Origin of the sequence: Edwardsiella hoshinae NBRC 105699 = ATCC 33379 (assembly GCF_000474215.1) — a bacterium.
Taxonomy (GTDB): domain Bacteria; phylum Pseudomonadota; class Gammaproteobacteria; order Enterobacterales; family Enterobacteriaceae; genus Edwardsiella; species Edwardsiella hoshinae.
This window is the reverse complement of sequence record NZ_BAUC01000012.1, coordinates 1-55,590: the sequence shown is the minus strand read 5'-3', so window position 1 is coordinate 55,590 and position 55,590 is coordinate 1. Positions and strand designations below refer to the sequence as shown.

The window sequence follows — 55,590 nt, the reverse complement described above, 5'->3', positions numbered from 1 at the left end:
CCGTTGGGCGTCGGCGGCTTCCAGCGCCCGGATGTAGTCGTAGATCGCCAGTTGCGAACGCACCTTACGGCGATTGCCGCGCGGCACCCGGCGATTGCTCAGCTCACGATCGAGGTAGCGCGCCTTGACCGTATCGCTGAATTGCAGCTCCAGTAGCTCCAACACCCGTTGGCGGAGCTGCGGGTCGAGCAGGCGTACTGCGACCTCGATGCGGTAATCGATGTTACGCGTCATCCAATCGGCCGAGGAGAGAAATACCTGCGGATCGCCGTGGTTGTCGAAGACATACACCCGCGCGTGTTCCAAGAAGCGATCCACGATACTGATGGCGCTGATGTTGTCGCTCACTCCGGGGATCCCCGGGACCAACGAGCACATACCGCGTACCAGTAGGCGGATCTTGACGCCGGCGCTGGAGGCGGCGTACAGACGATCGACCAGCCCCTTGTCCACCAGGTTGTTGACCTTCAAGGTGATGCCGGCGCCCAGCCCGGCCTGGGCATGGGTGATCTCCTGGTCGATCAGTTGGTACAGCATGCGGCGCGAGTTTTGCGGCGACACCATCAGATATTCGAAGTTGACCGGGCGATAAGGATTCTCGATGAAGTTGAATACCCGGCGTACCTCGTTGGTGATACGCGCGTCGGCGCTGAGCAGCGAGTAGTCGGTGTAGAGGCGAGCGGTCTTCTCGTTGAAGTTGCCGGTACCGATATGGGCATAGCGCACGATGTCGTCGCCCTCGCGGCGCGAGATCAGGAACAGCTTGGCGTGGATCTTCAGTCCCGGTGCCGAGAAGATGACATGCACCCCGGCTTCCGTCAGCCGCTTGGCCCAATGGATGTTGGCCTCCTCATCGAAGCGTGCCTGCAACTCGACTACCACGGTGACCTTCTTGCCGTTGTGGGCGGCATGGATCATCGACTCGATGATGCGCGAATTCTTGGCCACGCGGTAGATGTTGATCTTGATCGCCAACACGCTAGGGTCGAAGGAGGCCTGGCGCAATAGCTCCAGTACATGCTCGAAGGTGTGGTAGGGGTAATACAGCAGCACGTCGTGATCGCGAATGGCGTCGAAGCCGTTGCGAAAGCGATCGAACCAGACGTGGCGTAGGCGCGGCAGGGGACGGTTAAGCAGATTGGCCTTGCCGACATTGGGAAACTTGATGAAGTCTTTAAAGTTATGGTAGCGTCCGCCGGCGATCACCGAGTCGTAGGAGGAGATGCCCAGCTTGCGCGTCAGCAGCGTGACTAACTCATCGGGCATATCGCGCTGGTAGACGAAGCGCACCGGCTCGGCGGTCAGGCGCTGTTTAAGGCTGGAGGACATCAGTTCCATCAGGCTGGACTCCATCTCCGTCACCAGATCGTACTCGGCATCGCGCGTCATCTTCATCGAGTAGGCGTTGAGGGTGTGGTAGTCGAAGAAGCCCTTGAAGATATCGTCTAGGCAGTAGCGTAGGATGTTGTCCACCAGGATCATCGGTTTGCGGCGACGCGGCGTCTCTGGCGGCAGGGTGATAAAGCGTTCGACCTTGTCCGAGGGGATCTCCAGCAACGCGTAGCGGGTCTGTTGGCCGTTGATGATCTCGACCGCCAGGTAGGTGTAGTCATCCTTGAGGAAGGAAACCAGATCGGTCTCCTCGTCGAGCATGATCGGCGTGATGTGCTGGCGTAAATGGTTACGGTAGTACTGGCGTAGCCACACCTGTTGGTTTTCCGACAGTTGACGCTCGTTGATCAGGAAGATTTGGTTGCGCGCCATCTCTAACAGCAGCTCGTTGTACAGGGAGTCGAACTCCTGGTCGGCTTTCAGTACCTTGGCTTGGATCTGTTGGAGCAGATGACGCGAGCTGCCATTGTCCGTTCCTTGCTCCTCGCTGATCAGAATACGGCGTTTTAGCTCCGCGAAGCGCACCTTGTAAAACTCATCCAGGTTGCTGGAGTAAATGCCGAGGAATCGCATGCGCTCGATCAGCGGATTACTCTTGTCGGCGGCCTCCTGCAATACGCGCTCATTGAAGGATAGCCAGCTGAGTTCTTTGTCGATGTAGCGCTTTTCCTGCCCCATGGTGACTCCAGTAGCAAAGCAAAAACAATCCGCCCCGGCGCTTTCCCGTGCGGGGCGGCCCGTCGGCGACGGGCCATGATGCTGACTATTATGGCGAGTCCCAGGGGCGAAAGTCCAACCGACGCGTTATACGTTAGGTACCTCGCCGCCACCGGCACGGTACATGGCCATGTAACGGTGTTGGAACATACACATGCGAATCGCGTTGCGGTATTCGCCGTTGATGAAAAATTCGTGGATCAGCTCGCCTTCGATCTCGAACCCCAGCTTACTGTAGATATGGATCGCCTTGTGGTTCTCTTTATCGACCAGCAGATAGAGCTTATACAGGTTCAATACCGCGAAGGCGTGCTCCATGGCCAGCAAGGCCGCTTTACTGGCATAGCCGCGGCCCTGATGGGCCGGGTCGATGATGATCTGAAATTCGGCGCGGCGATGGATGTGGTCGATCTCTACCAGTTCGACCAGCCCGATCTTGTTGCCCTCCTGCTCGACCACGAAACGGCGTTCGCTCTGGTCGTGGATGTGCTTATCATACAGTTCGGCCAGTTCAACGAAGGCAATATACGGTTCTTCGAACCAGTAACGCATCACGCTGGCGTTATTATCGAGCTGATGGACAAACGGCAGGTCCTCCCGTTCCAGGGGATGAAGCCTGACGTGGCTGGTGCTGGACATGATCGTTCCTCTCGTCACGGGTGATGGGCGGCCGGGTGGGCCGCCGGTTAGGAACGATAGTATAACTGTTGTTTATCGATTACAGCAGGGGCGAATCGTCGATGTAGCCCTGGGGCGGTAAGGGCTGGCCGTCTAGCCAGGCTTGCTGCGCGTGATAGCGTAGGCGCCCTTGGCAAAACCAGGCCACCGCTAATGGATAGATGGCATGCTCTTGCCGCTGCACCCGGGCGGCGATCTCCTCGACGCTGTCGTCGGAGAAGATCGGCACCCGCGCCTGGAGCACCAATGGACCGCCGTCGAGCGTCTCATTGACGAAGTGCACCGAGGTGCCGTGTTCACGCTCGCCCGCCGCCAACGCACGGCGGTGGGTGTCCAGGCCGGGATAGCGTGGCAGCAGCGAGGGGTGGATGTTGAGTATTCGCCCGCAAAAGCGCTGGACCACCACCGGCGACAGGATGCGCATATAGCCGGCCAGCACCACCAGATCCGGCTGGTAGGTGGCGATGCGATCCGCCAGCGCCGCGTCGAAGGCTTGGCGCTCCGCATAGTCGGCGGCGGCCAGTGCGTGGGCGGCGATGCCAGCCTGACGCGCGCGCGTCAGGCCATAGGCGTCGGCCCGGTTGCTGAAGACGGCGACGATCCGTCCCGGGATACCTCCCGTCTGACAGGCGTCGATCAGCGCCTGGAGATTGCTGCCCTGTCCGGAGATGAGGACGACGATGCGTTTCATCGCGCCTCCTTAGCGCACGATCTCAACCCGCGGCTCGTCGCCCTGTGCCTCGGCGATGTGGCCTAACAGCCAGGCTTGCTCGCCTTGTTGCGTCAAGCGCATCAGGGCGTGCTCCACGTCGCTCTGCGGCAGGACGATCACCATGCCGACGCCGCAGTTAAAGGTACGGTACATTTCATGACGACTGACGTTGCCGGCCTGCTGCAACCAGTCGAAGATCGCCGGCCACTGCCAGCTGTTCTCGTCGATCACCGCCTTGCTACCGGCGGGCAATACCCGGGGAATATTTTCCCAGAAGCCGCCGCCCGTCAGATGGGCCAGAGCGTGTACCGGATGGTGGGCGATCAGATCCAGACAGGCGGTGACGTAGATTTTGGTCGGCGCCAACAGATGATCGGCCAGCGAACGCCCGGCCAGCTCGGTGCTGCGTGCATCGCAGCCGCTGACGTCCAAGATCTTGCGGATCAAGGAGTAGCCATTGGAATGAGGGCCGCTGGCGCCGAGAGCGATCAGGGCATCGCCAGGGCGAACCTGGCTGCCGTCGATAATCTGCGACTTCTCGACCACGCCGACGCAGAAGCCGGCTACGTCGTAGTCTTCGCCGTGGTACATGCCGGGCATTTCGGCGGTTTCCCCGCCGACCAGCGCGCAGCCGGCCTGTTTACAGCCCGCGGCGATGCCGCCGATGACGCTGGCGGCGGTGTCGACGTCCAGCTTGCCGGTGGCATAGTAGTCGAGGAAGAACAACGGCTCGGCGCCTTGGACCACCAGATCGTTGACACACATCGCTACCAGATCGATGCCGATGGTGTCGTGGCGTTGCAGATCCATCGCCAGACGCAGCTTAGTACCGACGCCGTCGGTGCCGGAAACCAGTACCGGCTCTCGGTATTTCTGCGGCAGCGCACACAGGGCGCCGAAGCCACCCAGCCCCCCCATCACCTCGGGACGGCGGGTCTCCTTGACAACCCCCTTAATCCGGTCGACCAAGGCGTTGCCAGCATCGATATCTACTCCGGCGTCTTTGTAACTGAGAGCGGTTTTGTCGGTCACTGCGTAAATCCCCATGGCGGTTAGGCGTGGTTCTCCAGGCGTACATCGACGCTGGCGAACCCTGCGGAAAATGTCAGGCGGCGCAATTCTAACAGCCAAGGCAATCGTTTGCTATCCCCTTATCGCCGACGTGAACGTTTTCGTCGTGTCTTATAGAGAGTGTTTCTTCATTGACCAAGATCATGATTTTTCCGCTGGCATCCCGGCGAAAAGGCGGTATAATCTCGCGATTTTTTTGGGCGCAGAACAGCTACATGGGAGAAAAAAAATGAAGATCGTTGAAGTGAAACACCCGCTTGTGAAACACAAACTGGGTTTGATGCGTGAAAATGACATCAGCACCAAACGATTCCGTGAACTGGCCTCGGAAGTGGGCAGTTTGCTGACCTATGAAGCGACCGCAGACCTCGAAACAGAAAAAGTAACTATTGATGGTTGGTGCGGCCCGGTCGAAATTGAGCAGATTAAAGGGAAAAAGATTACCGTAGTACCGATCCTGCGCGCAGGATTGGGCATGATGGAAGGGGTTCTGGAGCACGTACCGAGCGCCCGCATCAGCGTGGTCGGTATCTACCGTAACGAAGAGACGCTGGAGCCGGTGCCGTACTTCCAGAAACTGGTGTCGAACATCGATGAGCGTATGGCGTTGGTCGTCGACCCGATGTTGGCGACGGGCGGTTCAATGATCGCCACCATCGATCTGCTGAAGAACGCCGGCTGCCGCGCTATCAAGGTATTGGTGCTGGTCGCCGCACCGGAAGGCATCGCGGCGCTGGAGCAGGCGCATCCGGATGTCGAACTGTATACCGCCTCCATCGATCAGGGACTGAACGAGAACGGCTACATTATCCCGGGGTTGGGCGACGCCGGCGATAAGATATTTGGTACTAAATAACCCGTGAGCCGACTCGTTAGTCGGCTTTTTTTTGGCGTGCTGGCGACTCGCCGTCACGCCTAGTCAAAGCACAACACCCTTCAACGTTATTAGAGGAAACTGACATGACCCGTCGCGTCATCGGTGTCAGCGAGCGTCCGCCGCTACTGCAAACGATTCCGCTGAGCTTCCAGCATCTGTTCGCCATGTTTGGCGCCACCGTGCTGGTTCCTATCCTGTTTAAGATCAATCCGGCGACGGTATTACTGTTTAACGGTATCGGCACGCTGCTGTACCTGTTCATCTGTAAGGGCAAGATCCCCGCCTACCTCGGTTCTAGCTTCGCCTTTATTTCACCGGTGATGTTGCTGTTGCCGTTGGGCTATGAGTTGGCGTTGGGCGGCTTTATCATCTGCGGAGCCCTGTTCTGTCTGGTGGCGTTGATCGTCAAGAAGGCGGGAACCGGTTGGCTGAATGTGATTTTCCCGCCCGCGGCGATGGGGGCTATCGTGGCGGTGATCGGCCTCGAGCTGGCTGGCGTCGCAGCGAATATGGCGGGTCTGCTGCCGCCCGACGGCGCACATGCTGATGGTACCACCATCACCATCTCGATGGTGACCCTGGCGGTAACGGTGCTCGGCTCGGTACTGTTTCGCGGCTTCTTAGCTATTATTCCGATCCTGATTGGGGTATTGGTCGGTTATGCGCTCTCTTTCTATCTAGGGGTCGTCGATATCACGCCGATCAAAGAGGCGCACTGGTTTGCCTTGCCGACCTTCTATACGCCGCGCTTCGAATGGTTCGCCATCCTGACTATCTTGCCGGCCGCACTGGTGGTGATTGCCGAGCATGTCGGTCACCTGGTGGTGACGGCGAATATCGTGAAGAAAGATCTGCTGCGCGATCCGGGGTTGCATCGCTCCATGTTCGCTAACGGCTTGTCCACCATGATCTCCGGCTTCTTCGGTTCGACGCCGAATACCACCTACGGCGAGAACATCGGCGTGCTGGCGATCACCAAGGTCTATAGTACTTGGGTGATCGGCGGTGCGGCGGTGCTGGCGATCCTGCTCTCCTGCGTCGGCAAGCTGGCGGCGGCGATCCAGGTGATCCCGGTACCGGTGATGGGCGGGGTTTCGCTGTTGCTGTACGGGGTCATCGGGGCGTCCGGCATCCGGGTACTGATCGACGCCAAGGTCGACTACAACAAGGCGCAAAATCTGATCCTGACCTCGGTTATCCTGATCATCGGCGTCAGCGGTGCCAAGGTGCACATCGGTGCCGCGGAGCTGAAGGGCATGGCGCTGGCGACCATCGTCGGTATCGGGATGAGTCTGCTGTTCAAGCTATTCAGCCTGATGCGCAAAGACGAAGAGATTATTGAGCTGCCGGAGGATATCTAACGCCTCCGACGGGAGCCTGGCGGTGTCCGGCTCCCTTCTTTCCGCCCGTGCGCGTCGGGATGAGGCGGGACGGAGCTGCCGCACGCAATGTCCTCTCTTCTCTACGCCCTGTGGTTATGTTAAGCGCGTTAGGGCGCGCTGTCGTCGCTGGCTATTCTCTTGATCCTGCTCCTTTTTATTTATCTTCCTCCCCGGTGAAGGGGGCGTTGGCGTCGCGCCAGTGGGCCTCCCGGCCTGTAAGGATATTTAACTATGAAAAAGGACTTATCTCATGAATGTATTCCTACTGCGCCTGAACCAACTGCTGCACAATGAGGATCTCGGTAAATTGCTGCTGCGTATCACCCTGGGCGGCCTGATGCTGTTCCATGGTGTCAATAAAGCGGCCTTCGGTCTGACAGGCATTAATGCGTTGTTGGCGGCGAAGGGGCTGCCGGCGTTTCTCAGCTACGGTACCTACGTTGGGGAGCTGTTGGCGCCGGCGCTGATCGTGCTGGGGGTGTTAGTTCGTCCTTCGGCCCTGATCATGGCGTTTACGATGCTGTTCGCCTGGTATTTAGTCCATGTCGGCGATACCTTCAGCTTGACGAAGAACGGTGCATCGGCGATTGAGAGCCTGCTCTATTACGGTGTGGGTGGCCTGGCGTTGGCCTGCCTGGGGACGGGGAACTATTCCATATTGAAGACGACGCGCTGGCGTTAGCGCCGTCGCCGTGACCGCGTAGGATGGCTGCCGCAGGCGCACGCCGCGGCGTGGGTTTTTAGCGCCGCGGCGTGATTAGCGCATGCCTGTGCGCATTTCTGTGTTAAACTGAAAGCGTTTTTTGCAAGTTCATGCCTGAGGTGATTCTGAACACGCCCACCCAGCTTTCATTGCCGCTCTATCTGCCCGACGATGAAACCTTTGCCAGTTTCTATGCGGGAGAGAATGCCGCGCTGCTCGCCGCGTTGCAGAATGCATTACGCCAGGAGCACGCCTCCTATATCTATTTTTGGTCACGCGAGGGCGGCGGCCGTAGCCATCTGTTGCATGCGGCCTGCGCCGAGATGTCGCAACATGGCGAGGCGGTGGGCTTTGTACCGTTGGATAAGCGCGCCTACTTTGTGCCCGAGGTGTTGGATGGCATGGAGCAACTGGCCCTGGTGTGTATCGATAATATCGAGTGTATCGCCGGCGATGAGGCCTGGGAGATGGCCATCTTCAACCTGTATAACCGCATTCAAGAGAGTGGGCGTTCGCGCCTGTTGATCACCGGCGATCGCCCACCGCGCCAACTGAACCTGCATCTACCCGATCTGGCCTCGCGCCTGGACTGGGGGCAGATCTACAAGTTACAGCCGTTGGGGGACGAAGAGAAGTTGCAGGCGCTGCAACTGCGTGCCCGCTTACGCGGTTTCGAATTACCGGAAGATGTCGGCCGCTTCCTGTTGAAGCGGTTGGATCGCGAGATGCGCACCCTATTCATGACGCTGGATCAACTCGATCGTGCCTCGATCACCGCGCAGCGCAAGCTGACCATTCCCTTCGTCAAAGAGACGCTGTTACTCTAGCCATCGGCTTGGCAAGATCCGGGGGCATCGGCGTACGCATCATGATAATGGGCGGCTATGGCCGCCCATTATCATTGCCAGCGCTACGCTTGGGCGTCACATTATAGCAGATCTAACACCTGTTCCGGCGGTCGGCCGAGACGTGCGCGTCCATCCTTGACCACGATCGGCCGCTCGATCAGTTGCGGATACTGCACCAGGGCGGCAATCAGCGCCGCCTCGTCCACACTTGCCTCATCGAGGCCCAGGCTTTGGTACAGCGCCTCGCCCTGACGCATCACCTGGCGCGCCGAGTTGAAGCCCAGCGCCTGGATCAGCGTGCGAAGGGTGGCGGCGTCCGGCGGCGTTTCCAGATAGTGCACCACCTTGGGCTGAATGCCGCGATCCGTTAACAGTTGCAGGGTGGCGCGGCTCTTGGAGCAGCGCGGATTATGGTAGATGACGACAGCAGACATAGTGGCTCCGGTTAGCTTGGGCGATGGTAGCGCGCTCGACGCTCGCGCGTCGGGCGAGGCCTCGGATTAACGGCGTTGATACTGTTTGAAGCGTTCTTGCAGTTGGCGCAGTTGATCGATGCGCGCATCATAGCGCGCTTGTTTCAGACTGCCGAGCGGCACCAAGGCGCTGGCGTTGCCCAGCAAGCCGATGGCTTGCTGTAATTCGCCGCTAAGCGCCAGTTGCTCGGCGCGGGCGGCCAGCTCCTCGTCGCGTAGCCCTTGGGCGCCACTGGCCTGGGCTAACAGCGCCCAGCCATTGACATCGTTGGGGTGGCTATAGGTATAGCGGTACAACAGGCGGGAGGCCTGTGCGGCCTTCCCCCCCTGAATGTAGGCATTCGCCAGGTTGATCTGCAATACGGCATCGTTGCGATTTTTCGCGAGCGCCGCCTCTAGACGGGCGATGGCGGCGGCGGCCTGTTTCTGGTTGAGATCGATGTCGGTCATCAGGTCGATATACCAGACGTTGTCAGGATCGGCGCTCAATAAGGGGTGTAGGGCGCGACGGGCATCGTCGAACTTATTAGCCTGAGAGAATAGAATCGCCCGGCCATAGCGAGCCGCCGCCTGTTCACGTACGTTGCCGCGCGCCATGGCGTCTAACGTGTCGCTCGTGAGGTAGCCACCATCGATATCGTTACCGCTGTACATGCCGAGGGTACGCATCTTTGCCAGCAGGTAGTCTAGCGATGACTGCACCGGGTGCGGACGCATCTGGTTGGCGCGGTTACGGGTATCGGTTAGACGGCTGTCGGGCAACGGGTGGGTCAGCAGCATTTCCGGCGGTTTGGAGGAGTAGCGCGACTGGTCGGCCAGCTTCTGTAGGAAGTTGGGCATCGCCTGGGGATCGAATCCTGCCCGTTGTAAGACCTGTATGCCGATGCGATCCGCTTCCTGCTCGTTCTGCTGGGTAAAGCTAATGATCCCTTGCTGAGTCCCGGCCAGGGTGCCGGTTAGTGCCGCCATACCCGCCTGAGGGTTGGCCATTGCCAGCAGGATAGAGCCGAGCGCGCCGACCCAGGTCAGCGGTGCGGTACGCTGCTGCTCCTCCATCGCCCGTGCCAGATGGCGTTGCGTGACGTGCGAGATTTCGTGCGCCATCACTGAAGCCAGTTGGCTCTCGTTATCGGTATAGCGGAATAGGGCACTGTGTAGCACGACGTTGCCGCCGAAGAAGGCGAAGGCGTTGATCTCGTCGTTACGCACCAGATAGAAATGAAACGGGGTGCGCACCCCGTCGGCGTGGGCGACCAGTCGCTGCCCCAACCGGTTGATGTAGCCGTCGAGCAGTGGGTCGTTGATCAGCGGTGCGCTGGCGCGTAATTGGCGCACGTAGAAATCGCCCATCGCCAGCTCTTGGTTGATACTGAGGATATTGCCGGCGGTGGTGCCGATATCCGGTAACTGCTGATCTTGAAACGGGGCCGCGTACAGCGAGGGTGTAGCGCCGAGTAGTCCGCCTGCCAGCAGCAGGGCGATAAGCGATCGGTTAAATCGTAAAGTCATGAGTGACGCTTCCAAGGCAACGATAGACATTTGACGCTGATCGCGGCGAAGAGTTCTTCTTCCCGCCCCCGCTCTCTATTACACTAGGCGCGCGAGAGAAGCGCGCCTTGCAATAATTGAGGTTTATCATTCTGCCACTATTATCCGGCCGTGCCAAAACTTGTTGGTTTTTATTTATCCTATTGTTATGTAAACCTATTTATAGGTTGTCGCGTCATGGCACAGAGTGAGGGAGTATAACCGTGCTTGAAATGCTGATGCAGTGGTACCGGCGTCGTTTCACCGACCCGCAGGCGATTGCCCTGCTGACCATACTGCTAGTAGGTTTTTGCATTATCTATTTCTTTAATGGCATCTTGGCGCCGTTGCTGGTCGCCATCGTGCTGGCCTACCTGCTGGAGTGGCCGACCAACAAGTTGGAGGGCATCGGTTGTTCGCGGATCTGGGCGGTGAGCGTGGTTCTGCTGGTGTTTATTGGCATCGTGCTGATGACCATGTTGGTGTTGATCCCGATCGTCTGGCAGCAGGGATTGGGGTTGATGGGCGACATGCCGAAGATGGTAACCCGTTTTTATGAGTTCGCCGCCACCCTACCGCGCCGCTATCCGGCGTTGGTCGATGCCGGCATCATTGATGTGGTGGTAGAGAACCTGCGTGCGCGGATGGCGCTGATGGGAGAGTCGGTACTGAAGTTTTCCTTAGCATCGTTGGTGGGGATGGTGACGCTGGCTATCTATCTGGTGTTAGTGCCGCTGATGGTGTTCTTCCTGCTGAAAGATAAGGAGCAGATGCTTAACGTGTTGCGCCGCGTCTTACCGCGCGAGCGTGGTCTCGCCGGCCAGGTATGGTTGGAGATGAATCAGCAGATCACCAACTACATTCGCGGCAAGGTGGTTGAGATGATCGTGGTCGGCGTGGCTACCTATTTGGTGTTCCTGATCCTCGGGTTGAACTATGGCCTGCTGTTGGCGGTTCTGGTCGGTGTTTCGGTGTTGATCCCTTACATCGGCGCGGTACTGGTGACGATTCCGGTGGTGCTGGTGGCGTTGTTCCAGTGGGGGATGGGCGCGGATTTCTGGACGCTGTTTATCGCCTATCTGGTGGTACAGGGATTGGATGGCAACGTCTTGGTGCCGTTACTCTATTCGGAGGCGGTCAACCTGCACCCGTTGGTGATCATTCTGTCGGTGATCATCTTCGGCGGTTTGTGGGGGTTTTGGGGCGTCTTCTTCGCCATTCCGTTGGCGACCTTGGTCAAGGCGGTGATCCATGCCTGGCCGGATGATTTCGGTAACGAGGCGCCGAGCGATACGGCGCAGTGAGCGTAGTGCGGCGCCTAAGGGCGCCGCGGGATTACGCGCCTTTAGGCATGGGCACGCAGATAGGCCAGCACCACCTCGCTGTGGTTGCTGGTCTTAAAGTCGTCGAACACATGCGCTACGCGGCCTTCAGCATCGATCAGGAAGCTGATGCGGTGGATGCCATCGTAGGTCTTGCCCATGAACGATTTTTCGCCCCAGACGCCGAACTGTTCGGCGACGTGGTGGTCTTCATCGGACAGCAGGGTGAAGTTCAGCAGCTCTTTCTCGGCGAAGCGTGACAGCTTCTCGGGCTTATCGCTGCTGATGCCCAGCACCTCCACGCCGAGTTGCTTCAGTTCAGCCATGCTGTCGCGCAGTCCGCAGGCTTGTACCGTACAGCCTGGGGTCATCGCTTTGGGATAAAAATAGACCAATACGCTCTGGCCCTGGAAGTCGGCCAGGCTGATCTGCTCACCATCTTGATCCAACAAGGTGAACTGCGGCGCGAGGCTACCGGCTTGCAATGGACTCATTACCATACTCTCCATCTCTTTATTCGTCATGCTGAGAATAATTCACTACGTTAATGCTGCCCTGAGCGTTCAGCTCGGCACATAGCCGATTGAAGGCCTGTTCGATCAGGCTGGGATCCTGGTTGGCCGGGCTGTGGGCGGTGATCTGAATATAGAGCTGTTGCTCTGCCGAGCCGTCGCGGGTCTGGGTGCGAGACACCAGCTCGGCGATGTTCATCTGATACGAGTCAAACAGATCGGTGAAGCGTTCAATGATATGCGGCGAGTCTTTAACCTCCACCTGTACCCAAACCGTCGCCGGCATGGTGGGACGTTCGTGCCAGGCGGTGCGCTTCATCACGATCAGTAGATCCATCTCGACGCCTTTCAGCGGCAGGGTGGATTCGATCAGGGTAATCGCGTTCCAGCTGCCGGAGAGCAGCATGATGAACGTGAACTCTTCGCCCAACATCGCCAGACGGCTGTCTTCAATGTTACAGCCGCAACTACTAACGTGACGGGTAATATTGTTGACGATGCCGGGGCGGTCCGCGCCAAGGGCGGTGATGACTAAATAGTGTTGATTGGGCTGTGGCAAAAGAGTTCTTCCTGTAATGGGGATCGGGTGTACCAAGGTAATCATAAAAAAAAGTACGCGACAAGCAATTAGCATTCAGATGTCTACTTGCGTTGGCAATGCTTTAAAACGTACCATGAGACGCCTGTTTTTAGAGGGGGATGGAGTATGTTCACGGGAAGTATTGTTGCGCTGGTCACGCCGATGGATGACAAGGGGCATGTCGACCGCGCTAGCCTGAAAAAGTTGGTGGATTACCATGTCGCCAGCGGTACGTCGGCGATCGTTGCCGTGGGCACCACCGGTGAGTCGGCGACGTTGAGTCATGACGAGCATGTCGACGTAGTCTTACAGACGCTGGAGCTGGCCGATGGACGCATCCCGGTGATCGCCGGTGCCGGCGCTAACGCTACCAGCGAGGCCATCGCGCTGACCACGCGTTTTAATGATAGCGGGGTGGTGGGCTGCCTGTCGGTGACACCTTACTATAATAAACCGACGCAGGAGGGGCTGTTTCAGCACTTCCGCGCCATCGCCGCCTGCACCGATCTGCCGCAGATCCTGTATAACGTGCCGTCGCGCACGGGGTGCGATATGCTGCCGGAAACCGTGGCGCGCCTGGCGCAGATCGAAAATATCGTCGGAATTAAAGAGGCGACCGGGAACTTAAGCCGTGTCGGCCAGATCCAAGATCTGGTGCGCGACGAAGATTTCATCCTGCTGAGCGGCGATGATGCCTCGGCGCTGGATTTCATGCGTCTGGGCGGGCAGGGCGTTATCTCGGTGACGGCGAACGTTGCGGCGCGCCAGATGGCCGAGATGTGCCGTCTGACGCTGGCCGGCGAGATTGCCGCCGCCCGTGACCTGAATCAGCGTCTGATGCCGCTGCATCACGACCTATTTATAGAAGCAAACCCGATACCCGTAAAATGGGCAAGCAAAGTATTGGGCTTGATAGCGACCGACACCCTGCGTCTGCCGCTGACACCGCTGAGCGACTCTGCGCGCCCGGTGGTAGAACGCGCACTGCGCCATGCCGGTGTGCTGTAACTCTTAGGGAGATTGAATGGCTTACTCAGTACAAAAGTCGACGATTGCCACCCTCGTTGGCGTCTCTTTGGCGATGATGCTCTCCGCCTGCTCCAGCGACCAGCGCTATAAGCGCCAGGTCAGCGGAGATGAGGCTTACCTGGAAACGCCGGCGCTGAAGGAGCTGAAGGCGCCAGCGGGGATGATCCTGCCGTTGCAGAATAGCACCTATGATATTCGCTTGGGCAATGATAAAGGGGCTATCGGCAAGGCGCTGGATATCCGTCCGCCGGCTCAAGCGCTGGCGCTGCTCAACGGCTCGCGCGCCCAGTACAGTAACGGCGCCGCCATGATGCTGGTGGAAAACACCGCCGGAACCCGTGGGTTGTGGGGGCAAGTGGTGAGCGCGGTACAGGCGGACAACTTCCCGATCGCTAACCGTCAGGACGCCAGCCAGTCGCTGACTACCGACTGGATCGCCTTCAATCGTGCCGATGAAGATCAGCAGTATCGCGGGCGTTATCAGATCTCCGTGCAACCGCAAGGTTATCAGACCGCGATCGTGGTCAAGTCTTTGGCCCTGGAGCAGAGTGGTTCGCCGGTAACGGCGAACGGTGAGATCCAGCGCTATGCGGTTAACGTCTTGAACGATGTGGTCAGTAATCTGGACAAGATCCAGAGTGAGCTGGCGGATGCGCGTGCCAATCGCACCACCGGTCAGATCGATGTGCAGAGTGGCGCGGACGATACCGGCTTGCCGTTGCTGATCGTGCGGGCACCTTATGCGCAGGTGTGGGAGCGCGTGCCAGCGGTGCTGACGCGTCTGGGGATGACGATCAGCGACAGCAGTCGTCCACAGGGTACCATCGCGGTGAAATACAAAGAGCCGGGCAGCAGCACCTGGGAGAGCCTGGGGGTGAGTGCGCCGGATCTGGCCAATGGCGACTACAAAATCCAGGTCGGTGATCTGGATAACCGTACCAGTCTCCAGTTCCTCGATGGTAAGGGACAACCGTTGACTCAGGCGCGCAACGATGCGTTGGTCAAGGTGTTCCAGGCGGCGTTTGCCCGTCCGTAACGCGGGCTGAATGATCATCAGGGGGCTGCGGCCCCCTTTTTTCTGCATTTTTCCCTCCACGCAAACGTTTGGCTGGCGTATAATGCCTGCCATCCGGCGCTATCGCCGCCGCCGAACGCTTCGGTTTATTCTGTCCTTAACCTATTGGAGTACGCAAAATGCAAAAGCTCGCTGAGTTGTACCGTGGTAAAGCCAAAACGGTCTATGCCACGGATAATCCGGATCTGCTGATTCTGTCGTTCCGCAACGATACGTCAGCGCTGGATGGCCAGCGCATTGAGCAGTTTGATCGCAAGGGGATGGTGAACAATAAGTTTAATCACTTCATCATGACCAAGTTGGAGCAGGCTGGGATCCCGACACAGATGGAGCGCTTGCTGTCCGACACCGAGGTGTTGGTGAAGAAACTGGATATGGTGCCGGTCGAGTGTGTGATCCGTAACCGCGCCGCGGGTTCATTGGTGAAGCGTCTGGGCATCGAAGAGGGGACTCCTCTGAATCCGCCATTGTTCGATCTGTTCTTGAAGAACGATGCGATGCACGACCCGATGGTGAATGAATCCTACTGCCGCACCTTCGGCTGGGTCAGTGATGCGCATCTGGCTCAGATGAAGGCGCTGAGCTACCGGGCCAACGAGGTGCTGAGCCAGTTGTTTGATGACGCCGGACTGATCCTGGTCGATTTTAAACTGGAGTTCGGCCTGTTCAAGGGCGAACTGGTGTTGGGCGACGAATTCTCTCCGGATGGCAGCCGACTGTGGGATAAGGTGACGCTGGAGAAGATGGATAAAGATCGCTTCCGCCAGAATCTGGGTGGCCTGATCGAGGCCTATGAAGAGGTCGCTCACCGCTTGGGTGTGCAACTCGACTAAGCCTGTATCCGATGGGACGGTGGGACGCGGCCCGTCATCGTCCGGTGTTGCTTGCAGCGGGGCCGCGATGCGTGGAAAGAGGACGGGGGCGTTAGCCTCCGTCGGCATTATGGCGCCAGTCCGGCCATGACGCTCACCTGCCCGCTGTCGGCGCCGACGATCCGACTTGGCCCCAGGGTCAACAGCAGTGGTAGCGCATCTTGCAGCGATGTGAGCGCCATATCTTCGATAGCGATAATAAACTTCTTGCTATAGTACCCCAGCAGCCAACGGTGCGCCTCCACGCCCAGATCGTTGCAGGGGGAGCCGATAGAGAGAAAATCCATGCCAATGCACAGCAGGCGTGGAAAGTGCTCAACCAGATAGCGGCAGAGATCGGGGTGCAGGCAAGGCCCCTCTTTGCTGTATATCTCGGGAGCGCGCTGGCGATAGGCCTCGAATCCGGTACGGATCAACAACAGCTTTTTATCTTGCAGCTGTGGGGCGTAGGGGGCGATATCCGCGCGGGTCACGATCGTGCGCGGCCCCTTTGGCACGGCGATCAACAGAATTTCATTTTGCTGATAGGCAAAGTAGTCGATGGGCAACTGGTGCAATGCGGGACCGTTGGGGCAAAAATGGCGGGGGGCATCGCAGTGGGTGCCAAAGTGATTAGGCAGGTGACTTATCACTGCGTTAAACGGGCTATTCTGCTGATCGATGCGCGACGTGACGGTGAGGGATAGCGTGGGCTCTCCCGGCCAGGCGACGTCCGTCGGATCCAGTTTATGGGATAAAAAGACAAAGCGCATAAGCGTGACTCCTGTCGGGTGAGGATTAGCTGCCGACACCGCTGAATAGGGCGCGGTAGCACAGAGCCGCCAGCGCGGCGCCTAACAGCGGGCCGACGATCGGCACCCAGGCATAGCGCCAGTCGGAGCTGCCCTTGCCACGGATCGGCAGCAGGGCGTGGATGAGGCGCGGCATCAGATCGCGCGCGGGGTTGATGGCGTAGCCCGTTAGCCCGGCAAAGGCCATCACTCCGCCGGACAGGGCGATAAACAGATAGAGAAAGGCGACGCCATTGGCGGGAAGCGAATGGGGAAAGCTCAGCACGGTAAGCATCAGGATAAAGGTGGCGGTGGCCTCGGCCAGCGCGTTTTTTAGCCCGCCGCGGATAGCCGGCGCGGTGGCGAAGACACCGAGCTTGCTGCGCGGACTCTCTTCGCTATCGAGGTGCTCCCGGTAGAGTACCCAGACCAGCAGCGCGCCGCAGAAGGCGCCGCAAACCTGGGCTAGGAGGTATCCGGGGATCTGCTCGGCGGGAAAGCGCCCCGCCAGAAAGAACCCCAGGGTAAACGCCGGGTTGCAGTGGGCACCGGAGATGGGGGCGACGATGATGGCGGCCGAGGTCATGGCGGCGCCCCAGCCCAGCGCCGCCACGCCGGCGCCAGCACCATAGAATGCCGAACTGCGCAGCGAGACGGCGGCGACCACGCTGAGTCCCAGGGTGACCAGCAGGGCGGTGCCAATAAACTCGGCTAAATACAGTGAGCTATGCAGCGGCATGGTGCCTCCTTGACGGCACGCTCAGCAGAAAACGCGCGACCTGTGGCGCATAAAGGTGCGCCTGAGCGGTCGTGGCGTGGCCGCGGCTCTGCGGGCCCGCCGGGATCAGGTAGAGGGTACCGTGCGGCAGGCGCGCGATAGCGCGCTGCATGATCCCGGTCTCGGGCGGGTTTCGCTCATCGTCGGCGGCATTAATCGCCAGTACTGCGGCGCGCACCTGCTCCAAATGTGCATCGGCACGGTAACCGCGCGAGGCGTCCCACTGGTACAGCAGATCGTTGGCGTCGACGTTAAAGGGGGCAGACAGGCGCTGCTCCAGTAGTCGCTGCGCGCTGTCCCAGGTCGGCGCCTGCCGCTGCCAGGCTAGGTTCCCCCCGCTGGTGGCGATGGCGTAGAAGACGCTGGCAAAGTGTGCGCTGGGCGGCTGCTGACGGTAGTTGCCGTTTTGCCACGCTGGGTCTCGGCGAATGCTGTCGGTGATCAGTCGACGCAGTATCCAGTTGCGAGAGGCCATCTCCGTGGGCTGGGCGGCCATGGGAATGAGTGCGTCCATGGCATCGGGATAGCGTTCGGCCCAGAGCCAGGCGTGCATCCCACCCATGGAGTTGCCCATGACCAGACGCAGGTGGGAGAGGCCTAGCCCCTCGCGCACCAGGCGAAACTGTGCGGCGACCATATCCAGATAGTTGTAGCGCGGGAAGCGGGCGCGCAGTCCATCGGAGGGCTTACTGGAGCGGCCGTGGCCGATGGCGTCCGGCATGATGATGAAATAGCGCTGAATATCGAGGGGTTGACCGGGGCCAAACATCGCCTCGGCAAAGTCGGGGGCCATAAAGCTGTCGCCGCTACCAGCGGTGCCGTGCAGCAGCAGCACCGGCATCCCGCCAGGATCGCCCAGAGTACGGTAGTGCAGCGTCAGATCCATCCGTGTGCCATCGTGGAAGGAAAAGTCACGGGCGATCCAGTCTCCATGGCGCGGGGAGTGCGCCTGCGCGCCGGAGATCAGCGCCAGTAGTAGGAAAAACAGACGAAAAGTAGAGCGCATGCGTTTTTCTCCTTTGTGCAGAGGAAAAACCGGACATGGCACGGGCCATACTGCGCCGGGGGCGAGAGGCTGCGAGTAGGTTTGTGATAATTAGTTGTGTATTGTGATTTTATGATATTAAATGGTCTTTTTTGGTGATAAACATCACGATAATAGATTGCTTTGTGATTATTTGTTAATGATGACGCCGACAGCGCGGACGGTGGCGATGCTGGTATACTCTGGGGTCCCCTTTTGCTGCCGTGGTGTCGCTATGTCCCTTTCAGCCTCTCTTCCTGCCATGCGCCGTGCCGGCGTGCGTCGTCTGTTGGTGATCAGCGGGGATGCCGATTGGTGCCGACGGCGCGCCGCCCTTGCTATCGCCCCGCTGGCTGACGTGACCTGGTGCGGCAGTCCGGCGCCGACGGGATGCCAGGCGCTGCCGCTGACGCAGATCCGTACGGTGCTGGGACGTGAGCTGGGGCACTGCGTGCTGGACTGGCATCCGGGCTGTCACGCGGAGGCGCTGGCGGCGCTGGCCGGCACGCTGCGCGCTGGCAGTTGGTTGATCCTGTTGACCCCCTCTTGGTCGGCCTGGCCGCAGCAGGCCGATGCAGACAGTCTGCGCTGGAGTGAGTGTGCGCAGCCCATCGCGACGCCGCATTTCGTTTTCCACCTCTTGCGTACTCTGAGCGATGCTGCCGGGGTGACACTGTGGCGGCAGGGGGAAACATGCCGAGCGCCGACGCCGTTGGCGTTAGCGGACTGGCAGCCACCGGATGGCGCGCCGACGGCGCAGCAGCGTGCGATCCTCGCCGCGTTGACATGCCCGGCGGCGGTGAATGTGGTACTGGGGCCACGTGGGCGCGGCAAATCCACCCTGAGTGGCATGTTGGCGGTGCGCTTGGCGGGCCGCTGCCTGTTGACGGCACCGGCGCGGGTTTCGGCGGCGCGAGTGCAGCAGGCGCAGGCGGCGTTGCCATTCGTCGCGCCGGATGCGTTGTTACGGCGCATTGAGGCAGGCGAGACGCTAGCGGAGTGGCTGCTGATCGACGAGGCGGCGGCGATCCCGGCGCCGCTGCTGCACCGGTTGATCGCCGCCTTTCCCCGGGTGTTGATGACCACCACCGTGCAGGGTTATGAGGGAACCGGGCGCGGGTTCTTGCTCAAGTTCTGTGCCGAACTGCCCGATTGCCGCATTCATTATCTGGATCAGCCGTTGCGTTGGGCCGCCGCCGATCCGTTGGAAGCCTGGCTGAATGCGGCATTGCTGTTCACCGATACCGACGACGAACCAGCGGCACCCGTGACGTCGCTACGTTGGTTGTACCAGGCGCACTGGCAGACGGCGCCGGCACGTATGGCCGATTTCTACACGTTGCTCACCAGCGCACACTACCGAACCTCGCCGCTCGATCTGCGCCGCTTGATGGATGCGCCCGGTCAGCATCTGTGTGCGGCGTTGGGGGAGGAACGGGTGCAGGGGGCGTTGTGGCTGGTGGAAGAGGGCGGGCTCAGTGCCGAGTTGGCGCAGGCGGTATGGGCCGGCGTCCGGCGTCCGCGCGGCAGCCTGGTGGCCCAGTCGCTGGCGGCGCATGCCGGCGAGATCCTCGCTCCACAATTACGCTCCTGGCGTATCAGTCGTATCGCGGTGCTAGCGGGATTGCGTCGGCGCGGCGTAGCGACAGCGCTGGTGAACGAGGCTTTATCCCAGGGGCGTGGGCAGGCGATCGATTTTCTTTCCGTGAGTTTTGGTTATACCGCGCCGTTATGGGCCTTCTGGCAGCATTGCGGCTTTAGGCTGGTGCGCGTCGGGACACAGCGCGAAGCCAGTAGTGGCTGCTATAGCGCCATGGCGCTCTATCCCTTAACGTCGGCCGGGCAGGCATTGGTTGAGCGCCTCGCCCGACGCCTGGCGCGCGATGCGCAGTGGGTGATGGCGCAAACCGGACTCTCTCTGCCGCTGACGCCGTCGGCAGCCAGGCAGCCTGATGACGCCGATTGGCGCGAGCTGGCGGGGTTTGCGCATCATGCCCGTCCTTACGAGAGCAGTTGCCCGGCGCTGCTGCGCTTCTTGGCCACCTGTCCCGCCTCGACCCTGCCGCCGTTGCTGCTACAGTTACGACAGCAGCAGGGGGAGCTGGCGCGTCTCTCCTTACCGCCGGGTGTCAGCGGGCGGCGCGGGCTGATCGCCGCCCTACGCCAGGCGTTAGCGGCAGCCTTGGCCGCCCAGGCGTAACATTGCCAGTACACGGGAGCATTGAGCACCGCTAGGCATCGGGGCCGCTCTGGGCGTATAGTCATCGCGTAGAGAAGAGACAATGTTGTTAGTTATCAAGCGCGTTTTCCGTATTGCTGTCGCGTGCGAGCGGGGCCGGGATGCGTGCCGAAGGAGTTAAATATGGAGCATCATCATGTGGTGCAGCAGCCCGATGGGGCGCCGCAGCAGCTGATCTTACTGTTTCACACGGCGGGGGATAATCCGGTAGCGATGGGGCAGATCGGCGAGTATTTCGCCCATGCCTTTCCGCAGGCGCTGGTCGTTAGCCTCGGCTCGCCCGAAGTGAGTCCCGACGGGGCGGGATGGCAGTGGTATGCGCCACAGGCGGAGGATGAAGCGCAGCGCATTGCCGCGGTGATGCCGCAGTTTATCGCCCAGGTTCGTCACTGGCAGCAGGTCAGCGGCGTCGGCTACCCCGCCACTGCCCTGGTCGGTTTCTCCCAGGGAGCGATCATGGCACTGGAGGCGGTGCGCTGTGAGGCCGATCTCGCCGGACGAGTGATCGCCTTTAGCGGACGTTTTGCCACCTTGCCGCAGGATAAGCTGGGGAATACGGTGATCCATCTGCTACATGGCAGCGAGGACGAGCAGGTAACGCTTGCCGATGCCCAGGCGGCAGAGACGCGTCTGCGCGCTACCGGAACCGATGTGACGTTGGATACGGCGGCGGTGGGACACGCCATCAATGACGCTCTGATGGAGGCGGCATTGAATCGCATGTCGAGCTACATTCCTCAACGCTATTGGGACGAGGCACTCAGCGGTAAGCGGGGGGAGATCGTCGCTTACCGTTGAGGCGTGTAGGTGTTACTGGCGCGGCTTCCGTCCTTTGCCTGGCTTCGGCCAGTCATCATCGGCATCCCACTGGGCATTATTGTCGCGGTGGGGCGGCAAGGGGGGACGATGATTCAAATAACGCTTGGGATCGAGGCGCATCAGCGCCTTGATCCCGTTCCAGATCATCCCGACCAAGACCAGTAAGATTAGCCACCAATAGTCAGCCAGCCAACTCATTGTTTCCCCTCCTGGGTGTAAATATAACGTGCGAAGATCATCGCCATATTGGCCGTTAGCCAGGCGCGCCCGGCGATCTCGTGATCTTGCCAGGCCGCCAACAGTAAGGCTGGCGTCAGTTGGGTTTCGGCCTGCTGCGCCAGCGGACGGTAGCTCAGGTGCCAGGGCTCGGCGGCGACCCCCACGGGGGTGCGGCCGGTGAACGGTCGGTAAAAATCGAATTCGGCCATATGTGTATCCAGCCAGCGGGTGAGGGGATAGAAGTAGCCGCCGGCGTGATATTCCCACGGTTCCAGTTGTAGCCGGGCTTCCGCCGGCAGGGCATCGACATCGTAGACGTCGAGATCGCACCCCCAATGATGGCGGCTGGCACCGGGCAGAGCCGACCAGTGCAGGATAGCCTGGCAGCGCGCGCCAGGCGCTAGCTGGTTAGCTTGCAGTGGCCGGCTGTCGGCATCCAGCAGCGGACGGCGACCATGGAACTTGTCGTTCCAGATTGTCTGTTGGCGCGCGAAGTCGCGGAAGGTGCTGGCCGGTTGGAGATTAATCCCGTCGGCCTGCGCTCGCTGTTGCATGGCGCGGAACGCCTCGGCCGCCTGAGCCTGGAGGCGGTGATGGCCGCACAGCGCCACCAGGTGGTCGCTGCATTGGCCGGTCAACATCGCGGGGGTGATCATGCGATGAGTTGCTCCATGATACGTTGATACATACGGCTGAGGCGCTGGAGATCGGCGGCACTGACGCATTCATCGACTTTGTGAATAGTGGCGTTGAGAGGCCCCAGTTCGACCACCTGCGCCCCCATGCGAGCGATGAATCGCCCATCGGAGGTGCCGCCGGTGGTCAGCAACTGCGGCACCTGACCGGCGTAACAGCTGACGGCGTCGACTACCGCTTCGACTAACGCTCCGCCGGGCGTGAGGAAAGGCAGACCGGAGAGCGACCAGTTCAGGGTGTAGCGCAGCCCATGACGCGCCAGCAGCGCATTCACTCGTTGCTGGATCGACTCGACACTCGACTCGGTGCTGAAGCGTAGGTTGAATTGTACATACAACTCGCCAGGGATGACGTTATTGCTGCCGGTGCCAGCGGCGAGGTTGGCGATCTGTAGGCTTGTAGGCGGGAAAAAGTCGTTGCCGTGATCCCATTCGATGGCGACCAACTCGGCCAGCATCGGCGCGGCGCGATGTACCGGGTTGTCGGCCAGATGCGGATAGGCGACGTGTCCCTGTATGCCATGCACGGTCAGATCGGCGGTGATGGAGCCGCGTCGGCCATTCTTCACCACATCGCCGAGGCGTTGCTCGCTGGAGGGTTCACCCACCAGACAGTAGTCGAGGCGTTCGCCGCGCGCCATCAGGGTCTCGACCACCCGCACCGTACCATCGCGGGCGCAGGCCTCCTCGTCGGAGGTGATCAGAAAGGCCAGCCGGCCGCTGTGCGTGGGATGGGCGGCGACGAAACGCTCGGCGGCGACGATCATCGCCGCCAGGGAGCCTTTCATATCGGCGGCACCGCGGCCATACAGGAGGCCGTCTTCGAGTGTCGGGGTGAACGGGGGATGGCGCCATTGGCGCTCATCGCCGGGTGGAACGACGTCCGTATGACCGGCGAAAGCCAATACCGGTCCCGCGCCGCCCCGCCAGGCCCACAGGTTACGCGTCTCACCGTGCGGCATCGTTTCAATATGAAAATCCAGGGCACGCAGGCGGGCCAGCAGGATATCTTGGCAGCCGGCATCGTCGGGACTGATAGAGGGGCAACGGATTAGCTGTTGCGCCAGGGTGAGAACCGGGCAAAGCGTCATAGCGCCTCCTCGGCGAAGAAGGCCGCGTAGCTGTCGGCCTGGAAGCCCAATAGTAGCCGTTCCCCCTGTTGCAGCAGCGGACGTTTGATCAGCGCCGGATGAGTTAACATCAGCTGTAACGCTCCCTCTGGTTGCTGCGCCTGGGCGCGGGTAGCCTCATCCAGACCACGCCAGGTAGTGCCGCGCGTATTCAGCAGCGCCGTGACGCCCAACCGGGCGATAAACGCTTGTAACTGCGCCGCCTCCAGGCCATCGCGGCGGTAGTCATGAAAGCGGTAGGCTATCTGCCGTTCATCCAGCCATTTGCGGGCCTTTTTTACCGTATCGCAGTTCGGAATGCCGTAGATCACCGGCGCAGGAGAAGAGGACGGGCTGCTCATGATACTGTTACCTTTGCTGTACGAATGCCCCCATAATGCGGTAATTCCGCCGTGGGATCTACCCTTGGCGCACCGCGTGGGCCACGCCATACGCTACTGGCTTTCCGCGCGTTATCTGGCGCGGCTTATACAACTGCCTGTCCCCCTACCCACGCGCCATGGCACACGGTCGGAGCCCCCTCCCGGCAGCGCGCTAGCACGTGATGCTGGGCGAAATTTATCCGCCGAAAACTTCACCAGCGGCGGGGGACAGGGTATTATGCGGACGCCATTTCCCCTATACCTTAATAAAGATACGAAAATGATTGATAAAGAATTGGATACCTGGAAAGCATTTATTGAATTTATTTTGAGCCAGCGAGAGCAACAACAGGCGTAGCCGAGCCCCGCCCCTCGTTATACGGGCGGGGGCGCGCGGCGATCAGGAATGATAAGGCGGCTTGCCGGGGAAGCGGCGACGTACCAGGATAAAAAATAGCGGTACGAAGTAGATCGAGAGTAGCGTTGCGGCGATCATGCCGCCGAGGACGCCGGTACCGACTGCATGCTGGCTGCCGGAGCCGGCTCCGTGGCTGATAGCCAGCGGCAGGACGCCGAAGATGAAGGCCAGCGAGGTCATCAGGATCGGGCGCAGGCGTAGGCGGCAAGCCTCCAACGTCGCCGCCAGCAGATCTTTACCGTTACGATTGAGCTCGTTGGCGAACTCGACGATCAGGATGGCATTCTTCGCCGACAGGCCGATGATGGTCAACAGGCCGACTTGAAAATAGACATCGTTCTCCAACCCTCGCAGCCAGGTGGCGCAGACGGCACCCAGCACGCCGAGCGGTACCACCAACATCACCGAGAAGGGGATGGACCAACTCTCGTAGAGCGCAGCCAGACAGAGGAACACGACCAGCAAGGAGAGGGCGTACAGCGCCGGAGCCTGGGCACCAGAGAGGCGCTCCTGGTAAGACATGCCGGTCCATTCTAAGCCGAAACCGCTGGGCAGCTCGCCAACCAACTGCTCCATGATGTCCATCGCTCGTCCGGTACTGACGCCGGGCGCCGCCTCGCCGACTATCTCGACCGCCGCCGCGCCGTTATACCGTTCCAGTCGCGGCGAGCCAAAGTTCCAATGGGTACTGGCAAAGGCCGAGAAGGGCACCATCGCCCCCTGGGCGTTGCGCACATACCATTTGTTGATGTCTGACGGCAGCATGCGGTAGGCGGCCTCGCCCTGCACATACACCTTTTTTACTCGCCCACGGTTAAGAAAATCATTGACATAAGTGGAGCCCCAGGCGGTTTTTAGCGTGTCGTTGATATCGTTGATGCTCACGCCAAGCGCCTGCGCCTTGCGTTGGTCGATGTTGACCTGGAGCTGTGGACTATCTTCCATGCCGTTATGGCGGACCCGGGTCAATTCCGGCTGCTTGGCGGCGGCAGCCAGCAACTGGTCACGGGCTTGCATTAGCGCGTCGTGGCCGAGGCCAGCATGATCCTCCAGCTCCATATCGAAGCCGGCGGTGCTACCCAGGCCGGAGATCGCCGCGGGACTGCTGGCGAAGACGCGCGCCTCGCGGATCTGGGCAAACGCTTTACTGGCGCGTTCGATGATGGCGGCGGCGCTGTCGTTAGCGTTGGGGCGTTGCGGCCAGGGTTTGAGGCGAACAAACATACGGGCGACGTTCTGCCCATTGCCACCGGGGCCGGCACCGACGATAGAAAATACCGATTGCACGTCCTTGCCTTCGTCGACCAACAGATAATTTTCGACCTTCTCCACCACCTTCAGCGTCTCCTGCTGGGTTGAACCAACCGGTAATTGGATCTGGGTCATAAACACCCCGCGATCCTCTAATGGAAGAAAGGAGGTGGGCAGATGCAGGTACATGGCGCCCAGGCCGCCGAGGATCAACAGATAGAGCAGCATGCTGCGTCCCGCGTTGCGCACTACGCGCTCGACTCCGTTCTCATAGCGCAAGGCACTGCGCTCGAAGGTGCGATTAAACCAACCGAAGAAACCTTTCTTGTTGTGGTGTTGCGCCTTGTCGATCGGGCGTAGCAGGGTGGCGCAGAGCGCCGGGGTCAGGATCAAGGCGACCAGCACCGAGAAGATCATCGCCGAGACGATGGTGATGGAGAATTGACGATAAATCGCGCCGGTGGTGCCGCCGAAGAAGGCCATCGGCACAAAGACCGCCGACAGCACCAAGGCGATCCCGACCAACGCGCCCTGGATCTGATCCATCGACTTGCGGGTTGCCTCACGTGGCGAGAGCCCCTCCTCACTCATCACGCGCTCGACGTTTTCCACCACCACGATGGCGTCATCCACTAATAGCCCTATCGCCAACACCATGGCGAACATGGTTAGGGTATTGATGCTGTAGCCCATGGCGAGCAACACCGCGAAGGTGCCCAGCAACACCACCGGCACGGCGATGGTGGGGATCAAGGTGGCGCGCAGGTTCTGCAAGAACAGATACATCACCAAGAATACCAGCAGAATAGCCTCGAACAGGGTCTTCACCACATCCTGGATCGCCGCTTTGACGAACGGGGTAGTCTCGTAGGCATATTCTACCTTTAGACCATGGGGGAAATAGGGCTCCAGTTGGGCCAGCTTGGCCTTAACCCGGGCATCGGTGGCCAGTTCGTTGGCGCCGGAGGCCAGCTTGATGCTCATTCCGGTGGCTGGCTTACCATTAAAGCGCGAGAGGTAATCGTACTTTTCCGCGCCCAGTTCGACCTGTGCCACATCGCCAAGGGTGACCAGTGAGCCGTCGTTGTTGACCCGCAGGGTGATGGCACGGAATTGCTGCGGCGTCTGCAACTGGGATTGTGCCATCAAGGTGGCGTTGAGGGCTTGGCCGGGCACCGCGGGAGTGGCACCGATCTGGCCGACGGCGATCTGGCTATTCTGACTCTTGATGGCATTGACGACATCCTGGGTCGTCAGGGCGAACTGGTTGAGCTTAATCGGGTCGAGCCAGATGCGCATGGCGTACTGGGAGCCGAAGGCATCGACGCTGCCAACGCCTTCGATGCGGCTGATGGGATCTTGCAGATTACTGGCGACATAGTCGGCGATATCCTGGCGATCCATGCTGCCATCGGTGGAGACGAAGGCCACCGTCATCAGGCTGCTGTCGCCTGACTTGCTGACTCGGATCCCCTGCTGCTGCACCTCTTGTGGCAGCTTGCGGGTGGCGGCGCTGAGCTGATTCTGTACCTGTTGCATCGCCTCGTTGGGATCGGTGCCGGATTGGAAGGTCAGGGTAATCGAGGCGCTGCCACTACTGCTGCTCTGCGAGGACATATACATCAGCCCATCCAGGCCGGTCATGTTCTGCTCGATGATCTGGGTGACGGTGTTTTCGAGAGTTTGTGCCGAAGCACCGGGGTAAGAGGCGCTGATACGCACTGTCGGTGGCGCCAGGTCGGGATACTGCTCGATTGGCAGATCGCGGATGGCCAACAGGCCGGCCAGGCTAATGATAATGGCGATGACCCAGGCGAAGATGGGACGATCGATAAAAAATTTAGCCATGCACAGCCATCCTGCTAATTCTGATAACGAGGAAGTCGGTCACTCGTGGTGCGCCTTACGCACCAGCGCCGCTGATGATGTTGCACTGTATCCTGTGTCGGGAGAAAAAAAGTGGAGAAAAAATGGAAAAAACGTAAAAAATCGTGCGTTGGCGCATGGCTGTGCAATGAATGGTCGAAAAAGCGCCATTATGGCGCTGCGGCAGGGTGATTTTGCCGTGGTTTGCAGAAAAATTATGCAATACTAGGTCTTATTGCATTCAGGGAGTCCGAAGGAGAGGTGATGGAGATCAATCCGGTATTTGCCCGTCGGCTGTATCTATGCTGGCTACTGACCCATGAAGAGAAGCCGAATGTGCCACGCCTGATGCAGCGCACCGGTTGGCCGCGCCGCACGTTACAGGATGTGCTCAAAGCCTTACCGGGACTCGGGGTCACGCTGCGTTTCGTCGAACAGGGGGTACGTCATAACGACGGCTACTACATGCTGACGGATTGGGGGCCGCTCGACGCGGCTTGGGTGGCGTTACACGCCGAGGCGTTGCGCGCTAGCCTTGAGGCGACAGCGTAAGTGTCGAGGCCCAGTGACGGCCCCGACACGCGAGTCATTGGTTTTTACATTCCAGGTAGAGAACCGTCGCGGCGACGCGTGAGCGGACGTTCAGCTTACGCAGTAGGTTACGGATATGTACCTTGACCGTCTCCTCCGAAATGTGCAGCTGTGCGGCGATCTGCTTGTTGGACATGCCGCGAGCCACCTCTTGTAGCACGTCCAGTTCGCGTTCGGTAAGCTCGGCCAGTGGATCGGCGATCTCGCCGCGCGTGCCGAGATAGTCCAACACCGCCTCACTAAAGACGCTATGCCCTTCTGCCGCCTGGCGGATCTGGGCCAGCAGCGTCTCTGGCTCGCTATCTTTCAGTAGATAGCCATCCGCCCCAGCGTCGACCAAGGCGTACACATCGCTGCGAGCGTCGGAGACCGTCAGAATGATGATGCGCGCATCCACCCCTTCATGGCGCAGCGCCTTGAGTGTATCTAACCCCGATAATCCCTTCATATTGAGATCTAACAGGATCAAATCCGGTTGGAGACGTTCGGCCAAGGCGATGGCTTCGCTGCCGCTGCTGGCCTCGGCCACCACCGTGAAGAGCGTATCCAGCTCAAGCAGTTGGCGTATGCCTCGGCGCATGAGCGGATGATCATCGACGATCATGACGCGAAAACCAGCGCTGGTTGATGTTGGGTTTTCCATGACAAGCTCCCTGAAGGAGGGCGGCAGATCACCGCCCAGAATTATTATTATAAATCAGATCCCATCGCCGGATGTGGGGCGGAACGTCAGTGTGACACGGGTTCCTCCCGCCGGTCCTGGGGTGAGGTGCAATTCGCCGTCCAAACGGGCGGCACGTTCGGTCATGATGGTCAGACCATAGTGGCCCGGTGGCTCTTCGTGGCTCGGTAGCCCGATGCCATCATCGGTGATGCTGATGACATTGAGCCCATCGGCGCGCCCATGGCAGCTGACGCAAATGTGCTGTGCTTGCGCGTGCTTGATGGCGTTAAGCGTGGCCTCCCGGACAATCTGTAGTACATGAACCTGCTGCTGCGCATTGAGCAATTGGGAGGGCAGCGCGCAGTGTAGCGTGATCTGCGCCGTCGTCTGCAATTTTAGCGGGGCTAACAGTTGTTGCAATGCCTCGCGCAGATCGGCCTCCTCGATGGTCAGGCGGAAGGTGGCCAACAGCTCACGCAATTGGCGGTAGGCATCACTGAGAGCACGATCGAAGTCCTGAATGATCGCTTGTGCCTGGTGGTTTTCGGCCTCAGTCGCCCGGCGTAGCAAGGTGATTTGGATGCGCAGGAAGGCCAGTGCCTGGGCCAGCGAGTCGTGCAGTTCACGCGCGATGGTCGCTCGCTCCTCCATCAGCAGTAATTGCAGCTGTTGCTTCTGGGCACGGTTGAAGTAGACCCCGCGGCTGAGCATGTTGGCGACGTTTTGCATCAACTGGCGCTGTGGTGTCTGATGCGCCGGCCAACGCAGCATACCGAGCGGATGCCCATCCAGCATCAGCGGCAATGTCTCGCTCGCCTGGGCGGGGACGACCTTGCCGCTGGCGATCAGCCAACGCCCCTGGCCGCTGTCCACCACCTCCAACTGTAGGTAGTCCAGCCCTTCGCTGCTGCGCACGATCTTTAATACTTGCTCGAAGCTGGGTTGGGTGATCTGGCTGACGGTCAGCGCCTGCGAGGCCTCGAACAGTACGCCGAGGGTACGGTTGGCCTGGGTCAGGCTTTCGGTCTTTTCGCGGACCTTATCTTCGAGTGAGCGATACAGTTTTTCCAGCTCGCTCGACATGCGCACGAAGGCCTTGGACAGCACGCCCATCTCGTTAGGCAAGTTGACATCCAGGTGCAGCGGCGTGAAGTGGCCGTTCTGCATACGAACGCTGGCATTAACCAACTTATTGAGCGGCGCCACCACCTCGCGGCGAATGGTGCGGATGGCGAACCACACTAAGCCGAGCAGCGCCAGCAGGCCGATCAGGCTGATTAGTAACACTTGCTCCATCTTCTGCTCGGCGTGGCGCTGTAGCACCAGTACGAAGTGATCGATCTGATTGACGTAGTGTGCCACGCCGTGCAAGAAAGCCTGGCCATCGCCTTGGCGCAGTTGGATCTCTAATCTTTGCCAGGTGGTTAGCAGTTGGGCGTATTCGCCTTGCACCGAGTCGGGCACATAGAAGCGGGTCAGCTTTTGCAGTGCCGGGGCGTGCAGCGACTGGTTGTACTCGGCGAGATGGTGCGCCACATCCTGTGGTTGGTTGGTGAGATCGTAGGCCAGGCGATAGCTTTGCATCCGGAGCGAGCCGGCGATGTTCACCGCTTCGGCATCGTTGATGCTGCTGGCGACGGTCAACAGGGCGATGCCCGTCGACAGCACGGAGAGGATTACCATGGCGATCAGGGCGCGCGCTAGGGTACTGGTCACGGAGCGTTTTACCAACACGTCAGTTTTTCCTTGATGAGACAGGGCACGCCTTATGGGGGCGTGCGCACCATTCGTTATATAACTGTATAAATAGCGTTTTCCGTACGGCAGCGGACACAATGCGTGAAAGTGGACCCAAAGGTTTGATCCCGCGCAATTCTCCCCCGCATTTAACTCTAAAGAGGAATTATCAGCGCTACGAGAAACCGGATACTCGACGCCATAAGCACAATAACAACACAAATGCTGTGGTGAATACTAGCCGTGCTCCCAGTTGGCGAAAGATGGTGACGCGTCGTCATGATCCACGGGTGGACGCACGGACTGACCGCTAGCGCTTTGTTACCCGATGGATGAGCGATGTCACAGGAGCGTTCGATGACGACGTTGTCCCGACGCCAGTTGCTGCGTGGCCATTGGCGACATGCCGTGGCGGAGCGCCGCCCGCCTTGGGCATGCGCGGAAGCGGCCTTTGTGGCCGGTTGTAGCCGTTGTCATGCCTGTATCGCCCAATGTGAGAGCGGGGTGTTGGTGGTCGGCCAAGGCGGCTTTCCCACCCTCGATTTTTCCCGTGCCGAGTGCACCTTCTGTCGGCGTTGCGCCGATGCCTGCCCGCAGCCGTTGTTTCTTGCCGCCGATCAGCGCCCTTGGCGGTTGCATGTTGCGATCCAGGCGCATTGCCTGGCGCAGCGTGGCATTGAGTGCCGTAGCTGTCAGGATGGCTGCGAGCCGCGGGCGATCCGCTTCGTCCCCCGCCCGGACGGGGTGGCACTGCTACGTCTGGCCGCGGAGCATTGTAGCGGTTGCGGCGCCTGTATCGCCGCCTGTCCGGTCGATGCATTACGCATGGTGGAATATGGTGCACCCAGCGAGGTTGACGTTAAGGAAGGGGAATGAGCAGAGAGATATGGCACGTCTGCGGGCTGGTGGTTCAGGCCCGCCCACAAGTGGTGACGGACGTGGCGCAGCAGTTATCCGCCATGGACGGAACTGAAGTCGCGGCCAGCGAGCCGCAGCAGGGCAAGTTAGTGGTTGTCATGCAAAGCGAGGATTCAGACACGCTGCTGGATCGAATTGAGTCAGTACGCAATGTGGCAGGCGTGCTGGCGGTGTCGCTGGTTTACCACCAGCAGGATGAGCAAGGTGAGGATACGCCATGAAACTCAGTCGTCGAGACTTCATGAAAGCCAACGCCGTCGCTGCCGCTGCCGCAGCGGCAGGGCTGACCATTCCGACCGTGGCCAGCGCGGTGACGGGCGATGCGGCAGATACGATCACGTGGGAAAAAGCCCCGTGTCGCTTCTGTGGCACCGGATGTGGCGTGCTGGTCGGCACGCAGAATGGCCGTGTGGTGGCCTCCCAGGGCGACCCGGATGCACCGGTCAACCGGGGGCTGAACTGCATTAAGGGCTACTTCCTGCCCAAGATCATGTACGGTAAAGATCGGTTAACCCAGCCGTTGCTGCGCATGAAGAATGGCCAGTACAACAAAGAGGGTGAATTCACCCCGGTCAGTTGGGATCAGGCTTTCGATGTGATGGCCGATAAGTTCAAGGGGGCGCTGAAAGAGAAGGGGCCGAGCGCCGTCGGCATGTTCGGTTCTGGCCAGTGGACAGTATGGGAAGGCTACGCCGCCGCCAAGTTGTTCAAGGCCGGTTTCCGCTCTAACAACATCGACCCTAACGCGCGTCACTGCATGGCTTCGGCCGTGGTCGGCTTTATGCGTACTTTCGGTATGGATGAACCGATGGGATGTTATGACGACATCGAACAGGCCGATGCCTTTGTGCTGTGGGGCTCCAACATGGCGGAGATGCACCCGATCCTGTGGTCGCGCATCACCAATCGCCGACTGAGCAACGACCAGGTTCAGGTGGCGGTACTTTCCACCTTCGAACACCGTAGTTTTGAGTTAGCGGATAACCCGATCATCTTTACCCCGCAATCTGATTTGGTGATCCTGAACTACATCGCCAACTATATTATCCAGAACAACGCGGTCGACCAGGCGTTCCTCGATCAGCATGTCAATATCCGTAAAGGGGCGACCGACATCGGCTACGGCCTACGTCCGACCGATCCGCGCGAGAAGGCGGCGAAGAATGCGGGCAGCGATGCCTCGGAGCCGATGAGCTTCGACGAGTACAAGGCGTTCGTGGCCGAGTACACCCTGGAGAAGACCGCTCAGATGACCGGTGTGCCACCGGATCAATTGGTGGCGCTGGCTAAGCTGTACGCCGATCCGAACATCAAGGTCGTCTCCTACTGGACCATGGGCTTTAACCAGCACACCCGTGGGGTGTGGGCGAATAACCTGTGCTACAACATCCACCTGCTGACCGGCAAGATTTCCAAGCCGGGCTGTGGGCCTTTCTCCCTGACTGGTCAGCCCTCCGCCTGTGGAACCGCGCGCGAAGTTGGCACCTTTTCCCATCGTCTGCCGGCGGATATGGTGGTGACCAACGCCAAGCATCGCCAGATCGCCGAAACCCGCTGGAAGATCCCGTCCGGCACGATTCCAGACAAGGTGGGGCTGCACGCCGTAGCGCAAGACCGCGCGCTAAAAGACGGCAAGCTCAACGCCTACTGGGTGATGTGCAATAACAATATGCAGGCCGGCCCAAACATTAACCAGGAGCGCATGCCCGGGTGGCGCGATGCGCGCAACTTCGTTGTGGTCTCCGATCCCTACCCGACGGTCAGTGCGCTCTCCGCCGATCTGATCCTGCCGACCGCCATGTGGGTGGAGAAAGAGGGGGCCTACGGCAACGCCGAGCGGCGTACGCAGTTCTGGCACCAGCAGGTACAGGCGCCGGGCGAGGCAAAGTCGGATCTGTGGCAGTTGCTGGAGTTTGCCAAGCGTTTCACCGTCGATGAAGTGTGGCCGGCCGAGTTGTTAGCGCAGATGCCGGCGCTGAAAGGGAAGAGCCTGTATGAGGTGCTGTTCGTCAACGGTAACGTCAACAAGTATTCGCTGGACGAGATCCCGGCCGATCGCCTGAACGACGAGGCGCGTGCTTGTGGTTTCTACGTGCAGAAAGGGCTGTTCGAAGAGTATGCCGGTTTTGGCCGCGGCCATGGTCATGACCTGGCACCGTTCGATGACTACCACAAGGCACGCGGTATTCGTTGGCCAGTGGTCGACGGTAAGGAGACCCTATGGCGTTACCGCGAGGGCTATGATCCGTTCGTTAAAGCGGGGGAAGGGGTGCGCTTTTACGGCAAGCCGGACGGTAAGGCGGTGATCTTTGCGCTGCCCTATGAACCGCCCGCCGAGGTACCGGATCAGCAATATGACCTGTGGCTCTCCACGGGGCGCGTGTTGGAGCATTGGCATACCGGCTCGATGACGCGCCGTGTGCCGGAACTGCACCGCGCTTTCCCGGAGGCGGTGCTGTTTATCCACCCGCTGGACGCCAAGGTGCGCGGCCTGCGCCGCGGCGACAAGGTGAAGGTGTCGTCACGCCGCGGCGAGATGATCTCCATCGTCGAGACGCGCGGACGTAACCGTGTACCGCAGGGACTGGTGTATCTGCCCTTCTTCGACGCCGCACAACTGGTCAACGTGTTGACGCTGGATGCGACCGATCCGCTGTCGAAAGAGACCGACTTTAAGAAGTGTGCGGTGAAGGTTGAGAAGGTGTAAGGACGGCTGCTGATGACGGAACAACGCGATAAGGGGCCGGCGCGGCGACGCTTTCTGCGCGATGCCGTGCGCGGTGCGGGCGGCTTGGCGGCCGTGGCGATCCTGCTCGGGTTACAGCAGAAGCAGTCTCTGGCGCGGGATGGGGTGGCGTTACGTCCGCCCGGCGCGTTGCCCGCAGGCCGATTCGAGGCGGCCTGTATTCGCTGTGGTCAGTGCGTGCAGGCCTGTCCGTATGACACGTTACAACTGGCGACGTTGCTGTCGCCCTCGGCGGCCGGCACACCTTACTTCATCGCCCGTCAAACGCCATGCGAGATGTGTGACGACATCCCCTGTGTGGTGGCTTGTCCGAGCGGGGCGCTCGATCCGGCGTTGACCCGCATCGACGATGCCCGCATGGGGTTGGCGGTGTTGCTTGATCACGAGAACTGCCTCAACTGGCAGGGGTTGCGCTGTGACGTCTGTTATCGCGTCTGCCCGGCGATCGATCAGGCCATCACCTTGGAGTTACAGCGCAACGAACGCACCGGTAAACACGCCAAGTTCTTACCGACCGTGCATAGCGAGCACTGTACGGGCTGTGGCAAGTGTGAGCAGGCCTGCGTGTTGGAGGAGGCGGCGATCAAGGTCTTGCCGCTGGCGCTGGCACGCGGCGAACTGGGGCGGCATTACCGCCTCGGTTGGGTAGAGAAACAGCAGGCGGGGCATGCACTGGTGCCGGAAAGTGAGCCGCTGCCGATCCGCCAACCGCAAGGGGGTGAATGATGGCGAATCCGGTTGCCCAGGCAGGGTTGGCGGCGCGCCGCCGCCTCGGTTGGTGGCGTAGTCACCGCTGGTTGTGGTTACGGCGTACCTGCCAGTTGGGCGTGTTGGCGCTGTTTCTCAGCGGCCCGTGGTTCGGGGTGTGGATTTTAAAGGGCAATTACAGCGCTAGCCGTTTTCTGGACACCTTGCCGATGAGCGATCCGCTGATGATGCTGGAGAGCCTGCTTGCCGGTCATTGGCCGGCACTGACGGCATTGTTGGGGGCGTTAGTGGTGCTGGGGCTGTATGGCTTGATCGCCAGCCGCGCCTTCTGCGGCTGGGTCTGCCCGTTGAATCCGGTGACCGATCTGGCCGCCTGGCTGCGACGTCGTCTGGCTATGCGCCAATCGGCGCCGCTGTCGCGTCAGTTGCGTTATGGCATCTTGCTGGCCATCTTGGTCGGCAGCGCCGCCAGTGGCACGTTGCTGTGGGAGTGGCTTAACCCTGTGGCGTTGCTGGGACGTAGCCTGATCTTCGGGGCTGGTGCCGGCCTGTGGTTGATCCTGGCGATCTTCCTGTTCGATCTGTTGGTCACCGAGCATGGCTGGTGCGGTCACCTCTGTCCGCTCGGTGCCCTGTATGGGCTGATCGGCAGCCGGAGCCTGCTGCGTGTCGGCGCGACGCGCCGCGAACGTTGTACCCGTTGCATGGATTGCTTCCATGTTTGTCCGGAGCCCCAGGTGTTACGCGATCCGGTGCTCAATCACAATCACAGCCCGCTAGTACTGAAGCAAGAGTGCATCAGTTGTGGGCGCTGCATGGACGTATGTGCCGAGCAGGTATTTGAATTTAAGACACGATTTCATCGTTCGGGAGATAAACAATGAAGAGCAATGTCAGCAAGAAGCGGTTCTCCCTGGGGGTACTGTTACTGGCGTTGGCGGGAGGGGCCTTAGCCGTCGACGACGCGGTCGATTTGACTCAGTCGCCGGAGGTGTCCGGCACCAGTGAGGGACAGATCCGGATGCCGAAACAGCAGGAGCGGATGGCGTTGAACTATGTCAACCAACCGCCGATGATCCCGCACAGCGTGGATGGCTACCAGATCACCAAGAACACCAACCGCTGTCTGCAATGCCACGGGGTGGAGAATTACCGTACCACCGGCGCGATGCGTGTCAGCCCGACCCATTTCATCGACGCCAGTGGCAAGATGCTGGGGCAGGTGGCACCTAACCGCTACTTCTGTCTGCAATGTCATGTGCCGCAGAGCGACGCCGCGCCGATTGTCGGCAACACCTTTACTCCGTCCAACGGTTTTGGTCAGTAAAAGGGGCCGATGATGAGTGAGCAACGCAACGCCCCGACGGGCAACCAGCCGAGCCTGCTGCGCCGGGCATGGCAGTGGTGGCGTCGGCCTAGCCGTCTGGCGATCGGTACCCTGCTTCTGTTGGGGTTCGCTGCCGGCGTCCTGTTCTGGGGCGGCTTCAACGCCGGACTGGAAAAGGCCAACACCGAGCAGTTCTGCCTTAGCTGTCATGAGATGCGCGACAATGTTTACCAGGAGTATCTGGAGACGGCGCATTACGCCAACCGCAGCGGGGTGCGCGCCACCTGTCCGGACTGCCACGTGCCGCATGAGTTTGTGCCGAAGATGATCCGCAAGATTAAGGCCAGTAAGGAGCTGTACGGCAAGATCTTCGGGGTGATCGATACGCCGCAGAAGTTTGAGGCGCATCGCTTGCAGATGGCGCAGAACGAGTGGGCGCGCATGAAGGCCAATAACTCGCAGGAGTGCCGCAACTGCCATAACTTCGACAATATGGACTTCAGCCAGCAGAAGACGGTGGCGGCCAAGATGCATGACCAGGCGATCCGGGATAACAAGACCTGTATCGACTGCCATAAGGGCATCGCCCATAAGCTGCCGGAGATGAAAGGCATTCCTACTGGCTATTAAGCGCCCTTGAGGCGATATGCTAATCAATGCGCTCATCCGAGCGCATTTTTTTGTCCGCCCCGCGATGAGAGGGGATAGCGAGGCTAATCGGCCGCCGAAGCCGCAGGTATCTCACTTAAGGGCGCATTAGCAGGCTTATCGCGCCGCCAAGCGGATGCGCCTGTCGCCGCCAGCACCCGCCCGCCCATCGCGGCGGAGTATGAGCACGCGGCATTAATGCGTATGCTGAGGGCTATCTTGGCTCACGACATAAGGCTGTGCGATGAACATCCAATTTATTCATGAACGCTTACTCTCCGATGCCTGGCGTCCTCTGCGCGAGTACGAGTATGAGTTGCCGCACCATCGGGGCGGGGTGGTGCGGCAGCGGCGCGAGGTTTATCTGCGCGGTGACGGCGCTACCGTATTGCTGTATAACCCGCATCGTCGCTGCGTGCTGCTGGTTCGCCAGTTTCGTCTACCAACCTACCTAAATGGCAACCCGGACGGCATGCTGATCGAGGCCTGTGCGGGGTTGCTCGATCAGGACGCGCCGGAAACCTGTGTCCGGCGGGAGGCGATGGAGGAGACCGGCTATGCCATTGGCGAGGTTCGGCGGCTTTTTTCCGCCTATATGTCGCCGGGGGGCGTGACCGAGAGGGTGCATTTCTTTTGTGCCGAATATAGCGAGAGTCTGCATCAGGGGCACGGCGGCGGCATCGATGATGAAGATATCGAACTGTTAGAACTCTCCTATCAAGAGGCCTGGCGGATGGTCGAGGAGGGGCGCATCTGCGACGGCAAAACCATCATGCTATTGCAGCATGCGCGACTAACTAACTGGTTTTCCTCGTCAGATGAGGAGGCGTAGCGGCGGAATAAATACGCAGTCGGTGCGTTTCTTTGTGGCTTTATGTCTTGCCTCATAGTTTCGCGCGTTTCCGGCGCTATACTCACGGTTCACAACCCATTTACAGCATGATAAAGATTCTGCCGCTCTAAACGGTGTGGTGCCATGGTGGACGACCGTGCCGCGGGGTGACAGCGAGAGACGCTAAAAGGAAGCCGAAAATGGACGAACAGTTGAAACAAAGTGCACTTGATTTCCATCAGTTTCCCGTTGCCGGGAAGATTCAGGTCGTGCCGACCAAACCACTGGCAACCCAGCGGGATTTGGCGCTGGCCTACTCACCGGGCGTCGCGGCGCCGTGCTTAGAAATTGCCGACGATCCGTTGGCGGCTTATAAGTATACCGCCCGTGGCAACCTGGTCGGGGTGATCTCGAACGGTACGGCGGTGCTGGGACTGGGTAACATCGGTGCCCTGGCCGGTAAGCCGGTGATGGAGGGCAAGGGCGTGTTGTTCAAGAAGTTCGCCGGTATCGATGTGTTTGATATTGAGGTGGATGAACGCGATCCCGACAAGCTGATCGAGGTGATCGCCGCGTTGGAACCGACCTTCGGCGGCATCAACCTGGAGGATATCAAGGCGCCGGAGTGCTTCTACATCGAGAAGAAGTTGCGTGAGCGCATGAACATCCCGGTATTCCACGACGATCAGCACGGCACGGCCATCATCTGTACCGCCGCAGTGCTTAACGGTCTACGCGTCGTCGACAAACCGATCGAACAGGTGCGTCTGGTGGTGTCCGGTGCCGGTGCCTCGGCGATCGCCTGTCTTAACTTGTTGGTGGCGTTGGGACTGAAACGGGAGAACATTACTGCCTGTGACTCCAAGGGGGTGATCTACCGTGGGCGCGATGCGCATCTGGTGGAGAGCAAGGCAGCCTACGCCATCGAGGATAATGGCTGGCGTACCCTGGCCGATGCTATTCCCGGTGCCGATATTTTCCTCGGTTGTTCCGGTCCCGGGGTGTTGACCCAAGAAATGGTGAAGACCATGGCGCCGTCGCCGTTGATCTTGGCGTTGGCTAACCCTGAGCCGGAGATCCTGCCGCCGCTGGCCAAGGCGGTACGGCCGGATGCCATCATCTGTACCGGTCGCTCCGACTTTCCTAACCAGGTGAACAACGTGCTGTGCTTCCCGTTCATCTTCCGTGGGGCGCTGGATGTGGGGGCGACTACCATCAACGAAGAGATGAAACTGGCGGCCGTGCGTGCCATTGCTGATCTGGCCTTGGCAGAGCAGAGCGAGGTCGTGGCTTCGGCTTACGGTAACCAGGCGCTCTCTTTTGGGCCGGAATACATCATTCCCAAACCGTTCGATCCGCGCCTGATCGTTAAGATCGCCCCAGCGGTGGCGCAGGCGGCGATGGATTCGGGGGTCGCGACACGGCCGCTCGCCGATATGGAAGAGTACGTCGAGCATTTAACCGAGTTCGTGTATAAGACCACCCTATTTATGAAACCGGTCTTCTCTCAGGCACGCCAGAATCCGAAGCGCGTGGTACTGGCGGAGGGGGAATCGGAGCGGGTGCTGCACGCCACCCAAGAGTTGGTGACGTTAGGTTTGGCGCAACCGATCTTGATCGGGCGTCCGCAGGTGATCGCCCAGCGTCTGAAGAAGTTGGGGTTGCATATCGAGATCGGGCGCGATCTGGAAGTGGTGAACAACGAATCCGATCCGCGCTATAACGACTATTGGAGCGGTTACTATGCGATCATGAAGCGGCGTGGCATTTCTCAAGCGCAGGCGCGGCGGGCATTGATCGCGAATCCGACGGTGATCGCTGCCATGATGGTATTGCGTGGTGAGGCCGACGCGATGATTTGCGGTACGGAGGGCGACTACCAGGATCACTACGATGTGCTGCGTGAAGTGTTCGGTTACCGTGAGGGCGGCCACGTGGCGGCGGCGATGAATGCGCTGCTGCTGCCGAGCGGCAATACCTTCATCGCCGATACCTATGTCAACGAAGATCCCAGCGCCGAGCAATTGGCGGAGATCGTGCTGATGTCGGCCGATGAAGTGCGGCGCTTCGGTATCGAGCCGAAGGTGGCGCTGCTCTCTCACTCCAGTTTCGGCACGGCTGATTGCCCATCGGCGCGCAAGATGCGTCAGGTGTTGGCGTTGGTGAAGCAACGGGCACCGGAATTGGAGATCGACGGTGAGATGCATGGTGACGCCGCGTTGGTGGAGAGCATTCGCCAGGGCGTGATGCCGGATAGTCCGTTGAAGGGCGCAGCGAATCTCTTGATCATGCCGAATATGGAAGCGGCCCGTATCAGCTATAACCTGTTGCGCGTCTCCTCTTCCGAGGGGGTCACCGTGGGGCCGGTATTGATGGGGATCAGTAAACCGGCGCATATTTTGACGCCGATCTCCTCCGTTCGGCGCATCGTTAACATGGTGGCGCTGGCGGTGGTCGAAGCGCAGAACCAAGGGCGTTAAGCCTGTGACATGCCGCCCTAAGGGCGGCATTTTTTTGCCAAGATGCGCGTGCCGTGTAGGCTGATGTAGGCGGATACGCTCCGCAGGGAGGGGGCATGCGAGCGATGTTATTGATGGCGGCCCTTTTGGCGTTGGTTGGCTGCCAACGTGCGGTGCCGCCCGCCGAGCGGATTGTGGCGTTGGACGACGGGCGTCAGTTGACGCAGGCACAGCTGGTTGAACGCCTGGCGACGGCGCCGCGGGTGATCGTCGGCGAGCGGCATAGCAACCCGCGCCATCAACAGATCACCGATGAGTTATTGACACAATTGGGCCTGCGACGGGCGCAAGGCAGCGTGCTGCTGGAGATGTTAACGCCCGACCAACAGGCTGCCGTTACGGCGTTGGCTGGCCGTTCGGTGACGGATCTTCCGGACCAGGCGTTGTCTGCATCGTTACGCTGGCAAGTCGCTTGGCCATGGGCGCAATATGGCCCCTTGGTGCGTCAAGCCTTGCAAGGGGGTTATCCGTTGCTGGCAGCTAACCTGAGCGAGGCCGAACGGGGGCGTATCCGGTGCCGTCCCGAGCCGCCGCCGGGGGCCTTGAGCACGCAGGATGCGGTGCAGGTGGAGATCGTCGCCGCCTTGGCCGGGGCGCACCCTGAGATGACGCGACAGCATGCGTCGCTGACATACTACTTGGCGCTACAGCAGTGGCGCGATCGGCGGATGGCGCAGGCGCTGCTAGCGGCGCCATTACCGGCCTTGCTGTTGGTTGGTGCGTTTCATGCCCGGCGCGATCTCGGCGTGCCGTTGCACCTCGAAGATGAGGCGCCGCTGACCGATGTCAGCGTGCTGATCCTCGCCACGCCGGGGGAGGTGGTGATGGCGCAACAGGCTGATTATGTCTGGTATAGCGCCTCAGCACGCTTGTAGCCACCGCTGCAATTGGTTGGCGAACTGTTGGCGTTCACGCGGGCTGAGCGGTGCCGGGCCGCCGCTCTGGATACCGCTGGCCCGCAGCGTCTCCATGAAATCGCGTAGGGTCAAGCGGGAGCGGATCGTTGCCGGATCGTAGCGTTCGCCGCGGGGATTGAGGGCGCTACCGCCCTTTTCCAGTACCGCCGCGGCCAAGGGAATGTCGGCGGTGACCACCAGGTCACCAGGGGCGAGACGTCGGACGATTTCGTTGTCGGCGGCGTCGGGGGTGGTAGCCACACAGAGCATGCGGGCTCGGCTGCCCGCTGGCAGACGTTGCGCGCGGTTGGCGACTAAGGTGATGGTCAGGGCGTGCCGCTCCGCCGCGCGTAGCAGGACCTCTTTAATTACCGTCGGGCAGGCATCGGCGTCGATCCAGATTTGTCGTGTTGTCATGTGGTCTCGTTAGCCAGCCAATCGCGCGGGGTAAGAAAGTCGCGCGTCAGGCGCGCCTCCGGCGAATCAGCGGGCGGTTGATAGTCGTATTCCCAGCGTACCAGCGGCGGCATCGACATGAGAATCGATTCACTACGTCCGCCAGTCTGTAAACCGAATAGCGTACCGCGATCCCACACCAGATTAAACTCCACGTAACGGCCACGCCGATAAAGTTGGAATTGTCGCTCTCGCTCGCCCCAAGGCAAGGCGCGCCGCCGTTCGGCGATCGGCAGATAAGCGGGGCAGAAGCCGTTGCCGACGGCGCGGGTGAAGGCAAAGGCATGGGCGAAGTTCGGGCCATTGAGATCGTCGAAGAACAGTCCTCCTACACCGCGCGTCTCTTGGCGATGGGGAAGATAGAAGTAGCGATCACACCACGCCTTGTAGCGTGGATAGTACTGTTCGTCGAAGGGCTGGCACAGGTCGCGTGCCTGGCGGTGCCAGTGCACGATATCTTCATGAAACGGATAGAACGGCGTCAGATCGAAGCCGCCGCCGAACCACCACAGTGAGGCGCCATCGGGGCGTTCGGCGCTAAAGAAGCGGACGTTGGCGTGGGCGGTCGGGACATAGGGATTCCACGGATGTAACACCAGGGAGATCCCCATCGCCTGGAAGGCGCAGCCGGCCAGCGCTGGTCGCTGAGCGCTCGCCGCGGCGGGCAGGCTGTCGCCACGAATGTGAGAGACGTTGACGCCGGCCTGTTCGAACAACGCCCCTTGACGCAGTATCCGGGTACGCCCGCCGCCTCCCTCGGCGCGTTGCCACTCGTCTTGCTGGAAGGTCGCGCCGCCGTCGGCGGCAGCAAGTTGTTGGCACAACTCATCCTGAAGTTGCCACAAGAAATGTCGGACTGCATCACTGTTTGGGGTCATCGATGCGGCTCTTTGCATGAGGTATTCCGTTGAGTATAGCCATAAGCGGATAGCCAGCGCAGGGAGCGGGGCATTGATTGTCCGCCTGCTTACGCCGGCCGCCGCCGCTGATGAGCTTCGAAATCATGCAAGTAATGGACGATCCCGCCAGCGATGGCTTCGGCGATGGTGGTGCGGAAGGCCGGGGAGGTCAGTAAGCGCTCCTCTTGGTGATTGGTGATAAATGCCGTCTCGACCAGTACCGAGGGGATCGCCGGCGACTTAAGTACGGCGAAGGCCGCCTGCTCAGTATGCTGGCAATGCAGGCGATGAATCGGACGGATCTGGTTAAGTAGGTGGCGTCCTAGGATCAGGCTGTTCTTGATGGTGTCGGTTTGCACCAGATCGAATAACACCTGTTGCAGGTAGTTGTTGTCCTCGGCGGCATAACGTTCGCCGGCGACTTTGTCGGCATCGTTTTCACGTTGTGAGAGGTATTTGGCCATGGCGCTGCTGGCACCGCGATTGGAGAGGGCAAACACTGAGGCTCCGGCAGCCTCTGGGCTGGTGAAACCGTCGGCATGGATAGAAACAAACAGATCTGCTTGATGGTGGGCGGCGATCTCGACCCGTTTGTACAACGGGATGAAGTAATCATCTTCGCGGGTGAGTCTCACCACCAGGTTGTGTTGACGACGTAACAGATCGCGTACTCGGTGGGCGATGTCTAACACCACATGTTTTTCCTTCGCGCCTTGATGCCCGACGGCACCGGGATCGATACCGCCATGGCCGGGGTCGAGCATCACCACGCGCGGTGCATTCGCCGCCTTGCGCTGCCGGCCCAAATGTTCGGGAACTGCGGCCTGTGCACGCGGGGGAAGCAGGCCGGCGCTAAGCAATAGTGCTAGCCCTGAGCAGAGGAATTGGCGCCGGGAAGTGGGCTGCGGCAGAGGGCGAAAATCGGAAAATTTCTTCATGATGCAATCTATTCCATCAGTCAGCGTCGTTAATGATAGAGGTTAATCCTAACGCGATGAAAATGCATGGATCGAGAGGATAACTATGTCGATTTGTTGCTCGCGGACGTGGCGCTGAGCTCACCGCAGTGCATCCTAGACCGCCCGGCGATCTCCACACGGGGGCTTCTGCAAGATTTTCGTTGCGGATCTGTGGATTACAGCGATAATTAGGCGGCATCCCATGCCTTATAGGCGCAGGGCTCCGCATCGACGGCCCAGTCGGCGTGGGAGTGCGTTGATCGCGCCCGGTTTCGTGCTGTACCGGCCTAGCCCGAGGTCGATGCCCGGGCATCTTATAACCTTTAACGGTCGATATCATGGAAATTCGCGTTTTTAATCAATCCGACTTTGACGAAGTGATTACCCTGTGGGAGCGCTGCGATCTGTTGCATCCCTGGAATGATCCCGAAACGGATATTGAGCGCAAGATGAATCACGATGCCGATCTCTTCCTGGTCGCTCAGGTTGGTGGCGAAATCGTCGGAAGCGTGATGGGCGGGTATGATGGTCATCGCGGCTCGGCATACTATTTGTGCGTGCACCCAGATTTCCGTGGGCGTGGTATCGCCAATGCCCTGGCCAGCCGTCTGGAAAAGAAATTGCTGGCGCGCGGCTGTCCCCAGGTGCGCATCTTGATCGACGCAGATAATGACGCGGCGATTAGTATGTATGAGAAGCTGGAGTATGAGACCCAGGATGTCTTATGCCTGGGTAAGCGTTTGATCATCGATCAGGAATATTAAGCGGCGGGCCGTTGTGCGCTGTCGCCTAGAGCTCATTGCGTTAGCGGCGTATCAGGCGGCGCTGTTTTATGCTCGGTGGGCAACTTTTCTGTGTTTTATCACTCCAATCCCCAGAGGTTTCCCCTACGGCATGGCCGTATTCGCAAGGAGTTTATCGATGGGTGTTCGTATTTTGATCGTGGCATTGCCGTTGTTGCTAAGCGGTTGTGCCAGCGTACCGTCTTTCTCTTGGTCGGCGCTCTCTCCCTTTCACTGGTTCAGCGCGGGACTGGAGATGGGGGAGAACGGCGTCGGTGGGATCGTTGCGTCGACGCCGATGCAGCAGGAGGCCATCAATCAGGGACTGGATGGCCGATATACCCTGCGTAGCGGCATGGGGATCGAGGGAGGTCGGATGATGCGTTTCTACCAGGCGATGGCGGATGGGCAGGTGGTCATGACCCTCCGTGGCGAGGCACTGGTACAGCGTATCACGCTCGATAGCGCCGCGATCGCCACCAACTGGGGGACGCGGGTGGGGATGCCTTTTTCTGCGTTATACGCCAGCGCCTATGAAGGTAAATGCCAACGAGTGGCGGCCTCGGAGGGGGTAACGCTACAGTGTCAGGCACCGCAGAGTCAGCACGTCAGCTACCGGTTCCATGGGCAGTGGCGCGGCCCGGCGGGACTGATGCCGCCGAACGATGTGCTGATGTCATGGCCGATTAGCCAGATCATCTGGCAGGCTGATACCGACTAAGCCAAGCGGCATTTTTTTGTTTTGTAGCAAGGGAATGCCGGGAGTATGGCGTAGTATATGCATAATATCGGTCTCGACAGGCCATCATTGTTACCGGCGCGCTGTCGTGTGGCCGGCATTAACTAGACTTAACTGAATGGAGAGCCTCATGTCTCAGCCTCAGAGCGGCATTTTACCGGAACATTGTCGCTTCGGTATTTTCATTGAAGCCATGGCGTCCGGCGATCTGGCTGGATTACGCCAGGGATGCAAAACCTTTACCACGCAGTTGTTGGCATTACAACAGCGTTATCCTGATGCGCACTTGGGGGCGGTGGTGGCTTTCGGTCACGCGCTATGGCGCGAATTGACGACGAATGAGGCGGAGGGCGCCTCGCTGAAGCCGTTCGTCCCGTTGGGCAAGGGCTTAGCGCCGGCGACGCAGCGTGATCTGCTGATCCACATTCAGTCATTGCGCCATGATGTGAACTTTTCCCTGGCGCAGGCGGCGTTAGCCGCTTTCGGCGATGCCATCGTGGTCGAAGAGGAGATCCATGGTTTCCGTTGGATCGAAGAGCGTGATCTGAGCGGTTTCGTTGATGGAACTGAGAATCCGGCCGGCGAGGCTCGGCCGGGCGTCGGGGTGATCGCCGAGGGGATCGATGCGGGTGGCAGCTATGTCTTGGTACAGCGTTGGGAGCATAACCTGCGTCAGTGGTCACGTTTCAGCGTTGAACAGCAGCAGCAGATCATCGGTCGGACTAAGCAGGACAGTGAGGAGCTGGACCCGAGCGCGCGTCCGGATACGTCGCACGTCAGCCGCGTCGATCTGAAAGAAAATGGTAAAGGGCTGAAGATTATCCGCCAGAGCCTGCCTTATGGCACCGCCAGCGGCAAGCATGGTCTGATGTTTATCGCCTACTGCGCCCATCTGCACAATATTGAGCAGCAGTTGCTGAGTATGTTTGGCGAGCTGGATGGTAAGCACGATCAGCTGCTTCGTTTCAGTAAACCGGTGAGCGGCAGCTATTATTTTGCCCCCTCCTTGGAACGTCTGCTGACATTGTAAGGCGCGAGGGGAGATGCGCTACAGCGCTTCTCCACCACCTGCGATGACACAAAAAAAACGGCGCCTGAGGGCGCCGTTTTCATATTACCGATTCGGTGGTTACTTCTTGATGCGGATCACCGGCGTTTCGCCGACGACGACGCTACCCGATAGTTTGATCAGCTCTTTGATCTCATCCATGTTGGAGATTACCACCGGGGTCAGCGTCGACTTGGCTTTCTCTTCCAGCAGCGGCAGGTCGAATTCGATGACCACGTCGCCTTTCTTCACGCGCTGCCCTTCTTCGGCGATGCGTTTGAAGCCTTCGCCTTTCAGCTCAACGGTATCGATACCGAAGTGGACAAACAGCTCAACACCGCTGTCGGATTCGATAGAGAACGCATGGTTGGTCTCAAAGATTTTACCGATAGTACCGTCGACCGGTGCGACCATTTTGTCACCGGTCGGTTTGATGGCGATGCCGTCACCGACGATTTTTTCGGCAAATACGACATCGGGTACATCTTCAATATTGACGATTTCACCGGACAGGGGAGCAAAAATCTCAATGCTGCCCGTCTCTTTCTTGTCGTCTGAAACCAGCGATTTCAGTTTATCGAACAAACCCATGATCTTCTCCTAAGCAAGTAATGTTGGGCGGCGTTCCAGCGTTCGCCATTAGCAAAGGGTCTTTTCTTCGATGAACTTGTTGACCACGCCCATCAATTCGTCAGCCGTCGGCTGACGCAGCGCCTCTTCTGCCAATGCCTTCACATCTTCAAAGTTCGCATTGCGAATGATTTTCTTGATGCGCGGAATTGAGATTGAACTCATGCTGAATTCATCAAGCCCCATGCCCAACAGGAGCAGTGTAGCACGCTCATCGCCAGCCAGTTCACCGCACATGCCGGTCCACTTGCCATGCGCGTGAGATGCATCGATCACCTGTTTAATCAGGGTCAACACTGACGGCGCCATTGGGTTGTAGAGGTGAGAGATCAGCTCATTGCCACGATCTACTGCTAGAGTATACTGGGTTAAATCGTTTGTCCCAATACTAAAGAAGTCAACTTCCTTCGCCAGGTGGTGGGCGACGGTTGCCGCGGCCGGTGTTTCCACCATCACGCCAACTTCGATAGTTTCGTCGAAGGGTTTACCTTCTTCACGCAGCTGCGCTTTCAGCAGCTCCAACTCCGCTTTGAGCATGCGCACTTCCTCGACCGAGATGATCATCGGGAACATAATGCGCAATTTGCCGCAGGCGGAGGCGCGCAGGATGGCGCGCAGCTGAGTGTGCAGAATCTCTTTACGATCCAGGCAGATACGAATGGCACGCCAGCCCAGGAACGGGTTTTCTTCTTTCGGCAGATCCATATAAGGCAGATCTTTGTCGCCGCCGATGTCCATGGTACGCACGATGACCGCCTGAGAGCCCATCGCCTCAGCGACAGCCTTATAGGCCTGGAATTGCTCTTCTTCCGTCGGTAGAGCATCGCGATCCATAAACAGGAATTCGGTACGATACAGGCCTACGCCCTCGGCACCATTACGCTCGGCGCCGGCGACATCACGCACGGTACCGATGTTGGCACAGACTTCGACTTGATGACCATCCAGCGTGATCGCCGGCAGGTCTTTCAGTTTGGCCAGTTCGTTTTTCTCGCTGATGTATTGCGCCTGAACGGCCTTCAACTGATCGATAGTCTCAGCGGTCGGGTTCAGGTAAATCTGGTTGTTGACGGCATCCAGGATCAGATAGTCGCCGTTTTGTACCTTCTGGGTCACATCGCTGGTGCCGACGATAGCCGGTAGCTCCAGAGAGCGCGCCATGATGGAGGTATGGGAGGTTCGACCGCCCAGGTCGGTGATGAAGCCCAGCACTTTGTCCAGGTTCAGCTGTGCGGTTTCTGACGGGGTCAGATCGGTGGCAACCAGGATCACTTCATCCTGAATGGCACCCAGATCGATGATGGTCATGCCGAGGATGTTTTTCAGCAGACGCTTACCGATATCACGTACGTCGGCTGCACGCTCTTTCAGGTACTCATCGTCTAGCTCTTCCAGCGCTGAGGCCTGGCCGTCGATCACCTCGCGGGCGGCGGCTTCGGCACTCATGCCGTTATCTTTAATCAGGGCTATGATTTCCTGCTCAAGCTCTTCATCTTCTAGCAGCATGATATGCCCTTCGAAGATGGCCGCTTTCTCTTCACCGAGAGTCTCGCTGGCTTTCTGACGAATGGCTTCCAGTTGCTGTGCGGCCTTGTCGCGACCGTCCTTGAAGCGGGCGATCTCTTGCTCGACTTCGTCGGCAGTGATCTTCTTACGGCTGATGACAATCTCGTCTTCTTTGAGAAGAAGCGCCTTACCAAAAGCGATGCCCGGTGAAACTAAGATACCTGAAATCATAACCCTACCTTTGACGTTAGACTGGTTTAACCTGGAGTGGTGAGCCGTTAGGCTTACTCAAGCTCAGCCATCAGTTTTACCAGATGCTCAACGGCGTTCTGTTCATCTTCGCCTTCGGCGGAGATGGTCACCACAGTACCCTGGGTCAGACCCAGCGTTTGCAGTTTGAACAGGCTCTTGGCGCTGGCGCTCTTACCGTTAGAGGTAACCGTGATGTCGGAAGCGAATGCTTTGGCTTCTTTCACAAACTGAGCGGCAGGACGGGTGTGCAGACCATTCGGTGCAGTGATAGTGACTTCTTGCTGGAACATAGTTTTCCCCAACTATTTATGTTTAATGTCGTGGCGCTAAAGTCTAGCGCAATCGCTTAACTTTAGCCTGCCTTTAGGTGCGTATCCGGTGCGCTGTTCCGTGGTCGCCAAGTCGACAGGGGAGAAGACGTCGTGCCATCATCCTGTGCGTCCAGCGCGGGTCAGCCCACCCCAGTTAAGAGTACCGCCTCATGCGTTAATCGATTCAGCGGTTTTCCCATCGCAAGCGCGAATAATTTTGCGCTTCAAAATAATGGTCTGGTTAAATACTAGACCCAGAAAATAAAAGCAAGGATAGGGGGTGGTAAAATTTGAACTGCTCCACAAAAAAAGCACCCAATAGGGTGCTGTTTTGAACAATTCATGCCATCGGATTCGGCGCTCATTCCGGCTCAGGAAATAGCCCAGCAAATAGCGCGGTGCTCAAATAACGTTCACCTGAGGAGGGGAGGATCACCACGATATTTTTGCCGCTGAATTCTGGCTGCTGGGTGAGACGTAACGCTGCTGCGACGGCTGCACCGGAGGAAATTCCGGCCAGAATGCCCTCTTCGCGCATGAGTCGCCGCGCCATCTCGATCGCCTCATCGTTAGCGACGCGCTCCACACGATCTATCAGCGTCAGATCAAGGTTGGCAGGAATGAAACCGGCACCGATACCCTGGATCTTATGCGGCCCCGGCACTAAGGGTTCTCCGGCGAGCGCTTGGCTGATCACTGGCGAGTCCTCAGGCTCAACCGCCACGACGCAGAGTGGGTGACCGCGATCCTGCTTCAGATAGCGAGCGGTACCGGTCAGCGTACCCCCGGTACCAACACCGACCACCAGCACATCGACCTGTCCTGCGCTATCTTGCCAGATCTCGGGGCCGGTGGTTTGGCGATGGATCGCTGGATTGGCCGGATTGCTGAATTGTTGAAGCATGACATAGCGGGCAGGATCGCTGGCAACGATTTCTTCGGCCTTGGCGATCGCCCCTTTCATACCCTGAGCTCCGGGGGTCAAAATGAGTTCAGCTCCTAGCCCTTTCAATAGCTTACGACGCTCTACACTCATGGTTTCAGGCATGGTGAGCGTCAATTTATAACCGCGTGCGGCGGCGACGAAAGCCAGGGCGATACCGGTATTGCCGCTGGTAGGCTCCACCAGTTCGACGCCGGGTTGCAGAATGCCACGCTTCTCGGCATCCCAAATCATGTTGGCACCGATGCGATCTTTGACGCTAAAGCTAGGGTTGCGTGACTCCACCTTAGCCAGAATATGTCCGTTACCGAGGCGATTAAGGCGTACCAGGGGGGTATGCCCAATAGTCTGGGAGTTATCTTGGTAGATCTTGCTCATGGTCGCTCCTGTTCGGTCGACAGTGTCCGTGACTTAGCAGCATACGCAATAACCCGCTTAGGGGAAGTAAATAAATATTATATGGATAGTCGAAATCACACTAAACGCGGGAGAGGAGCGGTGCGCCGGAGGACGCACCGCCGTAAACTCAGCGATTAAGGGCCAGATCCGCACGATAACGGTCGACCCACATGGCGGTAGCGCCACAGATGGCCACCGGCATGATCACCAGATTGATGAAAGGGATCAGGGTAAACAGGCTGACCAGCGCGCCGAATTGTAGGTTGTCTACCTTGTCGGTGCGTAGGGCGTCACGCATGCGCGGGAAGCTAACCTTATGGTTGTCGAAGGGATAATCACAGTACTGCACCGCCATCATCCAGGCGCTGAACAGGAACCAGAGTACCGGTGCCACTGTTTGACCGACACCCGGCACAAGGTAGAGCAACAGCAGCACCAAAGCGCGAGGTAAGTAATAGGCCAGTTTGATCCATTCACGCTTCAGGATACGTGGCATATCTTTCATTACGCTCCACAGGCCGCTGTCGGGTAAGGGTTTGCCGGTCAATTGCCCCTCCAACTGCTCGGCCAGCAAACCGTTGAAAGGCGCGGCGATCCAGTTGGCCAGGGTGCTGAAAAAATAGCTAAAGACCAGCAGGAGCGAGATTACGGCGATCGGCCATAGCAAATAGCTTAACCAGTGTAACCAGTCGGGAACATACCCCATCAGCGCCGGGATCCAGCGGCCTAGACGATCGAATAGCCACCAGAAGGCTAACCCCATCAGAATAATGTTGACCAGGAGTGGCATTAGGACATAACGCTTGATGCCGGGCAGGCGGATCAAGCGCCAGCCCTGAGCAAAGTAGTGAACACCATTGACATTGCTCGGGCGCTGCGGCCCCGAGGCCGGAAGTGGGTTATTCATTGGACTCCATCTTAATTTCGTCATGCGCCTCATTCCGTCTCACGGAAAATGTGTGATACCGGTCGATTGTGCGCGTTACCGACTTATGATATCCGCGGATGGGGGGGCTTGCCAGTTAGGAGTTGGCCGAAAAAAGAACAAAATAGCGGGAAAAATCATCTTTATTAACAGAAAGTTTAGTCCAGACTTGCACTTGTCCCGGCAGCCCAATACATTTATAGATTGAAGGTTTGCCGAAATGGCAATGTATTAAAACAACAGAGATTGCGATGATGCAGGATTTGCGTCTGATATTAATTGTTGTTGGCGCGGTTGCCATAATAGCGCTGTTGCTACACGGCTTGTGGACCAGTCGTAAGGAACGCTCTGCGCTGTTTCGTGATCGTCCGAACAAACGTCAAAAGCTACGGCGCGACGAGAAACCGTTCTCTGATACTGACGACGGCGTCGGCGAAGTGCGCGTACAGCGCAGCGGCAGTTCGCTTCAACACCCGCTAGAGCCCGCCGTCGGTTCGCTGGATGAGGCGCGGGCGAGTCGTCCCGATCCGTTGGCGCCATCGGAGAGTGAGTGCTATACCGAGGACGAGCCGAACGCACGCCCCGAGGCACGCGATCCCCTATTGGGTGAGCCTCTGTTGTCTGACGAGCGAGACGATGAGCCCACGTTGCTGGCTGAGGCGTTAGCCCCTGCCTCCACGCCGGATGGCGAGGTGACGCCCGCCGCGGAGGTTGCCGCGGCGTCTGCTGCTGCGACTGAGGCGCCGTCTGCATCAACGGCATCCGCCGCCGCCGAGCGAGAGACGGTGCTGGTGATGCATGTCGCCGCTCATCAAGGTAGCAGCATCGGCGGTGAGGTGCTGTTGCAGAGCGTGTTGCAGGCCGGTTTTCAATATGGTGCGATGAAGATCTTCCATCGTCATCTTAATCCGGCGGGCAGCGGCCCGGTGCTGTTTAGCATGGCCAATATGGTGAAGCCGGGGACCTTCGATGTCGAGAATATGGCTGACTTCACGACGCCGGGTGTCTCTTTCTTCATGATGGTGCCCTCATACGGTGATGCCAACCAGAACTTTAAGTTGATGCTGCAATCCGCCCAGCGCATCGCCGATGATGTCGGCGGTGTGGTGTTGGATGATGAACGGCGTATGATGACGCCGCAAAAGCTGGAAACCTATAAGGCGCGCATCCGCACGGTACTGGAAAATCTCGACCGTAACAGCTGATGTCTCTGCGCCGTCGTCTTACTCTAAACCCCCGTTTACCGGGGGTTTTTTATCATTGAATGGTGGCTTATGACTTCCACGATTGAACAACAACTCGAACAGCTGCGTGCCGCGTTGCGCCATCATGAGTATCAATATTATGTCCTGGATGATCCGCAGGTGACTGATGCGGAATACGATCGCCTGATGATGCAGTTGAAGGCCTTAGAGAGCGAACACCCGCAACTGGTGACGGCGGACTCGCCGAGCCAGCGTGTCGGTGGCGCGCCCTTGGAGGCCTTCGGCCAGGTACATCATGAGGTGCCGATGCTGTCGTTGGATAACGTCTTCGATGAAGCGAGTTTCCGCGCTTTCGCTAAGCGTCTGCATGAGCGTCTGAAAAGTGACGCCACGTTGACCTTCTGTTGTGAGCTGAAACTGGATGGCTTGGCGGTCAGCCTGCTGTATGAGCAGGGAGTGCTGGTACGAGCGGCGACGCGCGGTGACGGCAGCACTGGTGAAGACATCACCAGCAATGTGAAGACCATCCGCGCTATCCCGCTGCGTCTCCAGGGAGACGACATTCCGGCTCGCATCGAGGTGCGCGGCGAGGTGTTTATGCCTCAGGCGGGCTTCGAGGCGATGAATGAAGAGGCGCGGCGGCGTGGCGGCAAAATCTTCGCTAACCCGCGTAATGCGGCGGCTGGCTCGCTACGCCAGCTTGACCCGCGCATCACCGCTCGCCGCCCATTGACTTTCTATTGCTACGGCTCCGGCCTGCTAGAGGGTGGATCGTTACCAGGTAGCCACTATCAATGTCTGCAACGCTTCAAGTCTTGGGGATTACCGGTTAGTGAACGCGTGCAACTGTGTCACGGCAGCGATGAGGTCTTGGCCTACTACCGCCAGACGGAGCAGGATCGCCCGACGCTGGGATTCGATATCGACGGCGTGGTGATCAAGGTGGACGATATCGCCACGCAAGAGGCGCTGGGGTTTGTGGCGCGTGCGCCGCGTTGGGCAACGGCGTTCAAGTTCCCGGCGCAGGAGCAGATGACACAGCTAAACGGGGTCGAGTTTCAGGTTGGTCGTACCGGAGCAATCACCCCCGTGGCGCGCCTGGAGCCGGTACAGGTCGCCGGGGTAACCGTCAGTAATGCCACTTTGCATAACGCGGATGAGATCGAGCGCCTGGGGCTACGGATTGGTGATACGGTGATCGTACGGCGTGCCGGTGACGTTATCCCTCAGGTTGTGGGGGTAGTGGAGGCACTGCGTCCGCGCGATGCCGCCGAGATCCGTTTTCCGACACATTGTCCGGTATGTGGCTCAGAGGTGGATCGCAGCGAGGGCGAGGCTGTGGCGCGCTGTAGCGGTGGCCTGATTTGTGCGGCACAGCGCAAAGAATCGTTGAAACACTTCGTCTCGCGCCGAGCGATGGATGTTGAGGGGATGGGGGATAAGGTGATCGAGCAACTGGTGGAGCGTGAATATGTCGCGACCCCTGCCGATCTCTACCGTCTTAGTGCCGGCAAGCTGACCGGGCTGGAACGAATGGGACCAAAGTCGGCCAGTAAGCTCATCGATGCGTTGGATCGTTCACGCAGTACCACGTTGGCACGCTTCTTGTTTGCCTTGGGGATCCGTGAGGTGGGCGAGGCTACGGCAGCCAATCTGGCTAGCCACTTCGGTTCGCTGGCCGCGTTGCGCGCCGCCGATCTGGAGAGCTTAAAGCGTGTTCCGGAGGTGGGCGAGGTCGTAGCGCAGCATATCCTGCACTTTTTGAGCGAGGCGCATAATTGCCAAGTAATCGATGAGCTGATCTCCGCGGAGATCGGTATCCATTGGCCGGATGTCACACCGACTCCCCAGGCGGCGGAGATCGACAGTCCGTTTGCCGGTAAGACCGTGGTGTTGACCGGCTCGCTGAGCGTGTTATCACGCGATGCGGCTAAAGATCGTCTGCTGGCGCTGGGGGCGAAGGTCAGTGGCAGCGTGTCGAAAAAGACCGATCTGGTGATCGCCGGGGAGGCTGCCGGCTCGAAGCTGGCTAAGGCTAACGCGTTGGGCATCCCGGTGATCGATGAGGCGCAGTTGCTGCGCATGTTGGGTGAATGATGGATAAACGTCAGTTGGTGGCGCTGGCCAACACCGCCATGCCATTCGGTAAGTACCGCGGGCGGATGATCATCGATCTGCCGGAAGAGTACCTGCTGTGGTTTGCGCGTAAACAGGCCTTCCCCGAAGGCACGCTGGGCGAGTTGATGCAGTTGGCGTTGACGTTGCGTGGTGAGGGCTTGGAGGCGTTCGTGAAGCCATTAAAGGGAATGCGCTAAAGTTAGCCGCCATTAGCGCCGTTATATATCATCGACACGATGAGCCATCAGGGGAGTGGAGCATATGGCGTTAGGGCCGATTGATATGGCGAGCGGGATGCCACCGCAGACGCCAGGAGGGGGGCAGCAGAACGTAGCGCTGCTAGACGCCCGCATCGAGCGTCTACTCCAGATCCTGAATCGCAGCGATCTGACGCCGAGTCAGCGTGAGAGCACTCTGCGCGCGCTTACGGCATTACAGCGGGAACGTACGTTGCTACAGGCATTTGCCCAGAACGAGCCGGCGGTGGCAGTCGCGTTGGGGCGCGAGGCGCAATCAGCCGTGCTTCGCCGCGCACCGCCCGCCGCATCAGCGCCACAAGCGGCAGCGGGCGCGCGCGTAACGCTGGGAGAGCAAGGCCGCATATTGGCAGAGCGCGCTAATGTGGAACGCGCCTTGGACGTGAGCCATGGTGCCGATAAACTCTTCAGTACGTTAGGGAAGCCGGCCTTGCCAAGCGATCCATTGCGCTCGGCGCTGGAGAATCAAGTGGTGGTCGCCAGCCCGATCATCGTCAACGCGGACCCGGCCGAGGAGACGTTATCCGTCGCCGCGGTCGGCAACCCACAGCCGCTATTCGGTTTCATCCCGCCACAGTGGATCCCCGGCAGTGTACGCCGGCAGGCGCGTTCACCGGTCAGCCTGCTGCTGATCGGTATCGTGGTGTTGCTGCTGGTGATCGTGTTGTTTGGTTAACGTCGGCGCTATTCATCGTCCTCATGTGCAAAGGCCGCGAGCGGTAGCATCGTGCTTATGAGGATAAAACAGGCCTGGTGGATAGCGCTTCGTGGATAGAATGTGGAGAAACACATTTGTTGTGCAGAGATATGACGAGGAAGCAATAAACAGCGTGGTGGGTGATGACGGGATCGAACCGCCGACCCCCTCCTTGTAAGGGAGGTGCTCTCCCGGCTGAGCTAATCACCCAATCTGATCCGGTAAGATTATGCAATAAGAATGGTGGGTCGTGCAGGATGACTCGGCTTACGCCTCGCCCTACAGGCCATCGCTACGCGATGTTATCCTTCACATTGGACTAATTCTTATTTATTGAAATAATGGTGGGTCGTGCAGGATTCGAACCTGCGACCAATTGATTAAAAGTCAACTGCTCTACCAACTGAGCTAACGACCCGATGTGGTGGGTGATGACGGGATCGAACCGCCGACCCCCTCCTTGTAAGGGAGGTGCTCTCCCAGCTGAGCTAATCACCCACAACGGTACTGCTGTTATCCTACACGTCAAGAAGTGGT

55 protein-coding genes and 3 tRNA genes (1 of these 58 only partly in view) are annotated in these 55,590 nt (G+C 59.3%); 29 read left to right on the top strand and 29 right to left on the bottom strand.

The features are described 5' to 3' along the window. From ppk1 to purM, 4 genes are all read right to left on the bottom strand, one after another. A protein-coding gene (gene ppk1 / locus EHO01S_RS05245) for a polyphosphate kinase 1 (RefSeq protein WP_024522968.1) crosses the window boundary here: on the bottom strand, positions 1-2,070 show its 5' portion. It extends 36 nt beyond the left edge of the window; only the first 2,070 of its 2,106 coding nucleotides appear in the window; its start codon is at positions 2,068-2,070; the stop codon falls past the left edge of the window. A 126-nt stretch (positions 2,071-2,196) separates the two neighbouring features. After that, the gene (speG, locus tag EHO01S_RS05240) at positions 2,197-2,748 is read right to left on the bottom strand and encodes a spermidine N1-acetyltransferase (RefSeq protein ID WP_024522967.1); all 552 of its coding nucleotides are present in this window, start codon (positions 2,746-2,748) and stop codon (positions 2,197-2,199) included. Positions 2,749-2,827: 79 nt separating this feature from the next. Continuing rightward, positions 2,828-3,478, bottom strand: coding sequence for a phosphoribosylglycinamide formyltransferase (purN, locus tag EHO01S_RS05235; protein ID WP_024522966.1), 651 nt, complete (start codon positions 3,476-3,478; stop codon positions 2,828-2,830). Positions 3,479-3,487: 9 nt separating this feature from the next. Beyond that, positions 3,488-4,531: a phosphoribosylformylglycinamidine cyclo-ligase gene (gene purM, locus EHO01S_RS05230; protein WP_035370239.1), complete on the bottom strand. Its 1,044-nt coding sequence runs from the start codon at positions 4,529-4,531 to the stop codon at positions 3,488-3,490. Positions 4,532-4,799: 268 nt separating this feature from the next. On the opposite strand from purM, the gene upp reads away from it, so the two are divergent. The 4 genes from upp (at position 4,800) to hda (ending at position 8,359) form a co-directional block, all read left to right on the top strand. After that, positions 4,800-5,426: a uracil phosphoribosyltransferase gene (upp, locus tag EHO01S_RS05225; protein WP_024522964.1), complete on the top strand. Its 627-nt coding sequence runs from the start codon at positions 4,800-4,802 to the stop codon at positions 5,424-5,426. A 104-nt stretch (positions 5,427-5,530) separates the two neighbouring features. Continuing rightward, positions 5,531-6,808, top strand: coding sequence for a uracil permease (gene uraA, locus EHO01S_RS05220; protein WP_024522963.1), 1,278 nt, complete (start codon positions 5,531-5,533; stop codon positions 6,806-6,808). Positions 6,809-7,079: 271 nt separating this feature from the next. Next, positions 7,080-7,511 (top strand): DoxX family protein, encoded by a 432-nt coding sequence (locus EHO01S_RS05215; RefSeq protein WP_024522962.1) that lies wholly within the window; start codon positions 7,080-7,082, stop codon positions 7,509-7,511. A 131-nt stretch (positions 7,512-7,642) separates the two neighbouring features. Continuing rightward, entirely contained in the window at positions 7,643-8,359 is a 717-nt protein-coding gene (gene hda, locus EHO01S_RS05210) for a DnaA inactivator Hda (protein ID WP_024522961.1), read from the top strand. Positions 8,360-8,460: 101 nt separating this feature from the next. On the opposite strand, the gene arsC is transcribed toward hda, so the two are convergent. Then, on the bottom strand, positions 8,461-8,814 hold the full coding sequence (arsC, locus tag EHO01S_RS05205; protein ID WP_024522960.1) for an arsenate reductase (glutaredoxin): 354 nt from the start codon (positions 8,812-8,814) through the stop codon (positions 8,461-8,463). 66 nt (positions 8,815-8,880) lie between these two features. Further along, the gene (bepA, locus tag EHO01S_RS05200; protein ID WP_024522959.1) at positions 8,881-10,362 is read right to left on the bottom strand and encodes a beta-barrel assembly-enhancing protease; all 1,482 of its coding nucleotides are present in this window, start codon (positions 10,360-10,362) and stop codon (positions 8,881-8,883) included. 242 nt (positions 10,363-10,604) lie between these two features. Here bepA and EHO01S_RS05195 point away from each other — a divergent pair, with 242 nt between their 5' ends. Further along, positions 10,605-11,684 carry an AI-2E family transporter gene (locus EHO01S_RS05195; RefSeq protein WP_024522958.1) on the top strand — a complete coding sequence of 360 codons (1,080 nt, stop codon included), beginning with the start codon at positions 10,605-10,607 and terminating at the stop codon, positions 11,682-11,684. A 41-nt stretch (positions 11,685-11,725) separates the two neighbouring features. Here the strand turns inward: EHO01S_RS05195 and bcp are convergent, their stop codons facing one another. Together bcp and EHO01S_RS05185 are read right to left on the bottom strand one after the other, a co-directional pair. After that, positions 11,726-12,196 carry a thioredoxin-dependent thiol peroxidase gene (gene bcp / locus EHO01S_RS05190; protein WP_024522957.1) on the bottom strand — a complete coding sequence of 157 codons (471 nt, stop codon included), beginning with the start codon at positions 12,194-12,196 and terminating at the stop codon, positions 11,726-11,728. A 19-nt stretch (positions 12,197-12,215) separates the two neighbouring features. Continuing rightward, the gene (locus EHO01S_RS05185; protein WP_370447914.1) at positions 12,216-12,818 is read right to left on the bottom strand and encodes a glycine cleavage system transcriptional repressor; all 603 of its coding nucleotides are present in this window, start codon (positions 12,816-12,818) and stop codon (positions 12,216-12,218) included. Between the two features lie 102 nt (positions 12,819-12,920). Here EHO01S_RS05185 and dapA point away from each other — a divergent pair, with 102 nt between their 5' ends. The 3 genes from dapA (at position 12,921) to purC (ending at position 15,731) form a co-directional block, all read left to right on the top strand. Next, a complete protein-coding gene (dapA, locus tag EHO01S_RS05180) occupies positions 12,921-13,802 on the top strand; it encodes a 4-hydroxy-tetrahydrodipicolinate synthase (RefSeq protein ID WP_024522955.1) in 882 nt (293 codons plus the stop codon). A gap of 16 nt (positions 13,803-13,818) precedes the next feature. Next, positions 13,819-14,859 (top strand): outer membrane protein assembly factor BamC, encoded by a 1,041-nt coding sequence (bamC, locus tag EHO01S_RS05175; RefSeq protein ID WP_024522954.1) that lies wholly within the window; start codon positions 13,819-13,821, stop codon positions 14,857-14,859. Positions 14,860-15,017: 158 nt separating this feature from the next. Beyond that, complete coding sequence (purC, locus tag EHO01S_RS05170) at positions 15,018-15,731, top strand: phosphoribosylaminoimidazolesuccinocarboxamide synthase (RefSeq protein WP_024522953.1); 714 nt, start codon at positions 15,018-15,020, stop codon at positions 15,729-15,731. Between the two features lie 107 nt (positions 15,732-15,838). On the opposite strand, the gene EHO01S_RS05165 is transcribed toward purC, so the two are convergent. Genes EHO01S_RS05165 through EHO01S_RS05155 form a run of 3 tightly spaced genes read right to left on the bottom strand, consistent with a single transcriptional unit; the run spans position 15,839 to position 18,324 of the window. Beyond that, positions 15,839-16,522, bottom strand: a complete 684-nt coding sequence (locus tag EHO01S_RS05165; protein WP_024522952.1) for a cyclase family protein — start codon at positions 16,520-16,522, stop codon at positions 15,839-15,841. A gap of 25 nt (positions 16,523-16,547) precedes the next feature. Then, entirely contained in the window at positions 16,548-17,279 is a 732-nt protein-coding gene (locus EHO01S_RS05160) for an MIP/aquaporin family protein (RefSeq protein ID WP_024522951.1), read from the bottom strand. Then, on the bottom strand, positions 17,266-18,324 hold the full coding sequence (locus EHO01S_RS05155) for an alpha/beta fold hydrolase (RefSeq protein ID WP_024522950.1): 1,059 nt from the start codon (positions 18,322-18,324) through the stop codon (positions 17,266-17,268). The genes EHO01S_RS05160 and EHO01S_RS05155 overlap by 14 nt, the downstream gene beginning before the upstream one ends. 253 nt (positions 18,325-18,577) lie before the next feature. Between EHO01S_RS05155 and EHO01S_RS05150 the strand changes: the two genes are divergently transcribed. Then, entirely contained in the window at positions 18,578-20,542 is a 1,965-nt protein-coding gene (locus tag EHO01S_RS05150; protein WP_024522949.1) for a tRNA(Met) cytidine acetyltransferase TmcA, read from the top strand. 162 nt (positions 20,543-20,704) lie between these two features. After that, a complete protein-coding gene (gene ypfH / locus EHO01S_RS05145) occupies positions 20,705-21,379 on the top strand; it encodes an esterase (protein ID WP_024522948.1) in 675 nt (224 codons plus the stop codon). A 12-nt stretch (positions 21,380-21,391) separates the two neighbouring features. Here the strand turns inward: ypfH and EHO01S_RS05140 are convergent, their stop codons facing one another. The 5 genes from EHO01S_RS05140 to acrD form a co-directional block, all read right to left on the bottom strand. Next, positions 21,392-21,598, bottom strand: a complete 207-nt coding sequence (locus EHO01S_RS05140; protein ID WP_024522947.1) for a YpfN family protein — start codon at positions 21,596-21,598, stop codon at positions 21,392-21,394. Further along, entirely contained in the window at positions 21,595-22,260 is a 666-nt protein-coding gene (locus EHO01S_RS05135) for a M15 family metallopeptidase (RefSeq protein ID WP_024522946.1), read from the bottom strand. Before EHO01S_RS05135 ends, EHO01S_RS05140 begins: the two co-directional genes overlap by 4 nt. Before the next feature lie 11 nt (positions 22,261-22,271). Beyond that, complete coding sequence (gene dapE, locus EHO01S_RS05130) at positions 22,272-23,405, bottom strand: succinyl-diaminopimelate desuccinylase (protein WP_024522945.1); 1,134 nt, start codon at positions 23,403-23,405, stop codon at positions 22,272-22,274. Next, positions 23,402-23,785 carry an ArsC family reductase gene (locus EHO01S_RS05125; protein ID WP_024522944.1) on the bottom strand — a complete coding sequence of 128 codons (384 nt, stop codon included), beginning with the start codon at positions 23,783-23,785 and terminating at the stop codon, positions 23,402-23,404. Before EHO01S_RS05125 ends, dapE begins: the two co-directional genes overlap by 4 nt. Before the next feature lie 421 nt (positions 23,786-24,206). Next, the gene (acrD, locus tag EHO01S_RS05115; protein ID WP_024522942.1) at positions 24,207-27,323 is read right to left on the bottom strand and encodes a multidrug efflux RND transporter permease AcrD; all 3,117 of its coding nucleotides are present in this window, start codon (positions 27,321-27,323) and stop codon (positions 24,207-24,209) included. Between acrD and EHO01S_RS18825 the strand changes: the two genes are divergently transcribed. Both EHO01S_RS18825 and EHO01S_RS05110 read left to right on the top strand, forming a co-directional pair. Further along, positions 27,322-27,570 carry a hypothetical protein gene (locus tag EHO01S_RS18825; RefSeq protein ID WP_148707556.1) on the top strand — a complete coding sequence of 83 codons (249 nt, stop codon included), beginning with the start codon at positions 27,322-27,324 and terminating at the stop codon, positions 27,568-27,570. The genes acrD and EHO01S_RS18825 overlap by 2 nt on opposite strands. A gap of 35 nt (positions 27,571-27,605) precedes the next feature. Continuing rightward, entirely contained in the window at positions 27,606-27,893 is a 288-nt protein-coding gene (locus EHO01S_RS05110) for a winged helix-turn-helix domain-containing protein (RefSeq protein WP_024522941.1), read from the top strand. Positions 27,894-27,927: 34 nt separating this feature from the next. On the opposite strand, the gene narP is transcribed toward EHO01S_RS05110, so the two are convergent. Continuing rightward, the gene (gene narP / locus EHO01S_RS05105; RefSeq protein WP_024522940.1) at positions 27,928-28,575 is read right to left on the bottom strand and encodes a nitrate/nitrite response regulator protein NarP; all 648 of its coding nucleotides are present in this window, start codon (positions 28,573-28,575) and stop codon (positions 27,928-27,930) included. Between the two features lie 54 nt (positions 28,576-28,629). Next, complete coding sequence (gene narQ, locus EHO01S_RS05100) at positions 28,630-30,330, bottom strand: nitrate/nitrite two-component system sensor histidine kinase NarQ (RefSeq protein ID WP_024522939.1); 1,701 nt, start codon at positions 30,328-30,330, stop codon at positions 28,630-28,632. A gap of 360 nt (positions 30,331-30,690) precedes the next feature. Here narQ and napF point away from each other — a divergent pair, with 360 nt between their 5' ends. From napF to EHO01S_RS05050, 10 genes are all read left to right on the top strand, one after another. Further along, positions 30,691-31,209: a ferredoxin-type protein NapF gene (gene napF / locus EHO01S_RS05095; RefSeq protein WP_024522938.1), complete on the top strand. Its 519-nt coding sequence runs from the start codon at positions 30,691-30,693 to the stop codon at positions 31,207-31,209. Further along, on the top strand, positions 31,206-31,472 hold the full coding sequence (napD, locus tag EHO01S_RS05090) for a chaperone NapD (RefSeq protein ID WP_024522937.1): 267 nt from the start codon (positions 31,206-31,208) through the stop codon (positions 31,470-31,472). Before napF ends, napD begins: the two co-directional genes overlap by 4 nt. Further along, positions 31,469-33,958 carry a nitrate reductase catalytic subunit NapA gene (napA, locus tag EHO01S_RS05085; RefSeq protein ID WP_024522936.1) on the top strand — a complete coding sequence of 830 codons (2,490 nt, stop codon included), beginning with the start codon at positions 31,469-31,471 and terminating at the stop codon, positions 33,956-33,958. Before napD ends, napA begins: the two co-directional genes overlap by 4 nt. 12 nt (positions 33,959-33,970) lie before the next feature. Next, the gene (gene napG, locus EHO01S_RS05080) at positions 33,971-34,723 is read left to right on the top strand and encodes a ferredoxin-type protein NapG (protein WP_024522935.1); all 753 of its coding nucleotides are present in this window, start codon (positions 33,971-33,973) and stop codon (positions 34,721-34,723) included. Beyond that, entirely contained in the window at positions 34,723-35,589 is an 867-nt protein-coding gene (gene napH, locus EHO01S_RS05075) for a quinol dehydrogenase ferredoxin subunit NapH (RefSeq protein WP_024522934.1), read from the top strand. Before napG ends, napH begins: the two co-directional genes overlap by 1 nt. Beyond that, a complete protein-coding gene (napB, locus tag EHO01S_RS05070) occupies positions 35,586-36,032 on the top strand; it encodes a nitrate reductase cytochrome c-type subunit (protein WP_024522933.1) in 447 nt (148 codons plus the stop codon). The genes napH and napB overlap by 4 nt, the downstream gene beginning before the upstream one ends. Before the next feature lie 9 nt (positions 36,033-36,041). Continuing rightward, positions 36,042-36,662: a cytochrome c-type protein NapC gene (gene napC / locus EHO01S_RS05065; protein WP_035370233.1), complete on the top strand. Its 621-nt coding sequence runs from the start codon at positions 36,042-36,044 to the stop codon at positions 36,660-36,662. A 262-nt stretch (positions 36,663-36,924) separates the two neighbouring features. Next, on the top strand, positions 36,925-37,512 hold the full coding sequence (gene nudK, locus EHO01S_RS05060) for a GDP-mannose pyrophosphatase NudK (RefSeq protein WP_024522931.1): 588 nt from the start codon (positions 36,925-36,927) through the stop codon (positions 37,510-37,512). A gap of 200 nt (positions 37,513-37,712) precedes the next feature. Next, positions 37,713-39,992: an NADP-dependent oxaloacetate-decarboxylating malate dehydrogenase gene (gene maeB / locus EHO01S_RS05055; RefSeq protein ID WP_024522930.1), complete on the top strand. Its 2,280-nt coding sequence runs from the start codon at positions 37,713-37,715 to the stop codon at positions 39,990-39,992. 95 nt (positions 39,993-40,087) lie between these two features. Next, a complete protein-coding gene (locus EHO01S_RS05050) occupies positions 40,088-40,906 on the top strand; it encodes a ChaN family lipoprotein (RefSeq protein WP_024522929.1) in 819 nt (272 codons plus the stop codon). Here the strand turns inward: EHO01S_RS05050 and EHO01S_RS05045 are convergent. From EHO01S_RS05045 to amiA, 3 genes are all read right to left on the bottom strand, one after another. Next, positions 40,892-41,344: a YaiI/YqxD family protein gene (locus EHO01S_RS05045; protein WP_024522928.1), complete on the bottom strand. Its 453-nt coding sequence runs from the start codon at positions 41,342-41,344 to the stop codon at positions 40,892-40,894. The two genes, EHO01S_RS05050 and EHO01S_RS05045, sit on opposite strands and share 15 nt — an antisense overlap. Continuing rightward, positions 41,341-42,261, bottom strand: a complete 921-nt coding sequence (gene hemF / locus EHO01S_RS05040) for an oxygen-dependent coproporphyrinogen oxidase (RefSeq protein WP_024522927.1) — start codon at positions 42,259-42,261, stop codon at positions 41,341-41,343. Before hemF ends, EHO01S_RS05045 begins: the two co-directional genes overlap by 4 nt. A gap of 89 nt (positions 42,262-42,350) precedes the next feature. Then, positions 42,351-43,220 (bottom strand): N-acetylmuramoyl-L-alanine amidase AmiA, encoded by an 870-nt coding sequence (amiA, locus tag EHO01S_RS05035; protein WP_024522926.1) that lies wholly within the window; start codon positions 43,218-43,220, stop codon positions 42,351-42,353. Between the two features lie 359 nt (positions 43,221-43,579). Between amiA and EHO01S_RS05025 the strand changes: the two genes are divergently transcribed. The 3 genes from EHO01S_RS05025 to EHO01S_RS05015 all read left to right on the top strand — a co-directional run bounded on the left by EHO01S_RS05025 (position 43,580) and on the right by EHO01S_RS05015 (position 45,792). Beyond that, positions 43,580-44,005 (top strand): GNAT family acetyltransferase, encoded by a 426-nt coding sequence (locus EHO01S_RS05025; RefSeq protein ID WP_024522925.1) that lies wholly within the window; start codon positions 43,580-43,582, stop codon positions 44,003-44,005. Positions 44,006-44,162: 157 nt separating this feature from the next. Next, positions 44,163-44,744 (top strand): RpoE-regulated lipoprotein, encoded by a 582-nt coding sequence (locus EHO01S_RS05020; protein WP_024522924.1) that lies wholly within the window; start codon positions 44,163-44,165, stop codon positions 44,742-44,744. Between the two features lie 148 nt (positions 44,745-44,892). Further along, on the top strand, positions 44,893-45,792 hold the full coding sequence (locus EHO01S_RS05015; protein WP_024522923.1) for a Dyp-type peroxidase: 900 nt from the start codon (positions 44,893-44,895) through the stop codon (positions 45,790-45,792). Positions 45,793-45,891: 99 nt separating this feature from the next. Here the strand turns inward: EHO01S_RS05015 and crr are convergent, their stop codons facing one another. The 5 genes from crr to cysZ all read right to left on the bottom strand — a co-directional run bounded on the left by crr (position 45,892) and on the right by cysZ (position 50,758). Next, positions 45,892-46,401 carry a PTS glucose transporter subunit IIA gene (gene crr, locus EHO01S_RS05010; RefSeq protein WP_005283911.1) on the bottom strand — a complete coding sequence of 170 codons (510 nt, stop codon included), beginning with the start codon at positions 46,399-46,401 and terminating at the stop codon, positions 45,892-45,894. 48 nt (positions 46,402-46,449) lie between these two features. Next, complete coding sequence (gene ptsI / locus EHO01S_RS05005; RefSeq protein WP_024522922.1) at positions 46,450-48,177, bottom strand: phosphoenolpyruvate-protein phosphotransferase PtsI; 1,728 nt, start codon at positions 48,175-48,177, stop codon at positions 46,450-46,452. Between the two features lie 53 nt (positions 48,178-48,230). Next, on the bottom strand, positions 48,231-48,488 hold the full coding sequence (gene ptsH, locus EHO01S_RS05000; protein WP_005283926.1) for a phosphocarrier protein Hpr: 258 nt from the start codon (positions 48,486-48,488) through the stop codon (positions 48,231-48,233). Positions 48,489-48,870: 382 nt separating this feature from the next. Beyond that, positions 48,871-49,830, bottom strand: coding sequence for a cysteine synthase A (gene cysK / locus EHO01S_RS04995; RefSeq protein ID WP_024522921.1), 960 nt, complete (start codon positions 49,828-49,830; stop codon positions 48,871-48,873). A gap of 148 nt (positions 49,831-49,978) precedes the next feature. Further along, positions 49,979-50,758 carry a sulfate transporter CysZ gene (cysZ, locus tag EHO01S_RS04990; protein WP_024522920.1) on the bottom strand — a complete coding sequence of 260 codons (780 nt, stop codon included), beginning with the start codon at positions 50,756-50,758 and terminating at the stop codon, positions 49,979-49,981. Between the two features lie 269 nt (positions 50,759-51,027). On the opposite strand from cysZ, the gene zipA reads away from it, so the two are divergent. The 4 genes from zipA (at position 51,028) to EHO01S_RS04970 (ending at position 55,032) form a co-directional block, all read left to right on the top strand. After that, on the top strand, positions 51,028-51,981 hold the full coding sequence (gene zipA, locus EHO01S_RS04985) for a cell division protein ZipA (RefSeq protein ID WP_024522919.1): 954 nt from the start codon (positions 51,028-51,030) through the stop codon (positions 51,979-51,981). Positions 51,982-52,050: 69 nt separating this feature from the next. After that, a complete protein-coding gene (ligA, locus tag EHO01S_RS04980; RefSeq protein WP_024522918.1) occupies positions 52,051-54,078 on the top strand; it encodes an NAD-dependent DNA ligase LigA in 2,028 nt (675 codons plus the stop codon). After that, positions 54,078-54,296 carry a DUF3820 family protein gene (locus EHO01S_RS04975; protein WP_024522917.1) on the top strand — a complete coding sequence of 73 codons (219 nt, stop codon included), beginning with the start codon at positions 54,078-54,080 and terminating at the stop codon, positions 54,294-54,296. Before ligA ends, EHO01S_RS04975 begins: the two co-directional genes overlap by 1 nt. Before the next feature lie 64 nt (positions 54,297-54,360). Beyond that, complete coding sequence (locus EHO01S_RS04970; RefSeq protein WP_024522916.1) at positions 54,361-55,032, top strand: hypothetical protein; 672 nt, start codon at positions 54,361-54,363, stop codon at positions 55,030-55,032. 155 nt (positions 55,033-55,187) lie between these two features. Here the strand turns inward: EHO01S_RS04970 and EHO01S_RS04965 are convergent. The 3 genes from EHO01S_RS04965 to EHO01S_RS04955 all read right to left on the bottom strand — a co-directional run bounded on the left by EHO01S_RS04965 (position 55,188) and on the right by EHO01S_RS04955 (position 55,551). Then, positions 55,188-55,263 (bottom strand) — tRNA-Val (locus EHO01S_RS04965). 132 nt (positions 55,264-55,395) lie between these two features. Further along, positions 55,396-55,471, bottom strand: a tRNA-Lys gene (locus EHO01S_RS04960). A gap of 4 nt (positions 55,472-55,475) precedes the next feature. After that, a tRNA-Val gene (locus tag EHO01S_RS04955) sits at positions 55,476-55,551 on the bottom strand. Positions 55,552-55,590 lie beyond the last annotated feature (39 nt).

Bases quoted from the DNA above. Each gene is read 5' to 3' on its own strand.
- speG (WP_024522967.1), bottom strand. From the start codon at position 2,748: ATGTCCAGCACCAGCCACGTCAGGCTTCATCCCCTGGAACGGGAGGAC.
- purN (WP_024522966.1), bottom strand. From the start codon at position 3,478: ATGAAACGCATCGTCGTCCTCATCTCCGGACAGGGCAGCAATCTCCAG.
- upp (WP_024522964.1), top strand. From the start codon at position 4,800: ATGAAGATCGTTGAAGTGAAACACCCGCTTGTGAAACACAAACTGGGT.
- uraA (WP_024522963.1), top strand. From the start codon at position 5,531: ATGACCCGTCGCGTCATCGGTGTCAGCGAGCGTCCGCCGCTACTGCAA.
- EHO01S_RS05215 (WP_024522962.1), top strand. From the start codon at position 7,080: ATGAATGTATTCCTACTGCGCCTGAACCAACTGCTGCACAATGAGGAT.
- hda (WP_024522961.1), top strand. From the start codon at position 7,643: ATGCCTGAGGTGATTCTGAACACGCCCACCCAGCTTTCATTGCCGCTC.
- arsC (WP_024522960.1), bottom strand. From the start codon at position 8,814: ATGTCTGCTGTCGTCATCTACCATAATCCGCGCTGCTCCAAGAGCCGC.
- bepA (WP_024522959.1), bottom strand. From the start codon at position 10,362: ATGACTTTACGATTTAACCGATCGCTTATCGCCCTGCTGCTGGCAGGC.
- bcp (WP_024522957.1), bottom strand. From the start codon at position 12,196: ATGAGTCCATTGCAAGCCGGTAGCCTCGCGCCGCAGTTCACCTTGTTG.
- EHO01S_RS05185 (WP_370447914.1), bottom strand. From the start codon at position 12,818: ATGATTACCTTGGTACACCCGATCCCCATTACAGGAAGAACTCTTTTG.
- dapA (WP_024522955.1), top strand. From the start codon at position 12,921: ATGTTCACGGGAAGTATTGTTGCGCTGGTCACGCCGATGGATGACAAG.
- bamC (WP_024522954.1), top strand. From the start codon at position 13,819: ATGGCTTACTCAGTACAAAAGTCGACGATTGCCACCCTCGTTGGCGTC.
- purC (WP_024522953.1), top strand. From the start codon at position 15,018: ATGCAAAAGCTCGCTGAGTTGTACCGTGGTAAAGCCAAAACGGTCTAT.
- EHO01S_RS05165 (WP_024522952.1), bottom strand. From the start codon at position 16,522: ATGCGCTTTGTCTTTTTATCCCATAAACTGGATCCGACGGACGTCGCC.
- EHO01S_RS05160 (WP_024522951.1), bottom strand. From the start codon at position 17,279: ATGCCGCTGCATAGCTCACTGTATTTAGCCGAGTTTATTGGCACCGCC.
- EHO01S_RS05155 (WP_024522950.1), bottom strand. From the start codon at position 18,324: ATGCGCTCTACTTTTCGTCTGTTTTTCCTACTACTGGCGCTGATCTCC.
- EHO01S_RS05150 (WP_024522949.1), top strand. From the start codon at position 18,578: ATGTCCCTTTCAGCCTCTCTTCCTGCCATGCGCCGTGCCGGCGTGCGT.
- ypfH (WP_024522948.1), top strand. From the start codon at position 20,705: ATGGAGCATCATCATGTGGTGCAGCAGCCCGATGGGGCGCCGCAGCAG.
- EHO01S_RS05140 (WP_024522947.1), bottom strand. From the start codon at position 21,598: ATGAGTTGGCTGGCTGACTATTGGTGGCTAATCTTACTGGTCTTGGTC.
- EHO01S_RS05135 (WP_024522946.1), bottom strand. From the start codon at position 22,260: ATGTTGACCGGCCAATGCAGCGACCACCTGGTGGCGCTGTGCGGCCAT.
- dapE (WP_024522945.1), bottom strand. From the start codon at position 23,405: ATGACGCTTTGCCCGGTTCTCACCCTGGCGCAACAGCTAATCCGTTGC.
- EHO01S_RS05125 (WP_024522944.1), bottom strand. From the start codon at position 23,785: ATGAGCAGCCCGTCCTCTTCTCCTGCGCCGGTGATCTACGGCATTCCG.
- EHO01S_RS18825 (WP_148707556.1), top strand. From the start codon at position 27,322: ATGCACAGCCATCCTGCTAATTCTGATAACGAGGAAGTCGGTCACTCG.
- acrD (WP_024522942.1), bottom strand. From the start codon at position 27,323: ATGGCTAAATTTTTTATCGATCGTCCCATCTTCGCCTGGGTCATCGCC.
- EHO01S_RS05110 (WP_024522941.1), top strand. From the start codon at position 27,606: ATGGAGATCAATCCGGTATTTGCCCGTCGGCTGTATCTATGCTGGCTA.
- narP (WP_024522940.1), bottom strand. From the start codon at position 28,575: ATGGAAAACCCAACATCAACCAGCGCTGGTTTTCGCGTCATGATCGTC.
- napF (WP_024522938.1), top strand. From the start codon at position 30,691: ATGACGACGTTGTCCCGACGCCAGTTGCTGCGTGGCCATTGGCGACAT.
- napD (WP_024522937.1), top strand. From the start codon at position 31,206: ATGAGCAGAGAGATATGGCACGTCTGCGGGCTGGTGGTTCAGGCCCGC.
- napA (WP_024522936.1), top strand. From the start codon at position 31,469: ATGAAACTCAGTCGTCGAGACTTCATGAAAGCCAACGCCGTCGCTGCC.
- napG (WP_024522935.1), top strand. From the start codon at position 33,971: ATGACGGAACAACGCGATAAGGGGCCGGCGCGGCGACGCTTTCTGCGC.
- napH (WP_024522934.1), top strand. From the start codon at position 34,723: ATGGCGAATCCGGTTGCCCAGGCAGGGTTGGCGGCGCGCCGCCGCCTC.
- napB (WP_024522933.1), top strand. From the start codon at position 35,586: ATGAAGAGCAATGTCAGCAAGAAGCGGTTCTCCCTGGGGGTACTGTTA.
- napC (WP_035370233.1), top strand. From the start codon at position 36,042: ATGATGAGTGAGCAACGCAACGCCCCGACGGGCAACCAGCCGAGCCTG.
- nudK (WP_024522931.1), top strand. From the start codon at position 36,925: ATGAACATCCAATTTATTCATGAACGCTTACTCTCCGATGCCTGGCGT.
- maeB (WP_024522930.1), top strand. From the start codon at position 37,713: ATGGACGAACAGTTGAAACAAAGTGCACTTGATTTCCATCAGTTTCCC.
- EHO01S_RS05050 (WP_024522929.1), top strand. From the start codon at position 40,088: ATGCGAGCGATGTTATTGATGGCGGCCCTTTTGGCGTTGGTTGGCTGC.
- EHO01S_RS05045 (WP_024522928.1), bottom strand. From the start codon at position 41,344: ATGACAACACGACAAATCTGGATCGACGCCGATGCCTGCCCGACGGTA.
- hemF (WP_024522927.1), bottom strand. From the start codon at position 42,261: ATGACCCCAAACAGTGATGCAGTCCGACATTTCTTGTGGCAACTTCAG.
- amiA (WP_024522926.1), bottom strand. From the start codon at position 43,220: ATGAAGAAATTTTCCGATTTTCGCCCTCTGCCGCAGCCCACTTCCCGG.
- EHO01S_RS05025 (WP_024522925.1), top strand. From the start codon at position 43,580: ATGGAAATTCGCGTTTTTAATCAATCCGACTTTGACGAAGTGATTACC.
- EHO01S_RS05020 (WP_024522924.1), top strand. From the start codon at position 44,163: ATGGGTGTTCGTATTTTGATCGTGGCATTGCCGTTGTTGCTAAGCGGT.
- EHO01S_RS05015 (WP_024522923.1), top strand. From the start codon at position 44,893: ATGTCTCAGCCTCAGAGCGGCATTTTACCGGAACATTGTCGCTTCGGT.
- crr (WP_005283911.1), bottom strand. From the start codon at position 46,401: ATGGGTTTGTTCGATAAACTGAAATCGCTGGTTTCAGACGACAAGAAA.
- ptsI (WP_024522922.1), bottom strand. From the start codon at position 48,177: ATGATTTCAGGTATCTTAGTTTCACCGGGCATCGCTTTTGGTAAGGCG.
- ptsH (WP_005283926.1), bottom strand. From the start codon at position 48,488: ATGTTCCAGCAAGAAGTCACTATCACTGCACCGAATGGTCTGCACACC.
- cysK (WP_024522921.1), bottom strand. From the start codon at position 49,830: ATGAGCAAGATCTACCAAGATAACTCCCAGACTATTGGGCATACCCCC.
- cysZ (WP_024522920.1), bottom strand. From the start codon at position 50,758: ATGAATAACCCACTTCCGGCCTCGGGGCCGCAGCGCCCGAGCAATGTC.
- zipA (WP_024522919.1), top strand. From the start codon at position 51,028: ATGATGCAGGATTTGCGTCTGATATTAATTGTTGTTGGCGCGGTTGCC.
- ligA (WP_024522918.1), top strand. From the start codon at position 52,051: ATGACTTCCACGATTGAACAACAACTCGAACAGCTGCGTGCCGCGTTG.
- EHO01S_RS04975 (WP_024522917.1), top strand. From the start codon at position 54,078: ATGGATAAACGTCAGTTGGTGGCGCTGGCCAACACCGCCATGCCATTC.
- EHO01S_RS04970 (WP_024522916.1), top strand. From the start codon at position 54,361: ATGGCGTTAGGGCCGATTGATATGGCGAGCGGGATGCCACCGCAGACG.